This is a genomic window from Streptomyces polygonati (genome assembly GCF_042650325.1).
Classification (GTDB): Bacteria; Actinomycetota; Actinomycetes; order Streptomycetales; family Streptomycetaceae; genus Actinacidiphila; species Actinacidiphila polygonati.
Genome location: NZ_JBHSBB010000015.1, coordinates 1 through 46,320 on the forward strand (window position 1 = coordinate 1; position 46,320 = coordinate 46,320).

A 46,320-nucleotide genomic window follows, 5' to 3' on the forward strand; every position below is an offset into this window, starting at 1 on the left:
TCTTCCGCAGATCCCGCATCAGCCCCAACCGCATGACCGTCATCACCAAAGCCGTCCTCACCCTGGAGCCTCACCCACATCACCGGCTACCTGACCGGCGCTGGCTGGAAGAACCGCACCCCGAGGTCCGGTTCGCCGCTCTCCTTCGAAAGCCCCGACAAATCCGTGCGGGTCGGCTACCACTCCCACACCAGGCCGCCGATGTGGGTCATCTCCGGCACCCCGCCCGGCCGGCCCGCCTGGAACGCCAGTCTCGGCGCCGCGGTCCCGGTGGAGATCCTTGCCGGCCTGACCGACGTCCTCGCCGGCCCCCGCCCCGCCCACGCACCCGATGTCCTGGGCCGCTTGACGGCCCGCGGCTGGAAGCCCGGCAAGGGTGAGCACCCCGGTGCCGACCACCCGGACAGCACCGCGACCCTGCAGTACCGACGCGAAGGCGGCACCGCGATGTGGTCACCTGGCACCGATGGACACAGTATTCCGCTGTGGCGGGCCGGTTTCTCCGAGCACACCCCGCTGCACGCGGTGGAAGCATTCGCCGCCGCGCTCGCCGACCCGCAACCGGTCCTGCGCCCGCCCGGGCGGATCCCCTTCGCCGCCGCCCCGCACGCCGCGACCACCGCGTACCCGGTGCTGCCCTCCCAGCTCGCCGCCTGGCGCCAGACCCGTACCGCCGCGGGACGCGCAGCGGCCTGGGCCCGCTCCGCCAGCAACCGCGCCACCGCCCGCCTGCGCCCACGCCCGGCCCGGATCCGGCAGGCGGTCCCGCTGCCGCCCCGCCCGGCAGCCCCGCCCCGCCCCGCTCACCCGCCAAGGAGCCGATGACCCACCCTCACCACACCGATACCCCGCCGCCTCGGCGCAGGCCGCGCGCCCGCATCACACCGCTGGCCCTGCTGCGCGCCCGCGCCCACCGCCGCACCGACCAACCCCCACCCCGGCCCCGGCCCCGGCCGCGGCCTGGACGCGAGGAGGACCGGTGACCCGCCGGCACGATCCGACCACCGCAGCAGGCATCGCCGCCTCCCTTCGGAACCTGGCCACCACCCTAGAGAATGCCGGCGCCGAGGAGGCCGCCGACCTCCTGACGGACGTCTTCGCCAAAGGCGGCGTCCTGGACGAACTCGACCAGGTCCTTACGGCCACCCGCCACCTGATCACCGCCGCCGCCCCGGCCGGCAAATGGGGCGAGCACCAGCCCGGGTACGCGCTGTACCACCAGCTCGCCGAAACCACAGAACACCTCTACGACCAGACACAGGAACTCCGCGACGCCCCGCAGATCCTGCGCGCACTACCGGACCCTGCCCCCGCGGCAACAGCGGAACAGGCTCGACCCGCACCGTCGGCAACCCCGCCCCTCCGTCCGCCATATCCCCGGCCCCGATCTCCACCAGGACGACCCGCTGACCACTGACCCCGCCCCCGAGCAGCCCGCCTCTGCCGTCACCGGGCACCTGCACGAACTGACCGCCCGCATCACCCAGGCCGAACCGGCGGCAGCCGCCGGCCTGCTGGCTGGCGTGTTCGCCGACGGCGGCGTCCTCGACGCGGTCCGCGAACTCCTGGGCACCGCCTTCGACTTCGTCGACCAGCAGGCTGAGGCCACCGGCCGGATGCAGGACCGGGCGGTGTACACGCTGTGGCACCTCCTGTGCGCCGCCTCCGACAACCTCGACGCCCAGGCCGCCGACCTTCACCGCGCACCCCAGATCCTGCGCGATCTGACCACCCCCGCCGAAGCACGACCGGCCACCGCTCCCGAGCCTGGGCGGGCGCAGGACTGGGTACCGCCGGCAGCGATCCTCGAGACCCCAGGCGCGCTGGAGGCGATCACCGCCCTCCTGGACAGGGGCACGGTCTCCGCCCCTCTGCTTGTCGCACCGGTCCTCGATCCCGACGACGGCGTCATCCCCCGCCTGTCGGACCTGCTGGCGTCCGCGTCCCGCTACGCGCAACGACACGGTGGCGCGCCCGAGTTGTGGCAGGACCTGGGCAGAGCCAGCCAGCACCTGGGCGACATCAGCGAAACCCTCGCCGACAGTAGCGCCGCTCTCGCGACACTGCCCGGTGTCATCCGCCGCCCTGCACCTAGTACTCCAGCAGGATTTCGCGGCCTGACCTGCGGGTTTCGCTGGGCGGGTGGAGTGTAGCGGGTCGTTGAATGGTCAGGGGCGGTCTTACGGAGACCGCCCCTCGATCGTGTGACGGCGCCGCAGGTAGTGACAGCGGCGGGCGACCGCTTGGCGTCGTCTGCGCCAGTTCGACCAGGTCAACGCGTGGTGTCGGCCTCGGCGTCCCCGCAGGTGCGGGGGCTGGGGACGACAAGCTGCCAGGAGTCGCCGGACTTCCGCCACTGTGAGCCCGATTGCCCCGGTTGCCTCACCGGTCCCGCCCCCTTTTTCCGGGCCTGGTGCGCCGTGGCGGCCAGGAAGGCGTGCGCGAGCATCGCAAGGGTGATGTGCCGGTACCAACCCACGTAACGGCGGACTTCGTACTGGTCGAGACCGCACTCGTTCTTCGCGGCCTGGAAGCACTCCTCGATCGCCCAGCGTGTGCCGGCGATCCGGACCAGCTCCTTGACGGTGGCGTCCAAGGGGGCGTAGGCGAGGTAGTAGGCGATCTCGTCGGGCTTGCTGATACTTCGGCGGGCCAGTGCCCAACGCATGCGGTGGGGCACCTCGCCCTGGTAGTCGAACTCGGCGACGGCCGGCAGCCGGACCGCCGCCCAGTGGTAGGCACGTGGGCCCTTCGCGCCGTCGCCGCACGAGATCTTCTCCCAGGCTTCGGCCGGGGCCTGAGCGAACAGGCCGTCGATGCGGGGGCAGCCCACCGTGAACTGGGACTTGGGCACCGCCAGCACATAACCGACGCCCGACTGCTCGAGCATCCGGCGGAACCGGCTCTCCTGGCCGTAGGCGGCGTCCGCGGTGACCCAGGTGATGGGCAGCGGCGAGGCAAGGCATCGCAGGACGATGTGCCGGGCCAGCTCGCCCTTGGTGGCGAACGCGCGCTCGTCAGGGACTTTGGCCGCCCGGCAACGTTCCCGGTCCTCGGCCCAGGACTTGGGTAGGTAGAGGTCGCGGTCGACCAGGACACGGCCCCGGGACGAGGCATAGGCGGCGAAGACCCCGATCTGGCAGTTCTCGGTGCGGCCCGCAGTGCCGGAGTACTGACGCTGGACCCCGGCGGACGTGGTGCCCTTCTTGATGAACCCGGTGTCGTCGATGATGAGGACGCCGCTGTCCTCGCCAAGCGTGTCGGCGACGTATTTCTGCAGGTCATCGCGGATGTCATCGGGTTGCCACTTCGCACCGGCGAGCAGGTGCTGCAGACCGTCGGGGGTGGAGTGACCTGCCTGCTCGGCCAGTTGCCAGCTGTTCTTGCGCGCCACCGGGGCAAGCAGCCCGCGGACGTAGTCGCGCATACGGCGGCGAAGTTCCACACGGCCGAATCGATGGCCGACGGTCACGAAGAGGCTGTCCAGTTCCAGGTCCCATTGCTCGGCAACACGCTCGGTGATCACGGGGGGAGACTGCCCCACGCCCAGTCACTACCTGCGGCGCCGTCACACGATCGAGGGGCGGTCTCCGTAAGACCGCCCCTGACCATTCAACGACCCGCTACACTCCACCCGCCCAGCGAAACCCGCAGGTCAGGCCGCGAAATCCTGCTGGAGTACTAGGCCCGATCCGAAGGGCCGAAGCCACCCCACGCTGCGCCTACGGATCGGGTGCGTCGGCAGCAACGAGGCCAGACCATCCCTTGGTTCGTCAGGAACGAGGACGATGGGTACCCCGGTCCTCTGCCTCTACACACCATCAACCGCCCGCCAGCCGCTACGCCGCTCTCATTCTGAAACGGTCAGTTACACCATCCCGCACACCACCCACCCGCCGGCCCCACCACTAGACCGGCAGCCGCACAACCCCCAACCCGAACCCAGTGAATCGAGGCCCGTGCCCCCGAGCATCACCACCCAGACCCACCTCACCCAGCACCCCGAGGCATTTCCTGCGGTAATCGCCACGATCTCCGGCAACGACTCGGTCCTGGCCCGGGCCATCCTGGCCGCCCATACCTTCCGTCCGCTGCGGCAGGACACGATGGTCCTGGCCCGCATTGACCGCGAGGAAGCCCACTACGCCGGCCAGGCCGCCCGCGCCCTGCGCGCGGCCGGCTTCCTCGTCGAGATCACCACGGACCTGCAGGAAGAGATCGGCACCGAGTGGACCTGGGACAACTACCCCATGGAGTGCAGCCGGGAGGAGATCCGCGAGGTCAGCGCCGTCGCGCAGAAGATCCACGACGACATCGCCTCGGGGCGGCTGGTCATCCACCACCACGCAAGCGACGGCTGGACCACCGTCGCGGTCGGCACCTACCTCGGCGGGGACAGCGTCCACCTGCACGGCGAGAACCACCTGCGGCAAGAGACCAGCGTCTACGACGACCCCAGCGAAGCCATCGCGGATTTTCACCGCCTCTACACCGACGCCGTACGCCCCGGCCACCGACACCGAGACATACGCCGCACGCGTCCTCGCCGGCACTACCCCGGCCGCTCAACCGTCCGCCTCTGCGGACACCTCCGGCCAGAGCCCAGCGACACAAGAGGAACTCGTGCCTGTTTACGCCGCCGGGGCAGGCGACCACGAGCAACTGCTCAACGCCTTCTTCGACGAGCACCGCGAGTGGCAGAAGTACCGCCCGCACGACGAGACCACCATCGCCAACCACGAAGACCTCGCGCTCCGGCTCGAATTCGTGCACGAGACCCATCCCGCCGAACCCAAGTGGACCATCGCGGCCTACGAATCCCCGGTCGGCGAACGCCTTTGGCACGCCACCGCCACCGCAGCCACCCCCATCCAGCTCGTGGCATGCCTCCTCAATGCCGTCGCCTGGCACACCGAGCAGGCCGTCACCGACGGCCCGCCGGCAACCGACAGGGCGATCACCGAGACCGTCTTGGCCCTGGTCGACGAGGGATGGAAGCACACGGCCGACGGGCACGGAACGTTCTGGACCCCACCCGACCACGCCCCCGCCGGCCTGCACTTCGACGCCTTCACCTTCCGCTTCCAGCCCAGCGCGAAACACCTCTGGACTGTCTGGGGCGGCAACAGCGCCGACCACCCCGCCTGGGCCATCCACCTCTCCCCCGCAACACCGGCATCCATCCTCCAGGAACTCACCTCCGAACTCGCCGAAGGCAAGAGCCTCCCCGAAGCGCCCTCAGCGACCACAGCTTCCCGCCCTCACCGGCCGCCGCCCGCCATCCCAGGTCTGCCTTCCGGCCCGTCAGCCGCACGCCCCGGCCGGTAACCGCACCCAACCGGCTCCCTCCGCACGGGGCTTGAACTCGCGCCGAACCCGCACACCGACCGGAGCCCGCTTGCACGAACAGCCAGGCATCGTCATCTCCCGGACCCCTCCGGGATCATCGAGGCCCGGGGAGGCGACAGCCTCGCCCACGCCCTCCTGGAACGGACGGGATTCGAGGCCCGCCGAGCCGGACACTGCGAGGTACCCAGTGGCCAGGGCCAGCACCACGAAAACGCCGTGGCGTCCCGCCCGGCGGAACTGCTCACCCTGGCCGGATACCGCATCGACCTCGACCCGGCCCTGCACCTGACCCGGACATCCCCCGGACCGGACGGCATCCAGCAACTCGGTGAGCAGGTCACCGCGCTCAGCGACGCAATGACCGGCGCGGGAACCTACCGCGTAGCAGCCTCGCTGGTCAACGCCGTCACACACGACTTCGACGGCATCCTCCGCCTCCACGGCCGTTTCTTCCGTGCCGCGGCCGAACAGGCCATGGCCGCACACACCGACAACGGCCCTGACCTCGCCCAGGACTTCAACGACGCTGCCGACGAACTGGCCCTCATCGGCCGGCGCCTGTACCACGCCGACCTTTCCATGCGCTTCCTCGGCCCACCCGATCCCCATCCGCAACACGCTCCCGCGACGGTTTCGCGAACCAACCAGCCGGCACGCGCAGCCTCCACGCCACCGTCCGACCCCGGCCCACTCCGCCCCAGCCGCTGACCCGCCCTCGACTTCAACTCCCCCATCGGAAGGAACCCCGCACCTTTGGCAGAACCCGAACTCCGCATCCTCTCGCTCGGCGCCGGCGTGCAGTCCACAACACCGCTCAGTCTTTCCGCAGAAGGCGTTCTCCCGAAAATCGACTGCGCTATCTTCGCCGACACTGGCTGGGAACCCAAAGCTGTATACGCCCACCTGGACCGGATCGAGCGTGAGATAGCCGAACCTGCCGGGATCCCGATCCTGCGCGTGTCCACGGGCAACATCAGGAATGATGCCCTCGACCCGGATCACCGCTTCGCGTCGATGCCCCTGTACATCCTCAACAAAGACGGCCGGCCTGGGATGACGCGGCGGCAGTGCTCCGTTATCTGCACCTCCTCAGGCTCGTTGATCGCGTGACCGACTCACGCGATCAAGGAGTGTGGAGTGGATCTCCGACAGGAACTGATGGAGGGACGTGCTGTCGTCCCCTCGGCCGGGGCAGTCGTCCCGGCCGAAGGGCAGCACCCTCCGTACATCGTCGTCAACGGCTTCAGCAGCGAAGTGGAGCCAGTGACCGCGTACTTGCGAGACCTGGCCCTGGGCGACTGCAGCCCACTGACCGGGCGGCGCTACGCCTACGGGCTCCTGCGCTGGTTCCGGCTGCTGTGGCTGCTGGGCACGGCATGGGAGAAGGCGACGGAGGCCGAAGTCGCGGTCCTTGCCGGATGGCTACGGTCGGCCCGCAATCCGCAGCGTCAGCGGCGCTCGCCCCAGAGCAGTGCGGCGGGAGCCGTGAATATCCGTACAGGCAAGGCGAGTCTCGGCCCTGGGTACGCGCCCCGAACGATCAACCATGCGTTGTCGGTCGTCAGCGGGTTCTACGAGTTCCACGGCCATCAGGGCCGCGGGCCGGTCGTGAACCCAGTGCCGGCCTCGCCGCAGCGTCGGCGGGTGCTCGGCCATCGCAGCCCCCTGGAACCGGCGCCCGTACTGGGCAGGGCCCGGCTGCGGCAGAAGGTCGCCGACCGGCCGCCGCGGTCCATCCCGGACCTGCTCTGGGACGAGTTGTTCGCCGCCATGGGCTGCGAGCGCGACCGGGCTCTGCTCGACTCCTACGTCTCCAGCGGCGCAAGGGCGGAAGAACTCCTCGGGGTGGGCCTGGAGGACATCGACTGGTCCGGCCAGAAGATCTACGTCATCTCCAAGGGCACCCGGGCCCGCGAGGCGGTGCCCGCTTCCCCGGCCGCTTTTCTGCGGCTGGCCAGCTACCTCGATCAACGCGGAACTCCTCCCCCAGGCGAGCCTGTCTGGCGGACCCGGCACGGACAGGACCGGCCACTGAGCTACTGGGCGATGCGACGAGTCATCCAGCGGGCCAACGCCAAGCTCGGGACGAACTGGTCGCTGCACGACATGCGGCACACCGCCGCCTACTGCATGGCCAACGGCGGCACGCTCAAGCTGGAAGAGGTCCAGGCCGTCCTTCGGCACGCGAACATCCAGACCACCAACCGGTACCTGACCGTCCGCGTCGAGGAGCTCTTCGACGTGATGGCCGCGCACTACGCCAAGCCGCGCACACCCACCCACTACGCGGTCGGCTACGACCCGTCCGACATCGCGGCGGTGTTCGGTGCCTGAGACCACGACCTCCCTGCCGGCCACGGGCCGCACGCGTCGACACGAGTACGCCGACAAGGAACTGAGCTTTCCCAGCCGCTTCATCTCCGGCTCCCTGGAAGCGGCACCCGCGCTCGCGGCCACGCTCCCGCAGCCTCACGGGGACCTGAGCACGGCGTCCGCGCAGAGCATCGCTGAAGTCGTACGCGGCATCGGGCAGATGTCCGCCAACACCCGCAGCAAGCGGGTCCAGGTGACACGGACGATGCTCGACTACCTGAGCGACTTTCCGGGAGCCACCTGGCAAGAACGATGGGACGCCTGCCCGATCGCGCCCGGCGGCGTCAACTCCAGCGACCTCAGCCAGGAGCTCGGCTTCGGCCGGGATCTGAACACCGGCCTGCGCTCCCTGATCTGCCTGCGGGTGATCCAGCCGTCCTTGAGGGCCTTCCGCAGCCAGACCTTCCCCAGCTTCGCCACTCCGTTCCATGAGGCGCAGAACGACCCACTGCTCGACGCCTTCCACGACCGCGTCCAGGCACATGACATGTCCTGGCAGCACAAGCGCAACGCTCTCAACGACATCTGCGCCCTGCTCGCGGTCCAGGGCGTCTCGCTGTCCGATGTCACCCCGGCGGCCATGCTGCACCACGGGCACGAGAGTCGACGCGCCGCAGTCGCTCTCGGGCTGGGCGAGGCCAGGAAGGTCGTCTTTCCTGGGATCTGTGCCTGGAACGTCCTGCATGCCATGGGGCACTTCCCGCTCGACACCCCAACGACGCTGCGGGCAGCGCTCACCCGCGGCCAGCTCAGCGTCGAGGACTTGATCGATCGCTACCCGATCCGCAATCAGGGCATCCGCCAACTCCTGATCGACTACTGCAGCCGCCGCATGGTCGAGACCGACTACGCCACCTTGTCGCACATCTGCTACCTGCTGGGATCGATGTTCTGGCGCAAGGTCGAGCAGATCAACCCCGACCAAGCCGACCTGCGCCTCACCTCGGAGACCTATGCGGCCTGGCGCCAAGCGATCACCGTCCGGGACGACGGCAAGCCCCGCCGGCAACAGGACGACATCATCATCACCGTCCGCAGCCTCTACCTCGACCTGCACACCTGGGCCGCGCAGGAACCCGAACGATGGGCCCGCTGGGTCGTCCCATGCCCCATCCCGCCCGGAGAACTACGAGGTCTGGGCAAGCGCCGACGCCGCCACGATGAGCGCACTGCTGACCGAACCCGTCAGCGCCAGCCTCTTCTGCCGGTCCTCGCCGAGCACGTCGAGAACCGCTACGACCACGCCCGCAGGCTGCTGGAACAGGCGACGAGCACACCTGATGGCGTCAGCTTCGTCCTGGACAGCAGGACCTACCGGCGGACCGTGACCGAGTCCGACCGAAAGATCGCACGCCACGAAACTCCGCCCATCAAGGTCACCGACGAGGCAACCGGCCGGCTCATCCACATCACGACCGATGAGGAGACGGCGTTCTGGGACTGGGCCAGCATCGAGGTGCTGCGGCACTCCGGCATCCGCATCGAGGAGTTGTGCGAGCTCAGCCACCTCAACATCCGGCAATACCAGCGCCCCAGCGGCGAAGTCGTCGGCCTGCTGGTCATCGCACCGTCCAAGACGGACCGCGAGCGCGTCATCCCCATGTCGCCCGACCTGTTCCACGTCATCGCCTGCCTCATCCGCCGCCACACCCGCGACGGACAACCGATCCCGCTGGTCAGCCGCTACGACCCGCACGACAAGCTCTGGAGCACCCCTTTGCCATTTCTGTTCCAGCGCCGCATCGGCGCGAACCGCGAGGTGATCGGCACCAACACCGTCCTCAACATGATCCGGCGCCGCTGCGAGGCGCTCGGCGAGACACACCCCGGCTTCCGGGACCTGCACTTCACCCCGCATGACTTCCGCCGGATCTTCGCCACCGAACTGGTCAACAGCGGACTGCCCATCCACATCGGAGCGGCCCTGCTCGGCCACCTCAACATCCAAACCACCCGCGGATACGTCGCGGTCTTCGACGAAGACGTCATCCGCCACTACGTCACTCACCTCGACAACCGACGCAAGATCCGCCCCAGCGACGAATACCGCCCCGCCAGCCCCGAAGAGTGGGACGAATTCACCGAGCACTTCGACAAGCGCAAAGTCGAACTCGGCTCCTGCGGACGCCCCTACGGAACCCCCTGCCAGCACGAACACGCCTGCATCCGCTGCCCGATGCTGCACGTCAACCCCAAGATGCTGGCCCGCCTCGACGAACTCGAGAAGGACCTCCTCGCCCGCCGGGACAGAGCCGAGCGGGAGGGCTGGGCCGGTGAGATCGAAGGACTGAACCTCACCCTCGCTCTTCTCCGCTCCAAGCGCGACGAGTCCCAGCGCATGGCACGCCGACCCGCTGTCGACCTCGGCATCCCTGCACGCCGCCGTCCGAAGGAGTCGGAATGACCCTCCCCATGCCGACTCCTGGAACCGACCATCGATCACCGAAGGATGACGCTCACGCCCCGTTCCTCCAAGATCTCCAGGAGCAGGTCGAACAGCGAAGCCTCGCCATCGCCGGTGGACACGCGCTCTGCCAACCTCGCCCTGGCCTCGGCCGAGGAATCCCAGTGCAAGGTGAACGGAGCGGTGGCGCCCCAGCCGCCCCTCAAACAATCGTTCAGAGCATCAAGGTTCCAGCCGAAGTAACCGCCCGGCCCATTGATGGCCTCACCGATCGCGCAGTAGAAGCTGTCCCTGTCAACGATGTGCCGACCGTCCAAGGTGAACACCTGGCCTGCAGGAGTGTCGGGCCGTCCCTGACGTTGGTACTCCCGAGACCACAGCGCCACCGACAGCCACGCTTGGCGGTCTTCGGGCGCAAGATCGTGCCACATGCCGGTGCGAGTCAGGTGCCCCGCGCGGATCAAGTCCCACACCCGTTCCGCTCCAGCCAAGGCGTTCTCGCACCACAACGCCACCGTGAGGTCGACGAGGCCGGCTCCACGGGCGGATGGCTTGACGCTGACGACCGTGACCTCGTTGACGAAGTAGGACCCCATGGTGGCGCCGTCGCCGTCGAGGAGGTCGAACCAGGCGTTCCCCGCCAAGGCACGACGACCGCCGACGTGGTCAACGCTCTTCAGTAGGCCGCCCTGCGGCAGGCAACCCGCGAGGTGCACTCGGCGTGCTCCCTCTTCATCAGCCAGCGGCGTGAACAACCCCTCGGCCTCGTGAGCAGAACCCCAGAAGTCAGCATCGTCCTCGTCCGAGGTCAGCGCGCACTTCTGCCCCTCGCCACCCCGCCCTGAAATTCGCATCGCACTCCCCATGAGGGCGCCGATCTTACCGGCGCCCCGCGACTTGCCGGGCGGTCGCCGACGACGCCACCACCCCCACCCCCCAACTCATCCATCTCGGAGGCCCTTTGACGACTCACATACCCCCGTTCACCCATGAGAGTGAAGTGCAGAGAAGCACCGGCGAATATAAAATAAAGCCTATAAAAAAGAAAGTCCGTGAAATCCTGGGATACCCCTACCCGCAGCGCATCCCGAAGGGGATGTTCGTCGAGCAGTGGGTCGGCATCTCCACGGACGAGTTCCACCGGGCGAAGGACGCCGACGTCGCCTACATGCACAACCGTCACCCCCTCATCGTGGACCTGGACTGGTCCCGCGCCGACTGCACCGCCTACCTCGAATCACGCGGCCTCGCAGATACCCCGAAATCGAGCTGCCTGGGCTGTCCATTCCATGGAAATCAGCAGTGGAGGAATATCAGGGACCATTCTCCGGAGGAGTGGGAGGACGTCGTCGCGTTCGACGCGGCGATCCGTGCCGGCAATGCCCGCGCGAACGCGTCGGGCCGCCCGCTGCTGGGGCAGGCGTTCCTGCACCGCTCCCGCGTCCCGCTGGACCAGGCGCCGATCGACCACGTCACCGCCCGCGAATGGGCCCAGCGGCAGGCCGCCCTGGACACCCGGGCGGCCGGTGAGCGCCTGAAGGAGCTGGAGGACGGCGTCACCGGCGGCTGCTCGCCGTGGGCGTGCCGCGGCGACGAACAGCAGCCCGGGCAGGGTGACTTCGGGCTGACGGCGTGAGCCGCGGCCTGGTGCTCGACGCGTTCGCCGGCCCCGGCGGCTGGTCGCACGCGGCAGCTGTGCTCGGTGTGCGGGACATCGGGCTGGAGTGGGACCTGTGGGCGTGCCGGACGAGGGCGGCTGCGGGGCTGCTGACCGTCCGCACGGACGTGGCGATGTATCCGGTGTGGCCGTTCGTCGGGAAGACGTGGGGGCTGATCGCTTCCCCGCCGTGCCAGGCGTGGTCGATGGCCGGCAAGAGGCTCGGGCTGCTCGACCAGCCGCTAGTCCACCAGGCCGTCGCCGACCTCGCTGCCGGCCGTGACACCCGCGCCCGCCTGCTGACCGCGTGCCGGGACGAACGCTCCCTGCTCGCTGCCGAACCGATGCGCTACCTGCACGCCCTGCACCAGGCCGGGCAGCCCGAATGGGTGCTCATGGAGGAGGTGCCCGACGTGCTGCCGCTGTGGCGCCAGTACGCCGCGATCCTCCGGACCTGGGGCTTCTCCACCTGGTGCGGCATCCTCAACGCGGCCGACTACGGCGTGCCGCAGACCAGGAAGCGGGCGATCCTGATCGCCTCCTGGGTCCGCACCGCCGTCCCGCCCGAGCCGACCCACGCGGCGGTCCCGGAGCCGGAGTCGCTGTTCGGCCCGGGCCGCGAGCGGTGGGTCAGCATGGCCGAGGCGCTGGGCTGGGGCGCGACCGACCGGCCGGTGCCGACCGTGTGCGCCGGCGGCGGACCCGGAGGCGGGCCCGAGCCCTTCCCCTCCGGATCCAGGAAAACCCTCACCGACGCCCGCACCCGCGGCACCTGGAAGACCCACCCCGCCCCGGCCGACCTGGTGCTGCGCTCCCGGCGGGACGGACCCGGCTGGGCCCAGCACGGGCCGCGCGACAACCGGCCCGCCGACCCGCCCGCGCCGACGTTCACCGCCGAGGCTCACCGGTGGGCCTGGTCGCTGCGCAGCAACAACCAGGCCAACGCCACCGTCCGTTCGGCCACCGAGCTGGCCGGCACGCTGTTCTTCGGCCACCGCGCGAACGAATGCCTGTGGGTCGCCGAACCCCGACCAGGCGCCGAACCTCCGGCAGAATAGGACCCGGGCGAGGTCCCGGATCCGATCCGGATCACCGCGGTCGAGGCCGGGATCCTGCAGACCTTCCCCGCCGGCTTCCCCTGGGCCGGCAACAAGGGCCAGGTCTTCGGCCAGATCGGCAACGCCGTCCCGCCCCGGCTCGCCGCCCACCTGCTCGCCCCGCACCTCGGCGCCACCCTGGGCCGCGACGACTTCACCCTGGCCGCCTGATGACCCCCGACCATCCCACCGACTTCGACGGGCCCTACGACGACCTGCCCCCGCCGGAACCGCTGCACTACGCCGAGCAAGCGCTCCTCGGCGCCCTGCTCCTCGAACCCGCCCAGCTCCCCGGCGTGCCGGAATTGCTGCCCGAGCACTTCGCTAATCCCTCCCACAGCGCGCTGTTCGCGGCGATGCGCACCCTCACCCCACCCGACCCGGAGGTGCACCGGGCGAGCCCGGTGTGGCTGATGGCCGTACTGAAGACCGCGGTGATCACGGCGCCGGGACTGGATACCCCCCTGCCTCCACACCCTCATCAACGCCTGCCCGAGACCCGAACACGCCCCCGTCTACGCCCAGATGATCCGCGCCGAACACACGCGGCGGACCCTGCGCGAGCACGCCGTCCGGCTGGAACAACTCGCGGAAGACAGCACGCTTCCCGAACCGGCAACCGTGGTGCTGGAGCGGGCCGATGCCCTCGGGCGCTTCCTCGACCTCGCCGAACCCCAGTGGCCGCGCCAGCCCGGACACGTGCCCAGAGCGGTTCCGGCGGCGGCGAACGAAGCACCGGCAGAGGAAGACCTCGACGCCGAACGCCTCCTCCTGGCCGCCGGTACCGCCCGCCCCCAAGACCTCGCGGCCCTGGGCTGGCTGCACCCCGAGGACTTCCGCCTCCCCCTGCACCAGGGCCTGTACCGGTGCCTGACCGCCATGGCCCAGCGAGGCGACCCGATCGACCCGATCACCGTGCTGTGGAAAGCCCAGCAGCACGCCGTACTGAACGGCGCCGGCCCCGCCCACGTCCTGGACTTCCTGCGGCAACCCGTCGGTTCCGCCGAGCACTGGGCCGAACACATCTACACCCGCGCCCTGCTGGCCATCGCCCGCACCGCCGGACGCGAGATCACCGCCCTCACCCACTACCCCGCACACACACCCCACCACCTCATCCCCGCCGCCCGCCGCGCCCTCGCTCCACTCGCCCGCATGCACGCGCGCCGCCGCGCACCCCCACCCAGTACCGCCACGCCGGCCGCGTCACCGCGTCCCCCGGCCCTGACCACCACTACACCGTTCCGCGCCATCACCCGGTAACCCGACCCGGGGGCCGACCGAACCAGCGAAAGGCAGTATCTGACCGCGCTCAGTCCCACCGGGGCCCGCATCCTGGCCGCCCACACCCTCGGCGACGTCTCCGGACACCCCGCCGCCCTGGCCCGCCTCGAAGCCGACGGCCTGATCACCTCCGACCCCATCCGGGGTGGCGCCCATCGCATCACCGATGCGGGATGGGAAGCGTACGAACAGTGGAAGAGCGAGTACGGCCCGCCCGCGCCACCTCCCACATCCGGTGTGCTGCCCAAGCTCCCCGAACGGCAACACGACGCGGTACTCGCCGCTGCCCGCCGCCCCGACCACCTGGTGCCGGGCGTCGATGACCACGTGCCCGGCTTCTTCAACCAGCGGACCCTAGCTGCCGTCCACGCCGCCGACTATGCCGACGACCCTGCGAATACGGGATCCTCCACGGCACCTACGAGCAGTCCGGCCGGGCCCTCTACCTGACTCCGGCCGGACGCGAGTACGCTCGCCGGCGGGGCAACATCCCCTCCAGACGGCGCCGCATCGTGATCATCTCCCGCGGTTCGAAGAAGGCCGAGCCGTCCTGGGAGGAATTCGGCTACCGGGACGTCATCCCCGCCGGACAGCTCTATACCGGCACGTATCACAAGTCGCTGCGGCGCGCCGCCGACGCCCTGACCGACCAGTCCCTCATCCGGATCATGTCAGCCCGGCACGGCCTGGTCACCCTGGAACGTCCACTGCACCCTTACGACACGCAACTCGGCGACATGGACGCCATCACACCTGAGCAGATGGCCCGGCACACCGCCGCGCTCGACCTGGACGACGCCCACGTGATCTTTCTGGGCGGCAGAGATTACGCCGAATTGCTACGGCAAACTTTGCCACACACACTGGTCCCGCTCACCAGCGGACTGGGCGACCAGCGGGCGCAGTGCCACACCCTCAGCCAATCAACCGAGTTGGTCCGGGTGTGGTGGCAAGCCGCAGCCCGCCTGGCCGATCACCCCAGGGGAACACTTGCGAAGGACGAGCCAGCGCAAGCGCGGGTGAGCCTGCCCCCGTCAACCGGACCGTGCCCACCTGCGACCGGCGCCGGAGGCCGATCGCGAGGGTAGCCTCGGGTCCGTGCAGCCCTTGGCATCACCCGAGCCGCACCAGCTACGGACACGGCAGCCACCGCCAGACGCCCACTCCCGTCTGGCCGATCCTCGCAGAGTCACAGCATCGGGAGGCCGACTCACCCCGCGCGCCGTTGCCCGGGGCGTGGCAGGCACGCCCCGGGCATACTCGAGTACATGGCTGCCGGGAGGCGTTACGCCGACCCGCGCCCCTACGCACTACCCGGCTCAGTCAGTGAACTGGCGGGGCCGTCGAGCGCACACGTCATCCTGCTCGTGGCGGTGGACTGGTCCCAACAACACCGCTACGACCTCACCGACGACAAAGCCCGGCGCCGGCTGTAGGAGACCATCAACCGGGAGACCGCCGAAGCCGCCGACTTTCGCCGCTACATCAATGTCAGCCTGTTCCCCGGTTTGTGGCCGGTCTTGTAGCTGCGCGCCCGGCCGAAGAGGCTGCGGGAGGACAGGTTTCCCGAGCTGAGCTTCCCCGCTGCGCAGCAGGGCGCCGACGCGCTCCAGGTTTTTCTCGGCACGCAGGCGGACCTCCAGGTCCCCGGTCCCGTGATAGTCCAAGCCGGTCACGTCCCGGGGGAACCCAGGGACGAGGTCGACCGCCTTGGGGTCCGCCCGCAGGTAGACCAGCACCTCGGTGTGCCGGCCCCGGCCGACGCAGGCGATCTTCCGCAACCGCCGGTCGGCCCGGTCCTGCCTGCGATCGGTCCGCCGCACGTCTTTGGACAGCGACACCAGCACCTCGTCCAGGCCGGCCCGCAACTCGCCGATCGCGCCCTCGACCAGCTGCGCCTTCGGCATGCGCCCGGCCCAACCGGAGTTGCCTCTCGCACCTCGGTTGGGCCGCGGCCCGACCGACCCAAGGCCTAGAAGGCCGGTGCCGAACATGCTGCAGCGGACCGAGTCGATGCAGCGCCGGATCTCGCGGACCGCGTGCCGATGGTAGCGGCTTCTGCACCGCCCCCAGTACCCGCAGCACTGGCCTCGACGCACTCAGCCGTCTCTACCCGAAGAGGGGTTCCTGACCTAGCGGCAACTCAAGGTGCAATTGGTGGACCATTCCCAGTTCCACGGGCCGCAGAGAGCCTGCACAGCTGATCAAGTACCCCTCGCGTCGGTGACCGACTTGTGGCGCGTCGTGTCGGACGATCTTCCACTGCCCGACCCCTGCGGGTATGGCAGCCAAACCGGTTCGCTGGCAGGTGGGGCACGTCGTCCGCGGCATCCTCATGGGACCATGGTGCCCGACACGGCTGACAATCTTCCCCCTGAGACGGATCGCCCCTTGCGGGCTGGTCGAACCATGTCGGCGCCCGCGCGAAGCAGACTCGACTCACCTTCGTTCAAACCCTGTTCTCGCTCGGACGACGTTTTCCAGCCGCATCGATAAATACGCTTCAACCATCAGTTAGCCAAAGACTTGGGCGATAGCGTCGTGGCTGTGGATGCTCTCGAGATTCCGGATGCTCACGGTGTGACTGAGCCCTCTGTCGCGGCAGGCAATACTCAACCCGCGAGCCATGTCTTCTACGAAAACAGGATGGTCGTAAGCCTGCATGGTCAAGACTCGCTCGTCGGGCCGCTTGACTAGTGGCACCACAGGGGCAGATCCGCATTTTTCGAGAAGCCGTACTGCATCGTTTACCGGTAGGGGGTAAGGCGATTCTCCGAAGCCAGAGACGGCAAGCGTGACCCGACTGCGTTGATTGTGGGCGCCATAGTCGGAAATAGCTTTCGAGCATGGGCAGAGGCTTGTGACGTCACTGGTTACTGATGTGATCACCGTTGTATTGCCGCTGTCCCACTGTCCTTTGACGCAAACATCGTGTACCTGGAACGATTCTGCCCGACTGGCCGCAGCAATGACGGTGGTGCCGATGGGAATGGAGATGGTCACTGCGAGCGCTGGTGCTTCAAGAAGATCGGCACCGATTTTGAGGACCTGCGGCAGTGACCGTGGGTCGAAGCGCCGAAGGTGGTCGTGCACAAGGGCGACCATACGACTCATATGGGTACCGCGGCGGTTGTGCTGAAGTCGTACGGTTACCTCGATGTCGGCTATGCCGTCTTGGCGAAGGTGACCGTCCTCGAAGGTCAGCGGATAACGCAGGCCGCTAATACCTACTTGATCGATCTCGATGCCGCGGGCGTCCACTTCCTTCTGAATGTCATGCACGGCTACTCACCCCGATAGGTACAGCCGGAGGTGCACGTTTCGTGGACAGTCAGGGCCGACAACGCTGGGAGGCTGGGCTGCAGCCGTTCCCAGAGCCAGCGCGCTAGAACCTCGCTGGTCGGGTTCTCGAGACCTTCGATCTCGTTAAGGTAATAGTGGTCAAGTTGAGCTTCAAGCGGCTTGAACGCCCGCTTGAGGTCCCCGAAGTCCATGACCCAGCCTGCCTCGGGGTCGACAGGGGCCTCGGCATGAACGATGACCTTGTAAGAGTGCCCGTGCAGTCGTGCGCATTTATGGCCGTGGGGGACCTTAGGGAGGCGGTGAGCGGCTTCGAACGTAAACTCGCGAAAGATTTCCATTACTGAATTCCCAGATACTTGTGCGTCTGGAGGGAAAACATCCAGCGCGGGTTCTTCATGCAGTACTCAACGGTCGCGCGAGTATTGGCCTCTATGTCGGGGCCGTCCATAGGCTGGAGGCGAAAGTTCTGAAAGTTGAGGTGCTCGAACTGGCTGGGTTCGCCGCCCAACTGCGGGTATACCAGCTTCAGTTCCTGCCCGCTCGTGACGACAAGGTCAGAGCCGATCTTGGGACTGACGCAGAGCCAGTCGATCCCCTGCGGTGGCACCCGGGTGCCGTTGGTTTCCACGGCAACTTCGAAGCCCTTCGCGTGGAGGGCTTGGACGGCCCCATCGTCCAACTGAAGAAGCGGCTCGCCCCCCGTACACACCACGAATCTGTGTTCCATGGCGGTGGACGGCCAGACCTGCTCAACTGCCCTGGCGAGACTCTCCGCCGAGGCGAAGCGACCTCCGCCTTCGCCGTCGGTTCCTACGAAGTCGGTGTCGCAGAACTGGCAGATTGCCCGGCTGCGGTCCTTCTCCAACCCTGTCCACAGGTTGCACCGCGAGAAGCGGCAGAACACTGCAGGTCGGCCCGCATGACTCCCCTCACCCTGCAGGGTGTAGAAGATCTCTTTGATCAGGTAAGTCATTCTCACGCGTCCTGGTACTGCACGGGGTCGGCCACGCCCGCTTCGGCGAAGCCCTTCAGACGCAGCAGGCAGGTCTCGCAGTGCCCGCAGGCCCGGCCCAGTTCGTCCGGGTCGTAGCAACTGGACGTCTGCGAGTAGTCGACGCCCAAGCGCAGGCCCTCGCGCACGATGTCCGCCTTGGACATGGCAATCAGGGGGGAGTGGAGCTTGAGTTCCTGAGTGCCTTCGACGCTGGCCCTGGTGGCCAGGTTCGCCATCTTGGCGTATGCATCCATGTACTCGGGGCGGCAGTCAGGGTAGCCGCTGTAGTCGACGGCCGTCACGCCGGTGAAGATGTCACTCGCTCCGACGGTCTCGGCGTAGGCCAGAGCGAACGAGAGGAAGATGGTGTTGCGCGCCGGGACGTAGGTGATCGGAACGCCGCTGCCGCCCGCGTCCTCCAGCGACTCGTGCTTGGGCACAGCGATCTCGTCGGTAAGGGCCGAGCCGCCGAAGATCCGAAGGTCGATGTCGGCGATGACGTGTCGAGCCACTCCCTGGGTCGCAGCAACCCGACTAGCGGCCTTCAACTCAACGCTGTGGCGCTGACCGTAACGGAAACTCAGCGCGTAGGGGGTGTAGCCCTGTTCCTTGGCGATGGCCAGGACAGTCGTCGAGTCCAGGCCACCACTGAGCAGAACGATCGCTGGACGCCCCATGGGGTGCTCCCTAGTTAGGTCCGTGTCTATTCGTGCAGCCTAGCGTGAGAACTGACAGGTAGAGTAACCGCAACAAGGTACCCAGTTAATGCCGTGGAGAGTCGGGGCGCGTGAGGCAACTATCGCTGGTGGTCACCTGCTCGGACCGAAAGGTTGCCGTGCCGGAGACCTCCCTGCACGCCAGGTCGCTACCCGACGGAACCATAAGGCAACGCTCCGCAGTTTGGCGTGACCGCATCAGTGCCGCCTCCAACGCACGACCACTCTCGGATCTCTACCGCGGGGACCACTGGACACAGGCTTGCCGGCTCTCTGAAGCAGCGGCCCGGTCGGGATTCGAGACGCAGTTGTGGGTGGCTTCCGCGGGTCTCGGCCTGCAGCCGGTGGGGCCGCTCTCGGCGTCGGCCCCGCCCTACGCGGCCACCTTCAGCGTGCGTCACACAGACTCCGTCACTACCTGCGCAGCGGATAACTCCATGTGGTGGAGCGAACTACAGGAGGGGATCAGCAGGGTCACTCTGGGGGAACTCGGCCAACGCGGACCGGTCCTGCTGGCACTCTCCGAGGTGTACGCCGGCGCGATGGACAACGAACTGCGAGCACTAGCAGGAATGGACGGCGAGACTCTTCTGATCGGCGGCGCATCCGAGATGCCCGGTATCCACAGGGTCCCCTCGAATGCGGGACTGCGGCGTGCTCTCGGCGGCACCCTGACGAGCCTGAACGTTCGCATGGCCGCCTCCTGGCTGGAGCACTGTCATAACGGCAGGTTGACCGCCCCTGGTACGCGCAACTCCTGGCAGCGATGGGCCTCGGGTGTCACCGTCGCCGAGCGTTACAGCCGGCAGGCCCTGACCGACGAGGACGTCATCGCGTTCATCAAACGGAAAAGCAGCGCGCATCCGGGCATCTCTCGAACCCGGCTGCTGCGGACCCTGCGCGACGGCGGTCAAGCATGCGAGCAGAGCCGGTTTGCCAGCCTGTACGCCTCCTGCACAGCGGGGGAACAGTGACCGAGAGTGTCATCAAGCGCCGCGCACTGCGCATCGAACAGCATCCCAGCATCCCCTTGTACCTCTTCGCCTTGGAGGCAGGCGAAGTGGATCTTGTAGCCGATGTTGCCCGCATCTCCCGCGACGAGGCAGGTCGGCTCCTCGGATACCAGCGCCCCGAAAAGAAGCAGCACGTCAAGCAGATCTTGGAGTACCTCGACAGCGAGGACGTGCTCTTCCCAAACGGCCTCATCCTCGCCCTTCCCTCCACCGTTCGCTTCAGGGGGAGCCGCGGCCCCAACAGCACGGACGGACTGTCGACCATCGGGACGCTGGAGATTCCCCTCCCTGCCTCCCGCGACGCGCCCCGCCCCGCCCTCATCGTTGACGGCCAGCAGCGCAGCCTCGCACTCGCGCTCACCAAGAAGTCAAAGCTTCCGATCACGGTGGCTGGTTTCGTGGCCGAGGACCTCGCGGTCCAGCGCGACCAGTTTCTTCGTGTCAATACCGTTTCCCCCCTCCCGACGAACCTGGTGTCCGAACTCCTCCCAGAAGTGAACACCAAACTTCCCACGAAACTGTCGGCACGCAAGCTCCCATCCATCCTGGTCAACGCACTCAACCAGGACAGCGACTCCCCCTTCAAGGGGCTCATCAAGCAAGCGTCAACCACCCCTGACAAGAAGTCAGACGTCGTCGTCAAAGACAACAGTCTCATCTCGGCAATCGAAGAGTCTCTGCTGCCTTCTGGCGTCCTATTCCCTTACAAGAACCTCTCCAACGGGACTATCGACACTACGACCATCCGCAACATTCTGGTTGTCTACTGGACCGCCGTGCGGGACACCTTTCCCGAGGCTTGGGGACTGCCCCCTACGAGAAGCCGCCTCATGCACGGTGTCGGGATCCGCTCGATAGGCCGGCTCATGGACCGGGTCATGGATCGAGTCTTGACGGTGGCCGACATCAACTCGAAGGACGCCTACGACAAGGCCATGGCCGAATTGGCACTCGTCAAACCGAACTGCCACTGGACTGAAGGCCGCTGGCTCGAGCTCAACATCTCTTGGAATGAGCTGCAGAACACCCCCCGCCACATCAGTACCCTGTCGAACTTTTTGATCCGGAACTACTTGCATTCTAGGATGAGCGCGTCATGAGTATGAAATTTTATTTCCCGGACAGCCAAGACCAGGTGAGTCCTACTTATAATTTCATGCGCGATGAATACACAGATTTCCGGGTCCGTCAGCGCGACGATATCTACGCCCACCAAGCCGTCACCCCAGCACCATACGACGGAATACTGGTCAGCAAGGCTATTGTCGACGGTTCAGTGAAAGGTTCCGGAAAATATAAGGAGTCTCAGCGCGAAAGACTCTATCGGCTCGGCGTCCGAGAATTCTTCAGGTTGCCTAAGGAAATGCACAGCCTGGGAGACTGCGGGGCTTTCAACTACGTGAATGAGGAGTATCCCCCTTACACCACGGAAGAAGTCCTCGACTTTTACGAGGGCTGCGGATTCGATGCCGGCGTGAGCATAGACCATGTGATCTTCGGATACCGGCCGAACGCTTCCGAAGCCACCGTTGATGAGGCGTGGGCTCGGCGCCGCAAGATCTCACTGGGGCTCGCCGAGGAATTCATTGCGGGTGTCAAGACACGGGGTATGGAGATGACACCTCTCGGCGCAGCTCAGGGATGGAGTCCCGATAGCTACGCAGACAGTGTGAAACAACTCCAGGAAATGGGCTACGAGAAGATCGCCCTGGGCGGCATGGTTCCCCTGAAATCGCACGAGATCGTGAGTTGCCTGGAGCGTATCAGCGAAGTGCGCACCGCAGGAACCGAACTCCACCTGCTGGGCATCACACGCATCGACAGAATGGAGGAGTTCTTCAAGCACGGAGTCAGGAGCTTTGACAGCACCTCAGCATTCCGACAGGCGTTCATGGACGAGCGCAACAATTATCACTCGCCAAACGGCGCCTATACGGCAATCAGAATTCCCCAGGTCGACGGAAACCCGATACTCAAGAGGCTGATCCTTGCTGGAAAGGTCTCTCAATCGGATGCCATCAAGGCCGAAAGGGAGTGTCTACGTAAGCTCCGGCAATACGATAAAGGAGAGGCGGACCTGGAGCCCACCTTGGCTGCAGTAAGCGCCTATCAAACCATTGTCGACGATTCGAAGATCGAGAAGTACCTCCCCCGATACAGGCGCACACTCGAGGACAGGCCCTGGCAATTCTGCCCGTGCAAGCTATGCCGGGACGACCGCATCGAAATCGCTATCTTCCGTGGAACCGAGCGAAACAAACGGCGAGGCTTTCACAACATGACGGTTCTCGAAGCAAAAATGCGGATGCTCGCTCTCGCATAGCTTTACAGCCCTCCACCACAGACGACTATTAACCAATCAGGAGACGACGTGGCCGACCGATACACCTTGAGGCTTCCAGCGCTTCAGGTCAGCCAAGGTGCCAGGAGCATCTTTTGCTTCGCTGTGGACGGGAAAAGGCTGCACGAATTCACCGCCGTCTCACGGATCCACAGGAACGACGACGAGGAACTGCAAGGGTACCAACGCCCCGAGGCACTCAGTCATATCCGTGCGATCCGCCGCTACCTCGAGTCGGACAGTGCGATTCTCCCAAACGCCATCGTCCTGGCCTTCGATACGAGCGTCAGATTTGAGCCCACCGCGCAGACCAGATCTCGGGGCAGCAGTGCCGCGGAGCAGTACTCCGTCCCCGGTGAACTCGTAATCGAGGTCGACGAATCCCTGCCCGAAGACCAGAAGCCAGCGTGGCTGGTCGACGGGCAGCAGCGAAGCGCTGCCATCCGGGACGCAGATCTGGCGTCATTCCCTATTGCCGCTGTGGGGTTCATCGCAGACGGCCAGGCGGAGCAGAGGTCCCAGTTCATCCTGGTCAACTCCACCAAGCCGCTGCCCAAGGGCCTCGTCAATGAGCTCCTTCCCGACACGAGCGGCCATCTGCCGCCCGCTTACGCTCGGCGCCAACTCCCCGCCCGTCTGATGACGCGTTTGAACACCGACGGCAACGGCGCGTTCTACGGTAGAGTCAGCAGCCCGACAGCCCCGCTTGGCTACATCAAAGACAACAGCCTGCTGAAGGTTCTCGAGCACAGCCTCTACGAAGGCGCCTTGTACCAGTACCGCAATTCTGATGGCTCTGGCGATGTGGAGAGGATGCTCGCCCACTTCCAGGCGTACTGGTGCCTGGTCTGGAAGACCTTCCGGGACGCGTGGCGCCTGCCCCCCAAGGAGTCGAGACTCACCCATGGTGTGGGTCTGCAGGCGATGGGATTCGTCATGGACCGGCTCACGGCGGAAACCCCTGTTGAGGAGGTCGACTGGGACCGGGTGCGTGAAGTTCTAGAGAGTCTCCACGACCATGTGGCATGGACCTCTGGGACGTGGAAGTTCACTGACGGTGAGCGCCCCTGGAACAGTCTGCAGAACACCCCGACTGACCTGCGTCTGCTCAGCAACTTCCTGAAGCCGCTCACTCAGGGATAAAGGGTCTAGTTGATCACGACTGGTGGCCGTCCGCGTAGTTGGGGGCGGCCACCGATGCACGGTTCTACAGTGTGTCCGCAGCCTGGCGCAGGCCGTGCATCGTTGCGCGCAGCATCGATGCCGACCCGCTTCCGTCAGCGTAGGCAAGTTGTGCTCCGGCCTTCGCGTGCTCGGTGATGAAGCCGGTCGCTGCGTGCTTCGCACAGCGGGTAGCCAGGACGACGACGTCGGCGTGGCGGGCCTTATTCCGCAGTTGGGGCGTGGCGACGTGGTCGTACGCTGTGGTGACCTTCACTGCCGGAGCGAGCTTCTTGACCTCTTCCTGGCATCTCACGAGCACGGCCTCATCCAGTGAGTACAGCAACACCGTCAGTTGAGGGATCTCGGCATCGGTGGAGAAGGATGCTTCCTCCCTTGTGTCGGTGGAGGTGGCCCAGTCGAAGCCGATACCGAGTTCTTGCGAAAGCCGGCGGGCGAAGGCAATGTCGGCGTCGCCAAGGCGCAACCTGTGGACCCACAGGGGATGCAGCAGCACGCTGACGAGGCGGCTGCGTGCCGCCGTGTCGGGGCATGCGGCCAGGAAGAGGCGATCCACGAAGTCCAGGACTGCCGAGGCACGTTCGGGACCGACCCAGCGGCTGCACTCCGCACCGACATCCTCAAGGATCTCAGCGTAGGTGCCAGCAGCGGGCGCTGCTCGAAGCGCGATCTCCATCAGGGCTTGCACGACGGCCAGATCGCCAGGGCTGTAGCGGTCGAATGCCACGGCATTTCGGATGAAAGCGTGCGCGCACTCGGCGGCTGGCTGGTCGTAGCCGACCGCGTCGAGGAAAGAGCCAACCCCGCGCCACAGCTCGCCGGCGGCCGCATTGCCTACACCGTCGAGGAATTGAGCGAGGGCCTGGTCGCTTTCTGCCGGTGAGGGCCACAGCGACCAGGTCCTGTCTTCCAGGGCTTGCTTCGCTGCGGGGGACCCCTGAGCGAGCGCAGAAAATAGCGCTGGCCATGAGCCGATCTCCGTCGCCGGTACGCATACGTTGCCGGGCTCCTGCTCTTCAGCCGAGGAGGAAGACTCTGCGGTGAGTCTTCTGGCCTCGTTCAGGACCACGGCTGGGATCTGAGGCATCTGTCCCAGTTCCTCAGCCGCCGTGATCACGCGCTGGGCCGTGGCGGGGTCGTCGCGGATCACCGCCGCCAGGAGGAGCACAGTCATCGCCTGGGGACCGTATGTCCGGGGATCGCCGTGCATCAGGCCTGGGACCGCCCGGCCATGTTCGATCAGCCGTTCCTTGGCAGCCGACAGGTCGCGCACCGCCAGGGGGTCTTCCAACGCCACGGTGTAGACGGCGTTGAGGATGGCTTCCTTGACGGGGGACGGGGGGTCCTGGCGTACAACGTCGTGGATCCCGGGAAATTCCAGGACAGAGCGGCTCTGCCCGAGCCGGTCCAGCCGCTTGAGGGCCAGATGGGCGAGGTTTGTCGCGGTAATCCCGCCGACAGCAATCAACTGGTCCAGGATGTCGCGGGAGGCAGCCTCACCGCCAGCTGCGAGAGCAGCATCGAACTCAGCCAGGAGACGGCCGACAGGTTTGACGACCCGCCACAGTCGGGGCGGCCTCGCCGCCAATGTGGTCTGCATCAGCCCCAGCGCGTCGGAAAGCTGCTGCCGGTAGTTCTGGTGCCTACCCGTCCTGAGGCGAAAGGTGACGCGTTCCCCCGCGAAACCGAGGATGGCGCTCTCCACGGGATCGTCCGGGTCCAGCCGGTCCGGGCGAAGCCCTCGCCACTCATCACACTTGACATAGGTAGGCCCTGCGAAGGATTCGATCAGCTCAGCGGTCTTGGCGGCGTCCGCCGCGTCGCGGGTGATCACGTAGACGGCGTACTCGCCGTTTTCCTCATTCCAGCGCGGGAGCACGACGGGGGCATCGACGCCAGCTTGCAGATTCTTGACAAATCGTTCGCTGCGGTCCTTGTGGCGAAAGGCGGGGTTCCTATTGGGCCAGGCGTCATTACCGGGTCCGAAGAATGCGTCGAGAAACGCCTCGACCCGTTCTGCCGTCCGCTCTCCCAGTTGCGTCATGCGCCGCCCTCCCATCGCGCGGAGAGGTCCAGACGCGCCTGCGCGGCTGCCACACCTCCCACTTTGTATGTAACGGATTCGTCGTTCTTAGCCATCCCACGGATGGTGAAGTTCATCGAACCGTCGATAATCCACTCGCCCGCACAGAGTGTTTTCTCATGGATGTTGAGGTCCTCGTCGATATGGATCTCAATATCTGATGAAGTCCTGTGGAGCCGCCGAAGGAAATCGTCATTATGAGGGACTGCCCGTGTGACGACATGCACCCGGGTACCGTTAGCGGCAATACGGTTCAGGGTCTCCGAAAGCCTGTAGCTCTGCGGTGGAGTGCCACCGAAGAGCGAGTCGTAGGCACCGTCACTGTTGTCCAGCACCTGCACGTCGGTGATCCACGGGGACACCAGCCACAAATGGTTGTCGGGAGCGATGAGGGCCGCGAGCATGGCAGCGGCGAGTACGGAGTCGACCTTGACTCCTGTGTGCTCGCCAGTGCGGATCTTGCGTTCCATGGCTTTCACTGGGAGGCCTCCCGCAACTCGACGCGTACCCGAATTTGATTTTCCTGGCGAAGGATTCCGCGGACCTCTCCATAAATGCCGAGGACATCACGATCAACACGGATAACCGGGACATAAGATAGGGCCTGCGCCATTGCCGCCTCATTCCCGCCGGGACAGACAAGTTCGACGGCCGAGTTCACCGTCAACTCAGCCTGGTACCTCTGTACCCAGGTGGGATCGGTGACGTCGATGCGTGGCAGTCGGTCGTCGTGGGCGGCCTGCACTAGTAGCCGTTCCAGCACGGGTGATGCCGCGTAGGGCTGGTAGTGCTGCAAATCCTGGATGCGTGCCTGGCGGCCCCGCGGCCACAGCATGCTGGAGACTTGGTCAGCGTTCAGCGCACGACCACCGGGCAGGCTGAGGCGGCCGGAGCCCACGGCGTAGGCCACAACACGGGCGTCGACTTCTACGCCCAAGCGGCGCTCGAGGTCGGTCCAGGCATTCACCAGGGCCAAGGCGTCCATGTCTGTTGCGGGTCCGGACCCCGGCCTCAGCAGGCGTGTGGACAGTGCCGCCACTGCCGCGTGCCGGGGCGGTCCGTCCAATCGGGTCCATTCCTGGCGTAGTTGCTCGAGTGCCGCAAGGGTATCTGCGGCCGATGCGCCGCTGCGCAGTGCCTCCATTGCCTGTGCAGCAGTTCCTGTGGGTTGTGCGGTGACATGGCGCAGGAGTCTGGTGAGGGTGGCGTCGACGTACTCGTACTCGCTGGGGGCCAGGCTGCTGGTGACCAATTCCCAGAAGCGCCGGGGGTCCTCGGAGTAGTAGCGGACCAGATATTCCACAAGGCCGAGGCCTCCGACGGAGGTCTCGCTGAGCCACACTTCGGATAGCGCCTCGGGGTGATCGCCGGGGAGGGTGTCGACGATCAGGTCACCGTCCTGCGCGTGCGTGCACGCTCGCTGGGTCGCGGACAGGATCGCGGCAGCCACGGTGTCGCGGTAGGCACGTTGTGCCAGGGCCGCGGTGGCGGAAGTGATATCGGGAGCGACCAGCAACTCAGAGGCGCGATCAACAGCCGCAATGACGGTGTCATCGTGGGCGAGTGCGCTGAGACCGGCAACGAGTCGGTCGTTGTCCACGGCCTGCTCCGACACGTCGGCATCACGGTAGAGGACCTGGAAGACCTGTGCGAGGTCCTGGCTCCAGCCGCCGTTCATGAGGGTTGCTCGTACCTCAGTTGCAGTGCCCTCGGTCTCGAAGCCGACCAGTGCGAAGGCAGTGAGGTAAATCTGGGCCAACCGGTCCCGCTGGAAGGTATTGGAGATCCCGGCTAGGTCCGGGTCCTCGGCGACCGTCTGGGTGAAGGCCAGGGCACGCCACTGCGGCGAGGCGAGAAACCGTCCCACCTCCGGATCGCGGAAATTGAGCGGCTTGAGTTGGAATCGGGCAGCGTCCACGCCGAGGCGAAAACCAAGGGCGGCCGGCTCTCCCCTCAACTCGTACTGCACGCGCCGGTTCTCGCTGCCGCCATGCTCGTAACGGACCTCGCACTTGGCGCCCGTGGTCAAGCGCCGGACCTCAATCGGGTTCCCCGCGGCATGTGTCGCGAAGCCGACTGAATCGATCCGTTGCTGCCAGGCCGACGGCTTAGGTACAGGGCCGTCCCCCAGAGGGACATCATCGGGGATCACGATCTGGGTACCCCATACCGGCGTCGCCTGGGACTGGTCCGCGATGTCGCGGGGAGGCTCCAGGAGGGAGATCCTCTGGGGCCGGACCACTGCGTATGTTGTGGTGCTCTGGCCGTGTGGCTGCCAGGATCCCTGAGGCTGCCCATCTGCAACCATGTCCCTCAGGTCGATCGTGTTGCTTCCCTCTGGGGGCAGGGGCAGCCAGGTCCGGTGTTCGTCGCGCGCGTGGCCGAACCGCCGGCTCACGCGCCCAGGTACCGCTTCAGCGAGCGCGCGCCCGATCGGCATCGATTCGACTCCCCCATGCTCGAAGGGCAGTGCCAGACTGACTTCCGGAAGGTTCAACGGCTCGAACAGGGCACGGGTGATGTATTCGGGCAGCATGGCGCCCTCGGACGCACCGGGGTCGGTTCTTACTGGCTTCCAGTTGCTACGCAGGCGACGCAGTGCGGTGGGCGCCACTGCCAACAGGATTGAGCGCGGCTGTTCCCACATCACCGCCTGGGCCTCATCCGGGCTGATCTGTAGGGCCCTGACCAGATGCTTGGCTAGGTGGTCCTGGGCGCGTTGATCACTGAGCAGTTCCGCCAGGATGGCCGCGAGCGCTTCGTGTTCGGTTACGTAGTTGGCCGACACGGAACCTCCCTTGGGGGCTGTCAGCAGTTTTCGCGGATCCCCTCGGTAGATGCCCTTGGTACGCATCATGCGCCCCGCCCAGTCCAGGAGCGCCTGCGCCCCCTGGATCTTCAAGACGTAGCGGTTGTGCAAGGGAAGATTGGTGACGCTGACCTCGGGTGCGAACAGGGTCTCGTATCCCTGGTAGGCCAGGCGATCGCGACCGTAGTCGGACAAGGTGACAACCGTCAGCGGGCGGGTCCCGCGCTCGCGACCTGCTCGGCCGCGGCGTTGGATGAACGAGGCCGCATTGCGGGGGGCCTTGTGCTGCAGAACGAGGCCGACGCGGGGGTCGTTGAAGCCGACTTCCAGGGATGCGGTGGCGACCGTGAGGTTGGCTGCGTGATCGACGCCTACATCCTGTGATGAGGTACGCCCGATGCGGAGCGGATGGATGCGCAGGGTTGGGTCGAGTTCATGTCCGATCTCCTCAACGATGTCCCAGGACTGAGCTTCCTCGTAGCGGGCTTGTGGTTCGGGCAGTTCACGGGAGCGAAGACCGGCGAGCACTCCGGGGCTGCGCCTGTTGGTCCGCTGTCCACGGTGGTTCTGGCCCCCTTCTGCATCGCGAAGGTTCTTGTAGAAGCGATTGGTTACGTCAAGGTCGTCGGTGAACAGGAAGCCGGTGGACCCGTAGAGGAATGAGTCGCCTTCAGGGTCGAGCGTACGGCCGAAAAGCATCGCAGCCTGGATGGATGTGGACAGCAGGCTGGTTCCGGACACGGGGTCACCGCGCAGTGCGATGGCGTATTCGCGCCCCTCAGACGTCATGGACTGAGCGTCGTCCAGGGGGGCGACGGATTCAACGTCGCTCTGGCGCAGGCCGACGAGTTGGGCGAAGAAGCGATCGGCGTCCCGCAGGGTGGCGCTGAGGCCAACGAAGGTCACCGGCTTTTTCGCCGCTTCGCGCCACCGGCGCAGCAGGAGGGCTACCTGGGCGCCGTGCACCCCTGTGTAGGTGTGGACCTCGTCCAGCAGGACCAGGGAGGGGACTGCACCCCCTCTCCAGCCCAGCAGGTGCTCGAGGTAGCCGTCCGAGCTGCACTGGTTGAGCATCTCAGTGGTGGTGAACAGCAGGTCCGGTGGATTCCTTTTCAGTGAGTCCCGGGTCAGGGCCAGACGCCCGTCCTGCACCTGGTAGCGGCACCGGTTGCAGCTCAGCCTTTCCTTGCCGGCGTTGCGGTCCTGGTCGTACCACAGCAGGTCTCCGTTCGCGCACTCAGGGTTGGGGCATGGGAGGAACGGGCAGACGACGCTGTCGCCGATACGAGTCCAGGCACGAGGCGCCGCGGACTTGGTGAGCCGGTCGTCGCTTGCGTTCCATGGCGTGTCGCCGTACAGGGCGCCGATGCGGATCGGCCGCTTGCCCCCTTCACGCAGTACGTCTTCGACCCGGGACGCGACCTGGACGGCCTCTCTCAACTGGTCGCGCAGCAGTTCCTTGCGTGGATAGAGGGCCAGGGTGTGGACTCGCCCGGGCGCTCCGCTGCGGATCCCGGCGGCTATGGCGGCGAAGGCGGGGAGGTAGAACGCGAGCGTCTTGCCGCTGCCCGTGCCGGCCCCGACGATCACACCTCGGGAAGCGCGCCTCGCAAGGGAGGTGTAGATGGCCTGCGTCGCCTCCATCTGGAAGCGGGCCAGTTTGAAACCTTGCAGTTGTGCTGTTGCGACCCGCTCCTGCAGTTCGCCCCAGTGGGGCAGTGCCCGCAACTCCTTCAGTGCGTCGGCAACGTCGATGTTGCGGGTGGGGTAGCGGCGGTGGCGGACGTGGAGTCGGTAATCCGCCACCAGTCTGGGGGACTGTCGCCACCATCCGGGGGGAGGCGCGTCTCCCGACCAATCCTGTCCCCGGCGGGGGGGGAAGAGTTGACGTAGGCCAACCGCCAGCCGAAGGGTCTCCGCCAACCTCGTGCGGTAGCGATGCGATGAGTCCGCCGCAGAGGGAACCCTGAAGATGAGGGCCAGGCTCCGGAGTTCGCTGAGGATTTCCTGCGCGGATGTGCCGACCGGGGTGCCTGGCAGATCTTCACCGCGCACCTCCTCGATGGTGTCGAGGACGTCGTCTTGCGAGAGTGCCCCTTCCGTCATGCCCCAGGCGAGCAGTGGAAGCTCGAGGTCCTCCAGCCGATTGAGGAGCTCGTTGGCGAACTTACTCTCGAGCATGCGCCGGGTCACAAGCCCTTCCTTTTCAGTGTGATGTGCTTGTCCATGCTGTACTCGCGCAGCAGCGCGATTTCGCTGTCGCTCACGTCAGCCAGCGCTAGGCCTGGTTGCTGTCGCAGCCTGCGCAGCAGGCTCGCCAGGGCTTCGGGCGGATCCGCCTCCTCGGCGAGCAGTTCAGCCAATCCGGCGTGGGTGGTGGCGAAGGCGGTCATGACGTCCTTGGCGACCTTGCCTTTCGCGAGGCGTTCGAGCTCGGCCAAACGGCCAGTGGCTCCCTGCTCGAGATCCGGCGCCAGCATGGCGATGCGTGGGACGGGCAGGTCGTCGAGGAGTTCTCGCGTCCACGCGGACCAAGCGACTTGATTTGCCTCACGGATGCGTTCGGCCACGGCCTGGATCTTCTTCCTGGCCGAGTTGCAGAGCTGATTGGTGGGAAGGCCGCTGTGGCCAAGGCCCCGCTCGAAAACGGCTCTTCCGTCGTCGAGACCGGAAAGGTCGATCCCGGTTCCGGCCCCTTGTTTCTGCAGAGCGCGCGCGACCCCCACGTGGATCTTGAGGGTGTTGAGGTCTCCACGCAGTTCGAGCAGGCGCGACGACACGCGTGTGGCATGTCTCGCGGCTTCCTCACCATCGGCGATCCGCGTCGCGTGGTCTTCGAGTTGCTTGGCTTTCTCGTACACGGACGGCCGGGTCATTGGCCCCCAGTCCCTTCGCCCAAGGAGCGCCAGTCAGCGGCCAGTTCCTGCATCCCGGCTGCCGCATTTGTGGCCGCCGACGAGCTCGCGCGCAACTGGGCGCCCTTCAAAGCCTCGTCCAGCCAGTCGTCAGCCGCAGTGAGGAGGTCGCAGATGACGGTGAGCGAGGACCCCCGGTCCTTCACTGCGGCGCGGATGTGATCAGCAGCCCGCGACGCCGGGGGCCGACCCGCGCCGAGAGCTCGTTCAAGGTCATCTTCCAGGGCCGTGACCGCCGCCCAGTCGGCGTCGTCGACACGGTCGAGTAGCCTGCGGAGGGTTCGATCGCGCTCTGTGGTGAGGGAGAGGTTGCCCTCGCGTGCCGTGGTGAGGGCGCTCCGGATGGCTGCGTGGGTGTGCTTTCCAGGGGTTCCTCGCGGCTGCCTCTTCCGGATCTCCTCAAGGAGTTCTTCAAGCATCCTGAGTTGTCCGTCAATCACCGTGGACCAGGTGGCGAAGCGCTTCACCGCCGGTCTGACCCACGCGGGCAGCGCGGTGCCGGGGGGCAGTTGCCACGACCAGTCGCTGGCAGCCTTCTCCACGAGAGGCAGGGCCCTTGCAGCATCGAGCATCCGCACAGCACCCGTCCCCTGTGCGATGCCGATTCCAGTTCTGATCCGCTCGACGAGGGTGGTGCGCTGGCTGAGGTGCTCCGAGAGCATGCCGGACCACCGCTCGGACATTGCCGCGCTGCTGGACGGCAGCCACCCGGTTCCGTCATCGATTATGGCTGCAAGTAGTTGCTCATCCTTCATCCCGGGCCAGGCGCGGCCAGCCAGGGCCGCTCCGATGAGTGAGGCCCGCATCCCAAGGACTAGGTCCTGGTCAGTGATCTCCAGGTGCTTCTGGATCCGCGTTGCGAAATCCTCGGAGTGGCGCTCAGCAATGGTGGCCAGTCGGCGGACGTCCTCGCCTCGGACTTCGTTCAGGTTGCTCTCTGCCCGGATGAGGCTTCGGAAGAAGCGGCTGTTCGTCGCGCTGCGCTTGAAGCGGATGGGGGCCGTGTCGGCGCCGGTGATTCCCTCGACGCCCGCGCCCTCGATGCTGACGACGGTGGCGTTGTTGGGCCATCCGTTGTCCTTGGGGCTCGTCTGCTGGCGCATGAGTGGGGTGTTCCACCGGTAGCGCTGTGCCACCGCAGTGGCGACGGCTTTGCGGACGATTCGGGCCGGATCCTGCTGGAGGTCGTCTCCGCGGGTCACCCAATTCTCGGCGTTCGCCAGGTGGGTGGCCACCGACGGTGCGATCTTCTGCTTGCTTGCAGTGTTCGTGGGCACCTCTGCAGGCTCGGGCGCCATCGGCACCTGAACCCCTTTAAGCAAGGGAGGTAGCGCGAACGCCTCCAGGAGTACTGGGTCGATTTCCAGCCCTCGTGCGGCTGCGTCCGCCCAAACCTCAAGAACGATCTTACGGCGGTCGGCGTCAACTAGATCGCTTTGTTCAATGGCTTCAAGCGCCTGGGTCCCCAAGGGCTCGTCGATGGCCGATGCCGGGAACTGGGCCTTGAACGAGGGGTCCGGGAACTCTCCGCGTCGGAGCGCTCCGGCGTGCTCGATCAGTACAGGGCGGACGACGCTGCCTAGAACCGTTCGTGGGATGAAGGCCCACGGCTCGTTTTTGGGTGCGGTTGCGTGGACCGTGCGGAGGAGAGCTGACCTGTTGAAAGGGTAGAGGCCGAAGCCCTGGCCGGATGCGCCGAAGGAGTCGTGGCAGCGCGACTGGAGGGGGCACCTGTCGCAGGCGTTGGGGATACCGCTGTCACCGCTTCGCTCCAGTTCCTGGCGTCCGATGCGTGCCGCGTTCAGGTAGCGGCCTACGAAGCCAGCCATCTGCTCGGCCCCGGCGTCGTCGGGGCCGAAAGGGACATCGAGGTCGTAGGCGTAGCCGATGGTCGCCCGGATGCGGGTGAGGACGGTCTCGGGGAAGGAGTCCCGGAAGTACCCCGTGGTGACTGCCATCAATGTACGGATGGGAGCCAGGATGGTGGTCCCCTCCCGGTGGGCCGCTTCGACCAGAGCATCCAGGAGATCTCGTTGGACGCCTTGGATCAGGGCGAACTCCTCGATGAGGAGGATGATCTCTTTGCCCTGCTTGTGGTACTCCTCGCGGACAAGCGTCATGGCCTCGAGCAGGCGCCCCATGCCCAGGTTGAAACTGCGGTTGACGGCCGAGTCCAGGTGCTGGTTGAGCAGACCGATCGCGACTTCCTGGAGGTCCGCCTTCGAGGTCAGATGCTGCACCCACTTCTTTGCGATATCGGATGCCTTGCCGACATCGGTGATGTCCAGGGGGAGGTCGTCGACGGTGAATTTGAGAGGGCGCTCGCCCTCTCCCGCCGTACGGTCCCGCAAGAGGTGGCTGGCCAGTTGGGGGATGAACTTGTCGGAGCCCAGCATGTAGGCGCTGACATGCGGGTCGTCCAGGAGGGCCGCGAGGCCTCTGGTGCCGAACAGTTGCCTGGCGGGACCCGAGATCCCCGTGCCGGTCTCGGCAGCCAAGGTCTCGCTCAGAGCGTGGACGAGGCGACGTGCGAGGGATGCCTCGTCGACATCGGCAGTGAACCTGTCGACCTCAGAACTGAGTTGGTTCAGACGGTCGCTGTCAGCTCGCGCGATGAGGCTCTTGATGACTGCCTTGAGGCTTGTCTTTGATTTCTCCAGGTAGATGACCTCGCGGCTGGCGGATCGGTCATCGACAAGAGCGAGGTGTTCGCGGACCCAGCGGACCAGATGCGACTTTCCCGAACCGGACTCCCCGACGATCGGCAGGAGGAGGGCACCGGTATTGGACTCGTGGCCAAGGAAGTCGTGAAGCACGGCATGTTCATCGACCGGCGTGTCGTCAAGGACGAGTTGGCGCTCGTCCAACAGCCGTGCCCGTTTGATCCGCAACGGCGCGTGAGTCGCCTTGAATACCGCGGCGGACAGGGAGATGGCCTCCGTCCCCACGGTGTCGGCCACGGTGGCCGGATCCCAGCAGAGGGTGCCACGGAAGTCAGGCACGAGCAGGCTCCAGGATGGTGATATCGCTTGCGTACCGCGGGCTTGATGGCTGCTCCGGATCAGTGACCTGCAGCACCCTCGCGGCATCCGAGTCTAGTTCCAGGCGCAGCCACTGCTCGTCGTGGCCACGAAGCAGTGCGTAGGACAGTGCGGCTCCGGCGACTCTCTCTCCGGGGTCGTTGATCATCAGAGATCGCGAGTACTCGCCTCCGGGAAGCACCGGCAGGTGCTGGCGCAGGGTTCGGACGGCCTCCACCGCGTTGACCTGTTGGCCGGGTCTCCACAATTCCTGCATCACTTGTCGGATCGCAATGGTGCAGTCGGGGGTCAGCGGGCTGGCGCCGCGGGTCTGGAGCAGGGGACGCGCCGCAAGTCCGAGCGCCTGAGACCAGTCCCCGAACGGCTGCCACCGCTCCTGGTTGACGATGGCCGGCCCGGCCTCGGGCTTGAGCGCGTTTTGTCGGAGATTCTGGGCCTGGTCCCAGTCGATGGCTGGGCCCATGGGGTCAAGGCTCAGAAACCAGGAAAGGGCCCGGGTCAGGTCGCGGGCACCGGTCTGCTCGTCCGTGTCCGCCAGTCCGTTGTTGTGCTTGCGGGCCAGCGCGGTGGTTCGCAGCACCGCAGCAAAGGCGTTCGAATCGATGCCGTCCAGCCCAGCAGCGGCGCCTGCCAGCATCAGTGCGCCGTCATCGGTGATATTGAGCAACTCCAGTTCCTGGAGGGTCTTGATGGCCTTGTCGAACATGTCCGAGAGGCTCTGGCTCTCCCCTGCGAGCGTCGGGGGGCTGAGGAGCGCTCGCGCCCGCTCCAGCGGCACCGCACTGCCGGAGTAGGCCAGGAAACGGACAACAGCCCACATGGGAGCAGGACGTGATCCCACGTTAATGAGAGCCACTACAACGCCTCCAACGCGGCACGAATTGAGAGTTCCTCAAGGTGAAGGGTAGTCAGGGGAAGGTCGGGGCGGTGCGGGTCTCGCGTATTGCTCGGATGGATCAGGTAGGTGATATCCGGCGAATCAAGCCGTGACAAGAGTGCGTCGTCGAACGGCGTGTGCTCGTCGTCAAGGACCCAGATGATGGGGTCAGCGTAGAAGCGGAGCAGGTCCAGGTCGTAGTCCCAGACAATGCGGTGCGGTGCGACCTCCTTCTGGAGGGCATCGACCAGTTGCGCACTGACGCCTGGGCCCCCGAGCACCGGCATGCCGCGTCGAGCTAGGAGTTCCAGGAGACGGGGGAGCCTTCCGAGTCGCTCACTGTCTGCGGTCCACCACAGGCCAAGGTAGGAGGAGGTGCCCCGGTGGCGTGCCAGGGGGTCCATCGCTTTGGTCGACCGCGAGGGTACCGCCGGGTGCGCGTCTCCTGCCAGGCGGTATAAATCAGCGTCGGTTGGGAGGATTGTTGACCTGCAAGCGGGACAGCCGCGGCAGTTGACGCCGGTCCGCAGCGATGCATTCCCTTGCCGGAGGCGGTAGTAGTTACTGATGACCTCGGCGATGCACTGCTCCCCATTCAGTGCGGTACGGAGGTCGGCCAGTGCAGTCTTTTGCGCACGGATCAGCTTGCGGCGCACACCTTCGAACCGGAGCCGGAAATGCGCTTCGTCGTAGGCCTGAGCATCGGCGAAGGAGACATCTGCATGGGTGGTGATGAGCTCGTAGAAGCGGTCGAGCCGCTCCTCGAAGAGGCTGTACGGCTCGTCCTCTCGCTGGCTAGGAGGCTGCGGCAGGTGCTGGGTGATAAGGCCGGCCCTGATCATGAGGTTCTGAACCCGGATGTTCCATGAGCGATTGGTCTCTGAAGTGTCCGAGACGTTGTCCGGAACGGAGTCCAGGTCGACGAGGGAGTGACCGGGGCGTGCGTAGGTCTTGTCGCGCAGGACCCACATCCCCTGCCATCGATCCCATGCCTTGTCCTGGCCGATGACGGCTTGCTGGTTGATGCGGTCTGCTACCTGCTGGTCTTGTGGAGTGGACGCCAGGTAGGCGAGAGAGGGACGTCCGTCACGGCCGCCTCGGCCGACTTCCTGGTAGTAGCGGTCCACGCTGTCTGGCAGGCAGGCGTGTACAACGGTTCGGACATCAGGTAGGTCAACGCCGAGGCCGAAGGCAGAGGTGCCGACGACGATGTCGTACCGGGTCGGGACTGAGCCGAGGGCTGATCGGCCGCCCCATCCTTCTACGGCCTGGCGCCGGCTGTCGGGGGTCGAGTCGCCGGCGACGTGGGTAACCCGCCCATAGCCGGCCCTGCGGAGTCGGGCAGCCCATGCCTTGGCGTCTTTGGGCTGTGTCACGTACAGCGCCATAGGCCGTGGCAGGCGATCGACTGCCAGGAGGATTGCGGCTTCGCGTTCGGCCTCATCCACGAAACTTTCAATGTAGTAGCTCGGTTCGTGGCGGAGTTGGGCGCCCCAGACGATCCGGGCGGCGCGGGGGCTGGCGAAGAGCGTCTCCAGCGTGGCCACCTGCTGTTCGGTAAGGGTCGCGCTCATGCAGATCGTGGCGGGCTCACGGCCCGGTGGTGACTTGGTCAGCCAGGTGCGGCGGTGGCTGGCCAGCGTCTGGAACTCGGTGCGAAAGCCGTTGCCCCACTGTTCGACGATGTGGGCCTCGTCAATGACGAAGTACTGCAGAAGGCCAGCTTGGGCGGCGTCGTTCAGCGGCGCCTTCAGGCTCGACACCAGTGCCTCCGGCGAGGTGAAGATCAGGCGTTGGCTGCCCGCCCGGATATCTTCCCTCATCCGGTGCTTGAGGCTCTCCTCCAGGCCCCCGATGTAGGCGTAGCAACCGGTGGGGCTCTGTCTTCCGTGCCCGCGGAGCAGTTCTTGTGTGCGGCGCTCCATGTCCAGGGCCAGCACCGTGGTCGGGACTACCACCACGGTCACACCCTTGCGCTTGCTTACCAGGAGCGCTGGTGCCTGCACGAGTGCTGTTTTGCCGTGACCGGTCGGCAGGCACACGATGGTCGTGCTGCCCGGTTCTGCCAGTGCTACCGCACGTGCCGCTTGTCGCTGCCCGATCGACTTGTAGTGCGAGTAGCCCTCGCCCAGAGCCTGGGTCCAAAACGGGTCGGCCTGGCAGGGCTCCAGGCGGAGTTGGTCCGCGAGGCTCTCTCCGCGATGGATCTGCCGCATGTCGTGTTCGGCGGCCAGGGCGGCGTCCCCGGTCCGGGCTTCGGGATGCCAGGGCAGGGCCGTCAGGTGCAGGCCCTGCGCGGCGGGTAGTGCCTGGCAGTGCAGTTCCTCCCACTGGGCCCGGGTGGGCAGAAGTCTGCCCAGGGGGGCAGTCAGGCCGGCGGTGTTCCCACCAGCCTGGGCTTCCAGAAGAATCTGGCGGGTAAGAGCCGCCAGATCACGCCATCCGGAGCCGCTCCCGGCCAGGTCCGCGAGCGCGTCCCGGAGCCGTCGCAGTGCTCCGCCCGCAGTCGGCATCGGCGGCACCTGGGGCCAAGCGTCTAGGAGTTCCTGAGCTCCGCTCCACGTGTCACGCATCGCCCCTCCTCTTTCCGGGCCGACTGCGTACCACGCACGTGGCAGCGGCGAGTCGTACGGTTGGCCGTGCCAGCCCTTCGACGAGGCGGTCTGCCAGGTCGACGTCGAGCACGTAGCTCTCGGTGTCCCCCAGCAGCCGGCCGGCAGCACGACGCGCTTGCGCCTGGGCTCTCTGCACGGACAGCCGTCGAGCGGCCTGTTCCTGGGCCCTTGCGCAGTGCGTGCTCAGGTCGGTGACCCGGTGGAGTTCATCACGTGCTGTCTGCACGGCGGCCTGCGCAGAGCCCCTGTAGCTCGGCCAGCCGCCGAATATTCGTACAAGGTGACGAATTTGCTGGGGGTTGTAGTTCTGGTCCCGGCGGTTGTCGTAGGGCATGTCCAGCCATGCGCAAGCGGCCGAACTCGTCAGGGCTTTGGGAGCGCCAGCCGGTACCCAGACCTTGAGTGAGAATGGTGGCAGAAGCTGGTCGGCCTGGCGACGCAACGCCAGGGCTGCGGTGTCATCAAGCGATGCTGCCGCCACAGCAGGCGTGATATCGGCCTCAACAAGGAAGTCAAAGCCGAAGTAGGGGGCCGGATCGCCTTGGTACCCCGTATCGATCCGTTGGAAGGCGGTCGCTTGTCCGCGGTCGTCGATGGCAGCTAGGGAGGCGAGCATGTCCACGAACGGGTTGCCGATTCGGAACAGGCGGGCTCCTGGAAAGCGAAGCGCAGTGGATCGGTTGAAGACCCCCTGGACGGGGCTCGTGCCTATGGATGCACTCTGCGACAGGTAGAGCCGCGGTGCGACATGGGGCCTTGAAGCGGCAAGGTCGAAGACGTCCAGGGCACATCCATCGACGGTGCGGCGGGCGTGGTGCAGGCTGATGCCTCCGGCTCCGTGCCCCGTATAGGCCAGAATCGCGGTGCGCGTGCTTGGCCAGTCGCCTTCGAGCTCACGAAGGGCGGCGCTGACATCCAACTCGTCCTCGGCGCCTTCGTAAATGCTGTCCAGCATGTCCATCTTCTCGATCTGCTTGCGGGCATCGAGCAGGTCGGACCGCACCTCATCGATTGCGGCGGCAAGGCCGACCGGCCCTTCGCGAAGGGCGCTGGACCACACCGTGGCCAGGTTTTCGGCGATGGCGTCCTGCAGCGTCGAAACCGACGTCGAAAAGACCCCGTACCCGTCACACAACAGCGAAAGCCATTGTGTGCTGAGCGCCTCGTGCTCCTCTCCGAGTCCCAAGACGTACTGTCGGGCAGGTGAGGACTGCCTGACGGACTCGGTCCCGCGGTAGCGGTCCACTCGCCCGATCCGCTGCTCGAGTTGATTCGGTGACCAGGGCATGCGCAAATGGATGGCAGCATCGGCAACCTGGAGGTTGAGGCCGTCCTCTGCTGTGTCGTCGACCACGAGGATGGAGGCTCGGCCGTTGGAGGAGCGCCACGCCACTACCGCCTGCTCGGATGCCTCGACGCCAGCCTGGCGGGTGTGTTCGGCGACGGATTCTGTCGGGAACTGCGTATGCAATCGCTGCACCAACTGGTGCGCGAGGACTCCTGGGCCACAGAAGATCACGATCCGGCCGCCCAGCTTGAAGACCGGGAGCAAGGTGTGGACCACACCCTTGAGCTGCAGGTCACTGTCCGTGGCCGCAAGCTGGCTCTCGACGTCGGCGAGGACCTCTTGTTCTGCCTCAACGACATGCGCAGTAGTAAGGGCAGCGCGCTCCAGGGCGCTCAGGCCAGCCCTCTCGGCCGCATCGGCGTCACTTCGGAGCCGCCAGCGCAGGGCATCTACAAAATCCATAGCCGCCGCTCCGGTCCGCGAGGCCAGCACGCCAAGGGTGAGTCCGTAGTTTGCCGCCTGCTGCTCGAAGCCGGAGTCGAGCAGGTAGCTCCACACACAGGTACGCCAATCCTGCAAGGCCTCTTGCGTAGAGTCGGCGTGGGACGGGCCTACGAGAACGTCGGGACGCGCACGACCGCGCACCGCATACGGCTCACTGGGGGAATCCTCAGCCTCGACCAGTACTTGGGCGCGCCGATGCCGAATGACCCGGCGGTGGAGACGGTAGGTCTCACTGATATGACCGCGCAACTCCTCCACGCGCACAGCCAGCTCGGCAGGCTCGACTTCCTCCCGCAGCTCGTCGTCCTGCGTGAGGCACGCGACGACTCGCGCGGCGAGGTCTTCGAAGCGCGGATCCTCTGGAAGGAGTCGGCGGATGTCATCTAGCGTTGATCCCAGCAGAAAGGTGAACGTGGCATCCAAGGAGTAGGCACAGTCGGCCAGTTCGGAGCGCAGTTCGTATCGGCGCTCGAAAGCCTCCCTATCGTGCCAGCTGTACAGGTCAGGGTCGAGCAAGTGCAGGAGGCCGAGGTAGGTCGTGTGCTGCGAAGTAACTGGCGTAGCGGAAAGCAGCAGGAGTCTTGGTGCGGAGTGCGCCAGTGCGGCCAGTTCGCGGTAGGGCGTGGCCGCCTCGTCACCGCCCTTGACTAGTGCATGAGCCTCATCCACAACAGCAAGATCGCTGCCGTGGTATGCCTTCCACTTCTCCGGGGTGTCATGCGAGGTGATCACGACACGGGCCGCAGGGAAGTCGTCAATGAAGAACCTATCCCTCAGTTCCCTGTCCCACTGCCGTCGCAACGGTCCGGGAGCAAGGACGGTGACCCGTGCATGAGGGTTGTCCAAGAGCGTCTGACGGATGACATACCCAGCCTCGATGCTCTTCCCGAGACCGACCTCGTCGGCAAGAAGGTACCGCTGCACGGGGTCGGACAGTACCGTCATGGCCGCCCTGATCTGGTGCGGGTAGATCTCGACAGCGGATGACAGGAGCGCGGCGGTGCTGGCGCTGGCCGCTCGCTGCGCCACCAACTCGCGCAAGAGAGGCTGCCGTGCGTCGCGGAAATATCCCGACTCGTTGCCCCCAGTGGCCAGTACCTGCAGTGGGTCCCGCACCGGGCGGTCCCAACGCACCCGCAGCTCACGCTCTTGGATCCGGCAAACCCACTTCTCATTGGGAAAATGAACGAAGTATTCCGGAAACCGGTCAGCTTGCACGCGTCCCGTCAACCAGTCCCCGGTACTGGCGTCAAACCAATAGACCCGCGTTTCCGCCTCCAGCCGCGCCCGACGGCAACTCTTCGCCGACACCACGCGAGAATCGACAACCTGCTCAACGATGGACTCGAAGTAGTCGATGCGAAGCGAACTCCCCTCGACGGCTCCCACGCGTCCGACTCCAGGGGCCCCCGTGAACTGTACGAGGTTCCCCACCTGGAACTCTGAGGCCATTCGTCTTACCGCCTCCACCTGCCTGTTCGCCAACATCTAGCAGCCTAGACGCCCCCACTGACAACGGAGCCAGGAAGTCGAAACTGTAAATCGCACAAATATACGAACCTCTCGATGAGGATCGGCGCCGACGGTGAACCAGATGGTAGGGCGGAGCAGGGCCTGGGCGCCTGCCGATCGGAGTGTCCTCGAGAACAGGTGGCGCGGCGAGGACGCAGGCATCCTTCCAGGCAGGGTGGACAGTGAAGTAGCCGAGGATGGTGCCGCGTTCAGGCAAGGACAGCCAGTTGTACTGTCGCGCCAGATCGCGGTATGGGGCGCTGCAAAGCGCCCTGGGGACCGGCGCGGACTACTCCTCCTTCAGGAACGACACCGCCTCTGCCCAGGACGACTTGGCCCAGACGCAGACCGACGCGGCGCAGGCGAAGAAGGAGCTGCGCGGAAGCGCAGAGGCATGTGGGGATGCCGACACGGCACAGGGAGACGCAGACTCCGTACAGGGGACGTGGACACCCCGAACGGCACCATCACTGACATCCCTCAGCGCTGGGCGGACTGAAAGACGCCTACTCGGCCTGCCAGTCCTCCCAGGCGAAGACCGCCGACTACGTCCCCCTGGTCGCCTCCGAGACGACGTGTCTGCCCTGGCGAAAAATGCCTCGCCCGCTGTCTCCCAGATGACGGCGAAGGGGAACGGCTACCTCGCCAGGGGCGAACGGTCTGGCGGATCAGGCCAACCAGATAACGTCGTCAACCTCCTCTGCTGTCTGCTGACGTAGCACCGGGGCCCCGAGATACGGTGCCGCGCGTGACCACCTTGCAGCCCCAGCTGCCGTCTGAAGACCCGACGTTGATCCGCCTGACCTACCGCAACGAACACAGCCTGGCCCCAGCCGACCCCATCGACGCCCTGGAAACCTGGTTCGTAAACGCCGACATCAGCGGCGAGGAACGGGCCGAAGCCATGGACATCCTCCGCCCCACCGCAGGCGAGCAAGCCCAGAACGACGTGGAGGTGGACCTGTCGGTTGCCGAGATGGTCTTCATCCGCGTGCCGATGTTCAGCGCCAGGAGTCCGTGGCTGCTGATGGATGAGCACAGCGCCCGGCTCGCCTCCCTCGCCGAGCATGTCTTGGGCCGCGATGACTCCAACAGCCTTTGGTCCCCGGACCTCGAAGCCATGGCAGAGGACGCGACCGGAGATCTGCTCGTGGTCTCCGAAGCCGTCTTCGATTCAGCCTGGCGCGGCTTCGGGCTCGGGCCGGCCGTCATCGGCTCGGCGATCCGACGTCTGTCCGGCGGCTGCGCGGTCGTCGCTGTTGAGCCCTGGCCGGTCGAGGGCAGCGTCCCGACCGAGGCCGACCACCGGGCGGGGTTCGCCCGGCTGGCGGAGATGTTCGGCCGGCTCGGCTTCGAGTACCTGCACGACGACGTGCTCATCCTGGACCTGTCCGCGCAAAAGGCCGAGGACTGCCTGCGGACGGAACTGGAGAGGACAGAGAGTCGCGGCGAGCGGTACCGCGAGCACCAGCGTTCCTCAATCCCTGACGCCGATCCCTCGCGGGCCCTCTACTGAGATTTGATGCGTGATGTCGCTGGGTCGGCGCCCTGAACTGCGAAGACGAGGGTTCGCCGCGCGGCATCATGCGAAGATCAGCAGTAACGGGCTCTCCCGCATTGGTCGTGAGGGGTGTTGGCCTTGCTCCTGAGGCAACGGCCCGCTTCGCGGAGCTGCGCTAGTAGTAGCCCTTCGTGCCGTCGAGTAGCTCCCGGACGATGTCCGCGTGCCCCGCGTGCCGCCCCGTCTCCTCGACGAGGTGGATCAGCATCCAGGGAGGTTGGCGCTGCCGTCGCGGAAATCGGGGTGGCGGCCGGCGTCGTCCAGGTCAGCCGCAGCAACGATCTCGTTGCTGCGGGCGCTCTGGGCCTCGTACTCCGCGAGGAGCTCTGCGAGGGGGCGGTCGTCGGTGTGCCAGTCGGCGTTCTTGCTTGACTCGTCGAATGCGGGGTTCTGCTTCTTGTCGCCGCCGAGGAACAGCACTTCCAGCCATATGTGCTCGGTCCAGCGCATGTGGGAGATGAGACCGGCCATCGTCATGGCCGGTGATGTCGGGATGACCGGGCGGCGCGCGTCCTCGTCGCTCAGCCCTTCGCATTTCCAGCGCAGGATCTGCCGCTGCAGGTCCAGCCAGCCGATGAGCGCGGTGCGTTCGTCCGCTTGGCGCGGGGGGCGTTCCAGTTCCGATGACATGTCGGCGCACGCTACCAGGGCGGTCGAGAGGGACACCTGGGCTACGGGCTCTTCCGCGATTTACGATTTTTGGTCACGGTGGGGGACATCAGGGTGTTACTGGTGATCTTCGCGTGATGCCGCGGGGCGGGCCCTCGTCTTCGCAGTTCAAGGCGTCGACCCAGCGACATCACGCATCAAATCTCAGTAACCCCATACGGCTGTCAGAGCGTCGGCCGGCAGCACGGGGGTGGGCCAGACCGGATCCGAGCGCCAGGCCCTCCACGGCGCGTCAGCGGGAAAGGGCCCAGCCGCCTCCTCGATCATGGCCAGCGCCTGCGCCCGCGCCGCCTCGACCGCCCGGTGGTCGGCATCGCTCACCACGCCCAGCCGGCGGCCCTGGGCGTACTCGTCGGTGTCCTTCCACTGCCACCGTGACAGGTCCGGGGCGACCACCAGGTCGAGCAGCAGATCGAAGGTGTCGAAGCCGATCGGCGTACGGTTCAGCGGGCGCTGGAAGTTGACGTACCACCGGTCGAGCCGATGTCCGTCGGCGGGGTCATAGAAGGCGTTGACGCTGAAGTGCGCCGCCGGCGGATTCCACAGCAGCAGCACAGTGCTCCGCCAGGCGTAGGGGCCGAGTTGCCATTCACCGCCGGCGAGGTCGGACAGGGCACGTTTGCGCAGTGTCTCGTCACCGGTGAGCCGTGAGGCGATCCACGTGGTGGGGGCCGTCGCCTCGGCGCCCGGCCGGCAGGCAGCGACCAGGGCCTCATCGGTGTCCTGCACCACCCGCAGCGCCTGCGCGCTCCAGACCCGGTCGCGAAACACGTCCCGCCGCACGACCGTCGTCCCTGATGCGAACCCCATCACAACCCACCCCCTCCTGCGCCGGCCTCCAACAGGAATCCCATCCTGACGGACCGGGCGCTCTGTAGCACGGCATCCCCGGTTCGCCTAACCGTGGATTCTCCGCACCATGGGATGCACACCGCCTCCCATGCCCGCCCCGGATGAAGGAAGACGCCACCTGCCAGTCCCACAACCCGCACTTCCCTCCCCTGAAGTCCTCCGGACGGCAGGGCATCCGCAACCCCTGGCAGCTGTAAGTCGCTGTTGCCGTTCCGGCCTTGGGGAGTGGGCTTCGAACCGGGGTTCCCGTTTGGGTGGTGGCGGCATGGTCGGTGCATAAGAGTGGGGCCTTCTGAACAGTTCGATGGTGTCGAATCAACGAACAACGTCAGGAGGCCCCGGTGTTGGAGTGTTCCGTGTCGATGGGCGGGCAGTCCAGTTCGTTCACTCCGGGGTGTGACTGCCTGGCACACCGGTTCGGGAACGCCGCCGACAACGGCGCACGCCGGCCTCGGTATCCGTCGGACATGACGGACGCGGAGTGGAAAGTGGTCCGGCCGTTGCTGCCGGTGCCGGGCTGGATGCGGGGTCGCGGCGGACAGCCGGAGGCGTATTGCCACCGGGCCATATTGGATGCGGTGCGGTATCTGGTCGACAACGGGATCAAGTGGCGCGCGATGCCAGCCGATTTCCCGCCGTGGGACCGTGTCTACGCGTTCTTCCGCCGCTGGCGCGACCGCGGCCTGATCGGGGAATTCCATGGCCGGCTGCGCGACCGGGTCCGCACTCGTGCCGGGCGGGACATCGAGCCGACGGCCGCCGTGATCGACTCACAGTCGGTCACGGCCGACGCGGTCGTCGGCTCCGACAGCCGCGGCTTCGACGGCGGGAAGCTGATCAATGGCCGGAAACGGCACATCGTCGTCGACAGTCTCGGCCTGCTGCTGGGCGTGATGGTCACCGCTGCGGACGTCGGAGACCGCACCGCCGCGAAGGTCCTGCTCCAGCGGGTGACCGAGGCGCATCACCGTCTGGTCCTGGTCTGGGCCGACGGCGGATACACCGGCAGCCTCGTCAAGCACTGCCTGGCCGCACTCGCGCTGGTCCTGCAGATCGTCAAACGCAGCGACGACCAGAAGGGCTTCGTGGTCCTGCCCAAGCGGTGGATCGTTGAGCGCACCAACGCCTGGCTAATGCGCACCCGTCGGCTGGCACGCGACTACGAACGCCGCACCAACAGCGCCGAGGCGATCGTCTACTGGTCGATGACCCTGCTCATGACGCGCCGACTGGCACGGCAACACCCTTCGCCAGCGTGAACTGGCCCGGTGAGGGCTCGGTCAGCCATCCCCGCGCGACCAGGCGTTTCGCCTTCGCTCGCAGAGCCTCCACCCGCGCCGGCACCACATCCATCCCGAACACCGCGGCCATCTCCTGGCAGGTCAAGGGCCCTTGATGAAGCCGGGACCGGTCGGCGAGTGCCTGCACGATCCGCTGGTAGTCCACCGACAGGACCGACCGGGCAAGCCCTTCGCGCCACACAGGCACCTGTGGCCTCGATTGCACCGCATCCCGCGAGCTTTGGGAGGCTTCCGCCTGGTCATCGCCGCCGGAAGCCAGCACCGCGTCGACTCGCCTGCGGGCGACCGACCACTCCTGCCATTCCTGCTCGGCCTCGGCCAGCTCGGCGTGGATCCGATCGGCCTCCTCCCGCAGCCCGTCGACCCGACGACGAGCAGCAACCTCGTGCTGTTCCAGCAGTCCGACAACCGACGGCATCCCGGCCTCCCCAGCGAGCGACAATCCGACAGGCCAGCCCTCCCACCGAACTACCCAACCCATGCCTGACCAGTGAAAACGCCGCCCTCAAATTCGGAACGACAACAGCGACTAAGCTTGGCGTTTAACCTCGCACGTCACCCGACGTGCTGATCTGCGGTT

33 protein-coding genes and 4 pseudogenes are annotated in these 46,320 nt (G+C 66.3%); 19 read left to right on the forward strand and 18 right to left on the reverse strand.

Features of this window, described 5'->3' with window-relative positions:
- The first annotated feature begins 90 nt into the window (after positions 1 to 90).
- The 3 genes from ACFO3J_RS24450 (at position 91) to ACFO3J_RS24460 (ending at position 2,153) form a co-directional block, all read left to right on the forward strand.
- Positions 91 to 825 carry a DUF317 domain-containing protein gene (locus ACFO3J_RS24450; RefSeq protein ID WP_386433194.1) on the forward strand — a complete coding sequence of 245 codons (735 nt, stop codon included), beginning with the start codon at positions 91 to 93 and terminating at the stop codon, positions 823 to 825.
- Between the two features lie 154 nt (positions 826 to 979).
- Positions 980 to 1,417 (forward strand): hypothetical protein, encoded by a 438-nt coding sequence (locus tag ACFO3J_RS24455; protein WP_386433104.1) that lies wholly within the window; start codon positions 980 to 982, stop codon positions 1,415 to 1,417.
- Positions 1,418 to 1,523: 106 nt separating this feature from the next.
- Positions 1,524 to 2,153: a hypothetical protein gene (locus ACFO3J_RS24460; RefSeq protein WP_386433106.1), complete on the forward strand. Its 630-nt coding sequence runs from the start codon at positions 1,524 to 1,526 to the stop codon at positions 2,151 to 2,153.
- A 119-nt stretch (positions 2,154 to 2,272) separates the two neighbouring features.
- Here the strand turns inward: ACFO3J_RS24460 and ACFO3J_RS24465 are convergent, their stop codons facing one another.
- Positions 2,273 to 3,526: an IS701 family transposase gene (locus ACFO3J_RS24465; RefSeq protein ID WP_386433109.1), complete on the reverse strand. Its 1,254-nt coding sequence runs from the start codon at positions 3,524 to 3,526 to the stop codon at positions 2,273 to 2,275.
- Positions 3,527 to 4,623: 1,097 nt separating this feature from the next.
- Here ACFO3J_RS24465 and ACFO3J_RS24470 point away from each other — a divergent pair.
- The 5 genes and pseudogenes from ACFO3J_RS24470 to ACFO3J_RS24490 all read left to right on the forward strand — a co-directional run bounded on the left by ACFO3J_RS24470 (position 4,624) and on the right by ACFO3J_RS24490 (position 10,126).
- Positions 4,624 to 5,328, forward strand: coding sequence for a DUF317 domain-containing protein (locus ACFO3J_RS24470; protein WP_386433112.1), 705 nt, complete (start codon positions 4,624 to 4,626; stop codon positions 5,326 to 5,328).
- A gap of 237 nt (positions 5,329 to 5,565) precedes the next feature.
- A complete protein-coding gene (locus ACFO3J_RS24475) occupies positions 5,566 to 6,057 on the forward strand; it encodes a hypothetical protein (protein ID WP_386433114.1) in 492 nt (163 codons plus the stop codon).
- Between the two features lie 87 nt (positions 6,058 to 6,144).
- Positions 6,145 to 6,423, forward strand: a pseudogene (locus ACFO3J_RS24480) (hypothetical protein); the annotation flags it as partial.
- Between the two features lie 63 nt (positions 6,424 to 6,486).
- Positions 6,487 to 7,683, forward strand: coding sequence for a tyrosine-type recombinase/integrase (locus ACFO3J_RS24485; RefSeq protein WP_386433117.1), 1,197 nt, complete (start codon positions 6,487 to 6,489; stop codon positions 7,681 to 7,683).
- Positions 7,676 to 10,126 carry a tyrosine-type recombinase/integrase gene (locus tag ACFO3J_RS24490; RefSeq protein ID WP_386433120.1) on the forward strand — a complete coding sequence of 817 codons (2,451 nt, stop codon included), beginning with the start codon at positions 7,676 to 7,678 and terminating at the stop codon, positions 10,124 to 10,126. Before ACFO3J_RS24485 ends, ACFO3J_RS24490 begins: the two co-directional genes overlap by 8 nt.
- A 35-nt stretch (positions 10,127 to 10,161) precedes the next feature.
- Here ACFO3J_RS24490 and ACFO3J_RS24495 read toward each other — a convergent pair whose 3' ends face one another.
- Positions 10,162 to 10,992 (reverse strand): barstar family protein, encoded by an 831-nt coding sequence (locus tag ACFO3J_RS24495; RefSeq protein WP_386433123.1) that lies wholly within the window; start codon positions 10,990 to 10,992, stop codon positions 10,162 to 10,164.
- Positions 10,993 to 11,126: 134 nt separating this feature from the next.
- On the opposite strand from ACFO3J_RS24495, the gene ACFO3J_RS24500 reads away from it, so the two are divergent.
- The 5 genes and pseudogenes from ACFO3J_RS24500 (at position 11,127) to ACFO3J_RS24520 (ending at position 15,252) form a co-directional block, all read left to right on the forward strand.
- The gene (locus ACFO3J_RS24500) at positions 11,127 to 11,762 is read left to right on the forward strand and encodes a hypothetical protein (protein ID WP_386433126.1); all 636 of its coding nucleotides are present in this window, start codon (positions 11,127 to 11,129) and stop codon (positions 11,760 to 11,762) included.
- Between the two features lie 8 nt (positions 11,763 to 11,770).
- Positions 11,771 to 13,051 (forward strand): annotated as a pseudogene (locus tag ACFO3J_RS24505) (DNA cytosine methyltransferase).
- Positions 13,051 to 13,191: pseudogene (locus ACFO3J_RS24510) on the forward strand (DnaB-like helicase N-terminal domain-containing protein); the annotation flags it as partial. The pseudogenes ACFO3J_RS24505 and ACFO3J_RS24510, both read left to right, overlap by 1 nt.
- A 214-nt stretch (positions 13,192 to 13,405) precedes the next feature.
- The gene (locus tag ACFO3J_RS24515; protein WP_386433129.1) at positions 13,406 to 14,143 is read left to right on the forward strand and encodes a DnaB-like helicase N-terminal domain-containing protein; all 738 of its coding nucleotides are present in this window, start codon (positions 13,406 to 13,408) and stop codon (positions 14,141 to 14,143) included.
- Between the two features lie 533 nt (positions 14,144 to 14,676).
- Positions 14,677 to 15,252: a DUF6884 domain-containing protein gene (locus ACFO3J_RS24520; RefSeq protein WP_386433132.1), complete on the forward strand. Its 576-nt coding sequence runs from the start codon at positions 14,677 to 14,679 to the stop codon at positions 15,250 to 15,252.
- Between the two features lie 231 nt (positions 15,253 to 15,483).
- Here the strand turns inward: ACFO3J_RS24520 and ACFO3J_RS24525 are convergent, their stop codons facing one another.
- From ACFO3J_RS24525 to queC, 5 genes are all read right to left on the reverse strand, one after another.
- Positions 15,484 to 16,071: a hypothetical protein gene (locus ACFO3J_RS24525; RefSeq protein ID WP_386433134.1), complete on the reverse strand. Its 588-nt coding sequence runs from the start codon at positions 16,069 to 16,071 to the stop codon at positions 15,484 to 15,486.
- A 607-nt stretch (positions 16,072 to 16,678) separates the two neighbouring features.
- Positions 16,679 to 17,446 carry a GTP cyclohydrolase I FolE2 gene (locus tag ACFO3J_RS24530; RefSeq protein WP_386433137.1) on the reverse strand — a complete coding sequence of 256 codons (768 nt, stop codon included), beginning with the start codon at positions 17,444 to 17,446 and terminating at the stop codon, positions 16,679 to 16,681.
- A 2-nt stretch (positions 17,447 to 17,448) separates the two neighbouring features.
- Positions 17,449 to 17,805, reverse strand: coding sequence for a 6-carboxytetrahydropterin synthase QueD (queD, locus tag ACFO3J_RS24535; protein WP_386433140.1), 357 nt, complete (start codon positions 17,803 to 17,805; stop codon positions 17,449 to 17,451).
- Complete coding sequence (gene queE, locus ACFO3J_RS24540; protein WP_386433143.1) at positions 17,805 to 18,440, reverse strand: 7-carboxy-7-deazaguanine synthase; 636 nt, start codon at positions 18,438 to 18,440, stop codon at positions 17,805 to 17,807. The genes queD and queE overlap by 1 nt, the downstream gene beginning before the upstream one ends.
- Before the next feature lie 2 nt (positions 18,441 to 18,442).
- Positions 18,443 to 19,138: a 7-cyano-7-deazaguanine synthase QueC gene (queC, locus tag ACFO3J_RS24545; RefSeq protein WP_386433146.1), complete on the reverse strand. Its 696-nt coding sequence runs from the start codon at positions 19,136 to 19,138 to the stop codon at positions 18,443 to 18,445.
- Between the two features lie 581 nt (positions 19,139 to 19,719).
- On the opposite strand from queC, the gene ACFO3J_RS24550 reads away from it, so the two are divergent.
- From ACFO3J_RS24550 to dbpB (ACFO3J_RS24565), 4 genes are read left to right on the forward strand one after another with little or no spacing between them, the layout of a single operon-like run.
- Positions 19,720 to 20,151 (forward strand): hypothetical protein, encoded by a 432-nt coding sequence (locus ACFO3J_RS24550; RefSeq protein ID WP_386433149.1) that lies wholly within the window; start codon positions 19,720 to 19,722, stop codon positions 20,149 to 20,151.
- Positions 20,148 to 21,290 (forward strand): DGQHR domain-containing protein DpdB, encoded by a 1,143-nt coding sequence (gene dbpB / locus ACFO3J_RS24555; protein ID WP_386433152.1) that lies wholly within the window; start codon positions 20,148 to 20,150, stop codon positions 21,288 to 21,290. The genes ACFO3J_RS24550 and dbpB (ACFO3J_RS24555) overlap by 4 nt, the downstream gene beginning before the upstream one ends.
- 2 nt (positions 21,291 to 21,292) lie before the next feature.
- Positions 21,293 to 22,513, forward strand: coding sequence for a tRNA-guanine transglycosylase DpdA (dpdA, locus tag ACFO3J_RS24560; RefSeq protein WP_386433197.1), 1,221 nt, complete (start codon positions 21,293 to 21,295; stop codon positions 22,511 to 22,513).
- Between the two features lie 48 nt (positions 22,514 to 22,561).
- Positions 22,562 to 23,674: a DGQHR domain-containing protein DpdB gene (dbpB, locus tag ACFO3J_RS24565; protein WP_386433155.1), complete on the forward strand. Its 1,113-nt coding sequence runs from the start codon at positions 22,562 to 22,564 to the stop codon at positions 23,672 to 23,674.
- A 64-nt stretch (positions 23,675 to 23,738) separates the two neighbouring features.
- Here dbpB (ACFO3J_RS24565) and dpdD read toward each other — a convergent pair whose 3' ends face one another.
- The 8 genes from dpdD to dpdE are packed head-to-tail and all read right to left on the reverse strand — an operon-like array spanning position 23,739 to position 41,333.
- Positions 23,739 to 25,757 (reverse strand): protein DpdD, encoded by a 2,019-nt coding sequence (gene dpdD / locus ACFO3J_RS24570; protein WP_386433158.1) that lies wholly within the window; start codon positions 25,755 to 25,757, stop codon positions 23,739 to 23,741.
- Complete coding sequence (dpdK, locus tag ACFO3J_RS24575; RefSeq protein ID WP_386433161.1) at positions 25,754 to 26,266, reverse strand: phospholipase D-like domain-containing protein DpdK; 513 nt, start codon at positions 26,264 to 26,266, stop codon at positions 25,754 to 25,756. The genes dpdD and dpdK overlap by 4 nt, the downstream gene beginning before the upstream one ends.
- A gap of 5 nt (positions 26,267 to 26,271) precedes the next feature.
- The gene (gene dpdJ / locus ACFO3J_RS24580; protein WP_386433164.1) at positions 26,272 to 30,798 is read right to left on the reverse strand and encodes a protein DpdJ; all 4,527 of its coding nucleotides are present in this window, start codon (positions 30,796 to 30,798) and stop codon (positions 26,272 to 26,274) included.
- Positions 30,795 to 31,466: a hypothetical protein gene (locus ACFO3J_RS24585; RefSeq protein WP_386433167.1), complete on the reverse strand. Its 672-nt coding sequence runs from the start codon at positions 31,464 to 31,466 to the stop codon at positions 30,795 to 30,797. The genes dpdJ and ACFO3J_RS24585 overlap by 4 nt, the downstream gene beginning before the upstream one ends.
- Positions 31,467 to 31,477: 11 nt before the next feature.
- The gene (gene dpdH, locus ACFO3J_RS24590) at positions 31,478 to 34,522 is read right to left on the reverse strand and encodes a protein DpdH (protein ID WP_386433170.1); all 3,045 of its coding nucleotides are present in this window, start codon (positions 34,520 to 34,522) and stop codon (positions 31,478 to 31,480) included.
- Positions 34,515 to 35,417 carry a protein DpdG gene (gene dpdG / locus ACFO3J_RS24595; RefSeq protein ID WP_386433173.1) on the reverse strand — a complete coding sequence of 301 codons (903 nt, stop codon included), beginning with the start codon at positions 35,415 to 35,417 and terminating at the stop codon, positions 34,515 to 34,517. Before dpdG ends, dpdH begins: the two co-directional genes overlap by 8 nt.
- Positions 35,417 to 38,011, reverse strand: a complete 2,595-nt coding sequence (gene dpdF, locus ACFO3J_RS24600; protein WP_386433176.1) for a protein DpdF — start codon at positions 38,009 to 38,011, stop codon at positions 35,417 to 35,419. Before dpdF ends, dpdG begins: the two co-directional genes overlap by 1 nt.
- A complete protein-coding gene (gene dpdE / locus ACFO3J_RS24605) occupies positions 38,004 to 41,333 on the reverse strand; it encodes a protein DpdE (RefSeq protein WP_386433179.1) in 3,330 nt (1,109 codons plus the stop codon). Before dpdE ends, dpdF begins: the two co-directional genes overlap by 8 nt.
- A 772-nt stretch (positions 41,334 to 42,105) precedes the next feature.
- Here dpdE and ACFO3J_RS24610 point away from each other — a divergent pair.
- The gene (locus ACFO3J_RS24610) at positions 42,106 to 42,873 is read left to right on the forward strand and encodes a hypothetical protein (protein ID WP_386433182.1); all 768 of its coding nucleotides are present in this window, start codon (positions 42,106 to 42,108) and stop codon (positions 42,871 to 42,873) included.
- A gap of 160 nt (positions 42,874 to 43,033) precedes the next feature.
- On the opposite strand, the pseudogene ACFO3J_RS24615 reads toward ACFO3J_RS24610, so the two are convergent.
- Together ACFO3J_RS24615 and ACFO3J_RS24620 are read right to left on the reverse strand one after the other, a co-directional pair.
- Positions 43,034 to 43,548, reverse strand: a pseudogene (locus tag ACFO3J_RS24615) (DinB family protein).
- Positions 43,549 to 43,731: 183 nt separating this feature from the next.
- On the reverse strand, positions 43,732 to 44,397 hold the full coding sequence (locus ACFO3J_RS24620) for a DUF402 domain-containing protein (RefSeq protein ID WP_386433185.1): 666 nt from the start codon (positions 44,395 to 44,397) through the stop codon (positions 43,732 to 43,734).
- 509 nt (positions 44,398 to 44,906) lie between these two features.
- On the opposite strand from ACFO3J_RS24620, the gene ACFO3J_RS24625 reads away from it, so the two are divergent.
- Positions 44,907 to 45,698 carry an IS5 family transposase gene (locus tag ACFO3J_RS24625; protein ID WP_386433188.1) on the forward strand — a complete coding sequence of 264 codons (792 nt, stop codon included), beginning with the start codon at positions 44,907 to 44,909 and terminating at the stop codon, positions 45,696 to 45,698.
- Here ACFO3J_RS24625 and ACFO3J_RS24630 read toward each other — a convergent pair.
- Positions 45,655 to 46,158: a hypothetical protein gene (locus ACFO3J_RS24630; protein ID WP_386433191.1), complete on the reverse strand. Its 504-nt coding sequence runs from the start codon at positions 46,156 to 46,158 to the stop codon at positions 45,655 to 45,657. The genes ACFO3J_RS24625 and ACFO3J_RS24630 overlap by 44 nt on opposite strands.
- Positions 46,159 to 46,320 lie beyond the last annotated feature (162 nt).

What these genes read in the sequence shown, in the direction of transcription:
- ACFO3J_RS24495 (WP_386433123.1), bottom strand. Translation starts at nt 10,992, where the DNA reads ATGGGGAGTGCGATGCGAATTTCAGGGCGGGGTGGCGAGGGGCAGAAG.
- ACFO3J_RS24515 (WP_386433129.1), top strand. Translation starts at nt 13,406, where the DNA reads ATGATCCGCGCCGAACACACGCGGCGGACCCTGCGCGAGCACGCCGTC.
- ACFO3J_RS24525 (WP_386433134.1), bottom strand. Translation starts at nt 16,071, where the DNA reads ATGCCGAAGGCGCAGCTGGTCGAGGGCGCGATCGGCGAGTTGCGGGCC.
- queD (WP_386433140.1), bottom strand. Translation starts at nt 17,805, where the DNA reads ATGGAAATCTTTCGCGAGTTTACGTTCGAAGCCGCTCACCGCCTCCCT.
- queE (WP_386433143.1), bottom strand. Translation starts at nt 18,440, where the DNA reads ATGACTTACCTGATCAAAGAGATCTTCTACACCCTGCAGGGTGAGGGG.
- queC (WP_386433146.1), bottom strand. Translation starts at nt 19,138, where the DNA reads ATGGGGCGTCCAGCGATCGTTCTGCTCAGTGGTGGCCTGGACTCGACG.
- ACFO3J_RS24550 (WP_386433149.1), top strand. Translation starts at nt 19,720, where the DNA reads ATGGACAACGAACTGCGAGCACTAGCAGGAATGGACGGCGAGACTCTT.
- dpdA (WP_386433197.1), top strand. Translation starts at nt 21,293, where the DNA reads ATGAAATTTTATTTCCCGGACAGCCAAGACCAGGTGAGTCCTACTTAT.
- dpdD (WP_386433158.1), bottom strand. Translation starts at nt 25,757, where the DNA reads ATGACGCAACTGGGAGAGCGGACGGCAGAACGGGTCGAGGCGTTTCTC.
- dpdK (WP_386433161.1), bottom strand. Translation starts at nt 26,266, where the DNA reads ATGGAACGCAAGATCCGCACTGGCGAGCACACAGGAGTCAAGGTCGAC.
- dpdF (WP_386433176.1), bottom strand. Translation starts at nt 38,011, where the DNA reads ATGCGTGACACGTGGAGCGGAGCTCAGGAACTCCTAGACGCTTGGCCC.
- dpdE (WP_386433179.1), bottom strand. Translation starts at nt 41,333, where the DNA reads ATGTTGGCGAACAGGCAGGTGGAGGCGGTAAGACGAATGGCCTCAGAG.
- ACFO3J_RS24620 (WP_386433185.1), bottom strand. Translation starts at nt 44,397, where the DNA reads ATGGGGTTCGCATCAGGGACGACGGTCGTGCGGCGGGACGTGTTTCGC.
- ACFO3J_RS24625 (WP_386433188.1), top strand. Translation starts at nt 44,907, where the DNA reads ATGACGGACGCGGAGTGGAAAGTGGTCCGGCCGTTGCTGCCGGTGCCG.
- ACFO3J_RS24630 (WP_386433191.1), bottom strand. Translation starts at nt 46,158, where the DNA reads ATGCCGTCGGTTGTCGGACTGCTGGAACAGCACGAGGTTGCTGCTCGT.